Annotated in this window: 52 protein-coding genes and 1 tRNA gene (1 of these 53 running past the window's edge); 26 read left to right on the top strand and 27 right to left on the bottom strand. The window is 68.7% G+C overall.

Features of this window, described 5'->3' with window-relative positions; genetic code table 11:
- Positions 1 to 116: 116 nt before the first annotated feature.
- From ACWC1K_RS35470 to ACWC1K_RS35485, 4 genes are all read right to left on the bottom strand, one after another.
- Entirely contained in the window at positions 117 to 626 is a 510-nt protein-coding gene (locus ACWC1K_RS35470) for an LppU/SCO3897 family protein (RefSeq protein ID WP_450837039.1), read from the bottom strand.
- Between the two features lie 123 nt (positions 627 to 749).
- The gene (locus tag ACWC1K_RS35475) at positions 750 to 2012 is read right to left on the bottom strand and encodes an MFS transporter (protein WP_450837040.1); all 1263 of its coding nucleotides are present in this window, start codon (positions 2010 to 2012) and stop codon (positions 750 to 752) included.
- An 86-nt stretch (positions 2013 to 2098) separates the two neighbouring features.
- Positions 2099 to 3181 carry an inositol-3-phosphate synthase gene (locus ACWC1K_RS35480; RefSeq protein ID WP_450837041.1) on the bottom strand — a complete coding sequence of 361 codons (1083 nt, stop codon included), beginning with the start codon at positions 3179 to 3181 and terminating at the stop codon, positions 2099 to 2101.
- A 44-nt stretch (positions 3182 to 3225) separates the two neighbouring features.
- Entirely contained in the window at positions 3226 to 3909 is a 684-nt protein-coding gene (locus tag ACWC1K_RS35485; protein WP_099930059.1) for a helix-turn-helix transcriptional regulator, read from the bottom strand.
- Between the two features lie 352 nt (positions 3910 to 4261).
- On the opposite strand from ACWC1K_RS35485, the gene ACWC1K_RS35490 reads away from it, so the two are divergent.
- A complete protein-coding gene (locus ACWC1K_RS35490) occupies positions 4262 to 6928 on the top strand; it encodes a transglycosylase domain-containing protein (protein ID WP_450837042.1) in 2667 nt (888 codons plus the stop codon).
- Positions 6929 to 7059: 131 nt separating this feature from the next.
- Positions 7060 to 8568 (top strand): glycosyltransferase family 87 protein, encoded by a 1509-nt coding sequence (locus ACWC1K_RS35495; RefSeq protein ID WP_450837043.1) that lies wholly within the window; start codon positions 7060 to 7062, stop codon positions 8566 to 8568.
- 111 nt (positions 8569 to 8679) lie between these two features.
- On the opposite strand, the gene ACWC1K_RS35500 is transcribed toward ACWC1K_RS35495, so the two are convergent.
- The 3 genes from ACWC1K_RS35500 to ACWC1K_RS35510 all read right to left on the bottom strand — a co-directional run bounded on the left by ACWC1K_RS35500 (position 8680) and on the right by ACWC1K_RS35510 (position 11425).
- Positions 8680 to 9711: an alanine racemase gene (locus tag ACWC1K_RS35500; protein ID WP_450837044.1), complete on the bottom strand. Its 1032-nt coding sequence runs from the start codon at positions 9709 to 9711 to the stop codon at positions 8680 to 8682.
- Positions 9712 to 9809: 98 nt separating this feature from the next.
- A complete protein-coding gene (femX, locus tag ACWC1K_RS35505; RefSeq protein ID WP_115907084.1) occupies positions 9810 to 10931 on the bottom strand; it encodes a peptidoglycan bridge formation glycyltransferase FemX in 1122 nt (373 codons plus the stop codon).
- A 179-nt stretch (positions 10932 to 11110) separates the two neighbouring features.
- Entirely contained in the window at positions 11111 to 11425 is a 315-nt protein-coding gene (locus ACWC1K_RS35510) for a hypothetical protein (RefSeq protein WP_398954356.1), read from the bottom strand.
- Positions 11426 to 11711: 286 nt separating this feature from the next.
- Between ACWC1K_RS35510 and rpsF the strand changes: the two genes are divergently transcribed.
- From rpsF to rplI, 4 genes are all read left to right on the top strand, one after another.
- Positions 11712 to 12002, top strand: coding sequence for a 30S ribosomal protein S6 (rpsF, locus tag ACWC1K_RS35515; RefSeq protein WP_007383258.1), 291 nt, complete (start codon positions 11712 to 11714; stop codon positions 12000 to 12002).
- Between the two features lie 81 nt (positions 12003 to 12083).
- Positions 12084 to 12677 (top strand): single-stranded DNA-binding protein, encoded by a 594-nt coding sequence (locus ACWC1K_RS35520; RefSeq protein WP_450837045.1) that lies wholly within the window; start codon positions 12084 to 12086, stop codon positions 12675 to 12677.
- A gap of 57 nt (positions 12678 to 12734) precedes the next feature.
- On the top strand, positions 12735 to 12971 hold the full coding sequence (gene rpsR / locus ACWC1K_RS35525; protein ID WP_003949403.1) for a 30S ribosomal protein S18: 237 nt from the start codon (positions 12735 to 12737) through the stop codon (positions 12969 to 12971).
- A gap of 18 nt (positions 12972 to 12989) precedes the next feature.
- The gene (gene rplI, locus ACWC1K_RS35530; RefSeq protein ID WP_030938854.1) at positions 12990 to 13436 is read left to right on the top strand and encodes a 50S ribosomal protein L9; all 447 of its coding nucleotides are present in this window, start codon (positions 12990 to 12992) and stop codon (positions 13434 to 13436) included.
- A gap of 132 nt (positions 13437 to 13568) precedes the next feature.
- On the opposite strand, the gene ACWC1K_RS35535 is transcribed toward rplI, so the two are convergent.
- Positions 13569 to 14906 (bottom strand): MATE family efflux transporter, encoded by a 1338-nt coding sequence (locus tag ACWC1K_RS35535; RefSeq protein ID WP_450837046.1) that lies wholly within the window; start codon positions 14904 to 14906, stop codon positions 13569 to 13571.
- A 461-nt stretch (positions 14907 to 15367) separates the two neighbouring features.
- On the opposite strand from ACWC1K_RS35535, the gene dnaB reads away from it, so the two are divergent.
- Positions 15368 to 16846: a replicative DNA helicase gene (gene dnaB / locus ACWC1K_RS35540; RefSeq protein ID WP_450837047.1), complete on the top strand. Its 1479-nt coding sequence runs from the start codon at positions 15368 to 15370 to the stop codon at positions 16844 to 16846.
- Between the two features lie 67 nt (positions 16847 to 16913).
- Positions 16914 to 18299 carry a serine hydrolase domain-containing protein gene (locus ACWC1K_RS35545; RefSeq protein WP_450837048.1) on the top strand — a complete coding sequence of 462 codons (1386 nt, stop codon included), beginning with the start codon at positions 16914 to 16916 and terminating at the stop codon, positions 18297 to 18299.
- A 58-nt stretch (positions 18300 to 18357) separates the two neighbouring features.
- Here ACWC1K_RS35545 and ACWC1K_RS35550 read toward each other — a convergent pair whose 3' ends face one another.
- Both ACWC1K_RS35550 and ACWC1K_RS35555 read right to left on the bottom strand, forming a co-directional pair.
- Complete coding sequence (locus ACWC1K_RS35550; RefSeq protein WP_450837049.1) at positions 18358 to 18810, bottom strand: N-acetyltransferase family protein; 453 nt, start codon at positions 18808 to 18810, stop codon at positions 18358 to 18360.
- 36 nt (positions 18811 to 18846) lie between these two features.
- Complete coding sequence (locus ACWC1K_RS35555; protein WP_450837050.1) at positions 18847 to 19713, bottom strand: GNAT family N-acetyltransferase; 867 nt, start codon at positions 19711 to 19713, stop codon at positions 18847 to 18849.
- A 196-nt stretch (positions 19714 to 19909) separates the two neighbouring features.
- Between ACWC1K_RS35555 and ACWC1K_RS35560 the strand changes: the two genes are divergently transcribed.
- A complete protein-coding gene (locus ACWC1K_RS35560; RefSeq protein ID WP_450837051.1) occupies positions 19910 to 20542 on the top strand; it encodes an HAD family hydrolase in 633 nt (210 codons plus the stop codon).
- Between the two features lie 411 nt (positions 20543 to 20953).
- On the top strand, positions 20954 to 22456 hold the full coding sequence (locus ACWC1K_RS35565) for a globin domain-containing protein (RefSeq protein ID WP_450837052.1): 1503 nt from the start codon (positions 20954 to 20956) through the stop codon (positions 22454 to 22456).
- A 12-nt stretch (positions 22457 to 22468) separates the two neighbouring features.
- On the opposite strand, the gene ACWC1K_RS35570 is transcribed toward ACWC1K_RS35565, so the two are convergent.
- The 5 genes from ACWC1K_RS35570 to ACWC1K_RS35590 all read right to left on the bottom strand — a co-directional run bounded on the left by ACWC1K_RS35570 (position 22469) and on the right by ACWC1K_RS35590 (position 26212).
- Positions 22469 to 22951 carry an NUDIX domain-containing protein gene (locus tag ACWC1K_RS35570; RefSeq protein ID WP_450837053.1) on the bottom strand — a complete coding sequence of 161 codons (483 nt, stop codon included), beginning with the start codon at positions 22949 to 22951 and terminating at the stop codon, positions 22469 to 22471.
- An 88-nt stretch (positions 22952 to 23039) separates the two neighbouring features.
- Positions 23040 to 23945 carry a LysR family transcriptional regulator gene (locus tag ACWC1K_RS35575; protein WP_450837054.1) on the bottom strand — a complete coding sequence of 302 codons (906 nt, stop codon included), beginning with the start codon at positions 23943 to 23945 and terminating at the stop codon, positions 23040 to 23042.
- Between the two features lie 242 nt (positions 23946 to 24187).
- On the bottom strand, positions 24188 to 25339 hold the full coding sequence (locus ACWC1K_RS35580; RefSeq protein ID WP_450837055.1) for a cystathionine gamma-lyase: 1152 nt from the start codon (positions 25337 to 25339) through the stop codon (positions 24188 to 24190).
- Positions 25336 to 25827 carry a low molecular weight protein-tyrosine-phosphatase gene (locus ACWC1K_RS35585; RefSeq protein ID WP_450837056.1) on the bottom strand — a complete coding sequence of 164 codons (492 nt, stop codon included), beginning with the start codon at positions 25825 to 25827 and terminating at the stop codon, positions 25336 to 25338. The genes ACWC1K_RS35580 and ACWC1K_RS35585 overlap by 4 nt, the downstream gene beginning before the upstream one ends.
- A gap of 7 nt (positions 25828 to 25834) precedes the next feature.
- Positions 25835 to 26212, bottom strand: coding sequence for a phage holin family protein (locus ACWC1K_RS35590; protein WP_351472982.1), 378 nt, complete (start codon positions 26210 to 26212; stop codon positions 25835 to 25837).
- A gap of 59 nt (positions 26213 to 26271) precedes the next feature.
- On the opposite strand from ACWC1K_RS35590, the gene ACWC1K_RS35595 reads away from it, so the two are divergent.
- The 4 genes from ACWC1K_RS35595 to ACWC1K_RS35610 all read left to right on the top strand — a co-directional run bounded on the left by ACWC1K_RS35595 (position 26272) and on the right by ACWC1K_RS35610 (position 28622).
- On the top strand, positions 26272 to 26589 hold the full coding sequence (locus ACWC1K_RS35595) for a cupin domain-containing protein (RefSeq protein ID WP_099930040.1): 318 nt from the start codon (positions 26272 to 26274) through the stop codon (positions 26587 to 26589).
- Between the two features lie 149 nt (positions 26590 to 26738).
- A complete protein-coding gene (locus ACWC1K_RS35600) occupies positions 26739 to 26951 on the top strand; it encodes a DUF5326 family protein (RefSeq protein WP_450837057.1) in 213 nt (70 codons plus the stop codon).
- A 307-nt stretch (positions 26952 to 27258) separates the two neighbouring features.
- Positions 27259 to 28086, top strand: coding sequence for an IclR family transcriptional regulator (locus tag ACWC1K_RS35605; protein WP_450837058.1), 828 nt, complete (start codon positions 27259 to 27261; stop codon positions 28084 to 28086).
- Positions 28087 to 28184: 98 nt separating this feature from the next.
- A complete protein-coding gene (locus ACWC1K_RS35610) occupies positions 28185 to 28622 on the top strand; it encodes an SsgA family sporulation/cell division regulator (protein ID WP_266957524.1) in 438 nt (145 codons plus the stop codon).
- A 146-nt stretch (positions 28623 to 28768) separates the two neighbouring features.
- On the opposite strand, the gene ACWC1K_RS35615 is transcribed toward ACWC1K_RS35610, so the two are convergent.
- On the bottom strand, positions 28769 to 30238 hold the full coding sequence (locus ACWC1K_RS35615) for a YibE/F family protein (protein WP_450837059.1): 1470 nt from the start codon (positions 30236 to 30238) through the stop codon (positions 28769 to 28771).
- Positions 30239 to 30491: 253 nt separating this feature from the next.
- Between ACWC1K_RS35615 and thiC the strand changes: the two genes are divergently transcribed.
- Positions 30492 to 32294 carry a phosphomethylpyrimidine synthase ThiC gene (thiC, locus tag ACWC1K_RS35620; RefSeq protein ID WP_450837060.1) on the top strand — a complete coding sequence of 601 codons (1803 nt, stop codon included), beginning with the start codon at positions 30492 to 30494 and terminating at the stop codon, positions 32292 to 32294.
- A gap of 158 nt (positions 32295 to 32452) precedes the next feature.
- On the opposite strand, the gene ACWC1K_RS35625 is transcribed toward thiC, so the two are convergent.
- The 3 genes from ACWC1K_RS35625 to ACWC1K_RS35635 all read right to left on the bottom strand — a co-directional run bounded on the left by ACWC1K_RS35625 (position 32453) and on the right by ACWC1K_RS35635 (position 35910).
- Positions 32453 to 33322: a hypothetical protein gene (locus ACWC1K_RS35625; RefSeq protein WP_450837061.1), complete on the bottom strand. Its 870-nt coding sequence runs from the start codon at positions 33320 to 33322 to the stop codon at positions 32453 to 32455.
- Positions 33323 to 33513: 191 nt separating this feature from the next.
- Positions 33514 to 34596 (bottom strand): metallophosphoesterase, encoded by a 1083-nt coding sequence (locus tag ACWC1K_RS35630; RefSeq protein ID WP_450837062.1) that lies wholly within the window; start codon positions 34594 to 34596, stop codon positions 33514 to 33516.
- 201 nt (positions 34597 to 34797) lie between these two features.
- Complete coding sequence (locus ACWC1K_RS35635) at positions 34798 to 35910, bottom strand: LacI family DNA-binding transcriptional regulator (RefSeq protein WP_030938801.1); 1113 nt, start codon at positions 35908 to 35910, stop codon at positions 34798 to 34800.
- 400 nt (positions 35911 to 36310) lie between these two features.
- Here ACWC1K_RS35635 and hisC point away from each other — a divergent pair, with 400 nt between their 5' ends.
- Positions 36311 to 37390, top strand: coding sequence for a histidinol-phosphate transaminase (gene hisC / locus ACWC1K_RS35640; protein ID WP_450837063.1), 1080 nt, complete (start codon positions 36311 to 36313; stop codon positions 37388 to 37390).
- Positions 37391 to 37397: 7 nt separating this feature from the next.
- Here hisC and ACWC1K_RS35645 read toward each other — a convergent pair whose 3' ends face one another.
- A complete protein-coding gene (locus ACWC1K_RS35645; RefSeq protein WP_450837064.1) occupies positions 37398 to 37799 on the bottom strand; it encodes a cyclophilin-like fold protein in 402 nt (133 codons plus the stop codon).
- Between the two features lie 230 nt (positions 37800 to 38029).
- On the opposite strand from ACWC1K_RS35645, the gene ACWC1K_RS35650 reads away from it, so the two are divergent.
- From ACWC1K_RS35650 to ACWC1K_RS35665, 4 genes are all read left to right on the top strand, one after another.
- Positions 38030 to 39538 (top strand): cytochrome ubiquinol oxidase subunit I, encoded by a 1509-nt coding sequence (locus tag ACWC1K_RS35650; protein WP_450837065.1) that lies wholly within the window; start codon positions 38030 to 38032, stop codon positions 39536 to 39538.
- An 18-nt stretch (positions 39539 to 39556) separates the two neighbouring features.
- Positions 39557 to 40561: a cytochrome d ubiquinol oxidase subunit II gene (gene cydB, locus ACWC1K_RS35655; protein WP_450837066.1), complete on the top strand. Its 1005-nt coding sequence runs from the start codon at positions 39557 to 39559 to the stop codon at positions 40559 to 40561.
- A gap of 60 nt (positions 40562 to 40621) precedes the next feature.
- Positions 40622 to 44137 (top strand): thiol reductant ABC exporter subunit CydD, encoded by a 3516-nt coding sequence (cydD, locus tag ACWC1K_RS35660; RefSeq protein WP_450837067.1) that lies wholly within the window; start codon positions 40622 to 40624, stop codon positions 44135 to 44137.
- Between the two features lie 142 nt (positions 44138 to 44279).
- The gene (locus ACWC1K_RS35665) at positions 44280 to 45338 is read left to right on the top strand and encodes a peptidoglycan DD-metalloendopeptidase family protein (protein WP_450837068.1); all 1059 of its coding nucleotides are present in this window, start codon (positions 44280 to 44282) and stop codon (positions 45336 to 45338) included.
- A 37-nt stretch (positions 45339 to 45375) separates the two neighbouring features.
- Here the strand turns inward: ACWC1K_RS35665 and ACWC1K_RS35670 are convergent, their stop codons facing one another.
- The 6 genes from ACWC1K_RS35670 to ACWC1K_RS35695 form a co-directional block, all read right to left on the bottom strand.
- Positions 45376 to 46263, bottom strand: a complete 888-nt coding sequence (locus ACWC1K_RS35670; protein ID WP_450837069.1) for an HAD family hydrolase — start codon at positions 46261 to 46263, stop codon at positions 45376 to 45378.
- A 76-nt stretch (positions 46264 to 46339) separates the two neighbouring features.
- Positions 46340 to 47251: an LLM class flavin-dependent oxidoreductase gene (locus ACWC1K_RS35675; RefSeq protein WP_450837070.1), complete on the bottom strand. Its 912-nt coding sequence runs from the start codon at positions 47249 to 47251 to the stop codon at positions 46340 to 46342.
- A 93-nt stretch (positions 47252 to 47344) separates the two neighbouring features.
- A complete protein-coding gene (locus ACWC1K_RS35680) occupies positions 47345 to 47893 on the bottom strand; it encodes an RNA 2'-phosphotransferase (RefSeq protein ID WP_450837071.1) in 549 nt (182 codons plus the stop codon).
- Positions 47894 to 48030: 137 nt separating this feature from the next.
- On the bottom strand, positions 48031 to 48963 hold the full coding sequence (locus tag ACWC1K_RS35685; RefSeq protein WP_450837072.1) for a MerR family transcriptional regulator: 933 nt from the start codon (positions 48961 to 48963) through the stop codon (positions 48031 to 48033).
- Between the two features lie 43 nt (positions 48964 to 49006).
- Positions 49007 to 50779, bottom strand: a complete 1773-nt coding sequence (locus ACWC1K_RS35690; protein ID WP_450837073.1) for an SDR family oxidoreductase — start codon at positions 50777 to 50779, stop codon at positions 49007 to 49009.
- Positions 50776 to 51618, bottom strand: a complete 843-nt coding sequence (locus ACWC1K_RS35695) for a M24 family metallopeptidase (protein ID WP_450837074.1) — start codon at positions 51616 to 51618, stop codon at positions 50776 to 50778. The genes ACWC1K_RS35690 and ACWC1K_RS35695 overlap by 4 nt, the downstream gene beginning before the upstream one ends.
- A gap of 235 nt (positions 51619 to 51853) precedes the next feature.
- Between ACWC1K_RS35695 and ACWC1K_RS35700 the strand changes: the two genes are divergently transcribed.
- From ACWC1K_RS35700 to ACWC1K_RS35725, 6 genes are all read left to right on the top strand, one after another.
- Positions 51854 to 52819 (top strand): ABC transporter ATP-binding protein, encoded by a 966-nt coding sequence (locus ACWC1K_RS35700; RefSeq protein ID WP_351473545.1) that lies wholly within the window; start codon positions 51854 to 51856, stop codon positions 52817 to 52819.
- Positions 52809 to 53717 (top strand): ABC transporter permease subunit, encoded by a 909-nt coding sequence (locus tag ACWC1K_RS35705; protein WP_450837075.1) that lies wholly within the window; start codon positions 52809 to 52811, stop codon positions 53715 to 53717. Before ACWC1K_RS35700 ends, ACWC1K_RS35705 begins: the two co-directional genes overlap by 11 nt.
- Entirely contained in the window at positions 53714 to 54625 is a 912-nt protein-coding gene (locus tag ACWC1K_RS35710; protein WP_450837076.1) for an ABC transporter ATP-binding protein, read from the top strand. Before ACWC1K_RS35705 ends, ACWC1K_RS35710 begins: the two co-directional genes overlap by 4 nt.
- Before the next feature lie 11 nt (positions 54626 to 54636).
- On the top strand, positions 54637 to 55356 hold the full coding sequence (locus ACWC1K_RS35715) for an ABC transporter permease subunit (protein WP_450837077.1): 720 nt from the start codon (positions 54637 to 54639) through the stop codon (positions 55354 to 55356).
- Positions 55357 to 55459: 103 nt separating this feature from the next.
- The gene (locus ACWC1K_RS35720; protein WP_450837078.1) at positions 55460 to 55660 is read left to right on the top strand and encodes an SGM_3592 family protein; all 201 of its coding nucleotides are present in this window, start codon (positions 55460 to 55462) and stop codon (positions 55658 to 55660) included.
- Positions 55661 to 55953: 293 nt separating this feature from the next.
- Positions 55954 to 56059: transfer RNA gene (locus ACWC1K_RS35725), tRNA-OTHER, on the top strand.
- A 15-nt stretch (positions 56060 to 56074) separates the two neighbouring features.
- Here the strand turns inward: ACWC1K_RS35725 and ACWC1K_RS35730 are convergent.
- Positions 56075 to 56387, bottom strand: the final stretch of a protein-coding gene (locus tag ACWC1K_RS35730) for an HAD family hydrolase (RefSeq protein WP_450837079.1). 506 nt of this gene lie beyond the right edge of the window; 313 of the gene's 819 nt are visible here — the last part of the coding sequence; its start codon lies off the right edge, out of view; it ends in the stop codon at positions 56075 to 56077.

Consider the following 56387-nt stretch of genomic DNA (forward strand, 5'->3'; position numbering starts at 1 on the left):
GCTGGAAATTCTCGTGGCAGCCGAGGGCGACGAACAGGACCTGGGAAAAATGACCCGGGAGACGCGGTGGGGCGGTGTTTCACGTGAAACACCGCCCCCGGCGTGTGGGTGAACCCTTACTTGGCGGAGTAGGGCGTGAGGCAGAGGGTCAAGTCACTCCTGCCGGTCTCCGTGTACTGGGCGTACTTGGTGCGGTCGCAGCCGGAGTCGTCACTCTTCTTCTGGGCGACCTTGTACTTGGCGCTCGCGCTGCTGCAGTCAACGACCTTGAGGCCCGGGTCGGTGGTGCTCTCCGGGTTGCTGATGCTCATGCAGTCGCCGACCTTGGCGGTGTCGGGGTCGTGGCGGCTCGCGAACCAGCCGACTCCCGCGGCTATGAGAGCGACAATGACGACCCCGATGCGCAGGTACTGCTTGATGCCGCGCTTCGGCCGCTGCGGCGGAACCGGCGCGTAAGGCGCTGCCCCCGCGGGCGGAAACCCAGGTTGACCCGGCTGCTGCGGGTACCCGCCCTGGGGTGGATAAGGTGCCGAGCCCTGAGGCGGGTACGGTGCCTGGCCCTGGGGCTGGCCGTAGGGCTGCTGGCCCTGGGCGAACGGGTTCTGACCCTGGGGCGGAGTGGTCACTTGACGGTCCCCCTGAAGAGTTGGTGAGCGGACTGCATAAGAGCCGCGTAAGACCTCGGTAAGTTATCGGCTGCCACTGACACTTCTGTAACCAGAAGGGGCTCTGTGGCCTTGATGTGACACTTACCGACGCTCAAAGCGGGCCATAGCCCCAGCAACCACCCCGTAGACAACGGCGACCGTGATCACCAGTGGCACGGAGCGGCCGTCCGGCGGCAGCATCAGCGCGGCCACCGCCGCGGCGCCGACGAAGGCGACATTGAAGAGCACGTCGTAGACGGAGAAGATCCGGCCCCGGAAGCCGTCGTCCACGGAGGACTGCACGAGCGTGTCTGTCGCGATCTTCGCGCCCTGGGTGGTGAGACCGAGGACGAACGTCGCGACCAGCATCGGAGCGGTGGCGAACGGGAGACCGAGGGCAGGTTCCAGGACGGCGGCCGCCGTGGCGCACACCACGATCCAGCGGCCCGGCCCGATGCGCCCCGCAGCCGAGGGCGTCACCACGGCCGCCGCGAAGAAGCCAGCGGCGGAAGTCCCCAACGCCAGCCCCAGCAGGCGCAGTCCGTCGTCGGTGGTCGAGGCGAAGGTGTACCGGCACAGCATCAGCAGCATGACCAGCAGCGCGCCGTAGCAGAACCGCATCAGGGTCATCGTGACCAGTGCCCAGGCAGCCTCCCGGCGCGGCGGTGCCGCGAGGTGTCGTACCCCCGCCGTCAGGTCGCGGGCCGTGCCGGTGAGTGCCGCGGCCAGCCTCGGCTGCACCAACTCGGCGTCCGGCCCGAGCAGTTCCGGTGCCAGGCGCAGTGACGCGAGCCCCGCGCACAGGTACAGGAAGGCGCCCAGCAGGACCACGGCGGCATCGGAATCCGCCGCCACCAGCCGTACGACGAAGGCGAGACCGCCGCCCACGGTCGCGGCGAGCGTACCGGCGGTCGGGGAAAGGGAGTTGGCCATCACCAGCCGCTCGGCGTCAACGACGCGCGGCAGTGCGGCGGACAGTCCCGCGAGGACGAAGCGGTTGACCGCGGTCACGCAGAGCGCGGAGACGTAGAAGAGCCAGTCCGGGGCGTGACTGAGGATCAGGAGAGCTGTCGCCGAAGCCAGCAGGGCGCGCAGCAGGTTGCCGTGGAGGAAGACCTGGCGGCGGCGCCAGCGGTCAAGCAGGACGCCTGCGAAGGGGCCCACCAGGGAGTACGGGAGCAGCAGGACCGCCATGGCGGAGGCGATCGCGGTGGCCGAGGTCTGCTTCTCCGGCGAGAAGACGACGTAGGCGGCGAGTGCGACCTGGTAGACGCCGTCGGCGCCCTGGGAGAGCAGGCGTACGGCGAGCAGGCGCCGGAAGTTCGCGAAGCGCAGGAGGGCGCGCAGGTCACGGACGACAGCCACGGGGCACAGCCTCACATACGGGGAGGGTCCCCGGGCGGACAACCCGGGGACCCTCGACGCCCTGGCAGGAGCAGTTGTGTCGGCGCTTAGCGCTCGACCTCACCCTTGATGAACTTCTCGACGTTCTCGCGGGCCTCGTCGTCGAAGTACTGGACCGGCGGGGACTTCATGAAGTAGCTGGAGGCCGACAGGATCGGGCCGCCGATGCCGCGGTCCTTGGCGATCTTCGCGGCGCGCAGGGCGTCGATGATGACACCCGCGGAGTTCGGGGAGTCCCAGACCTCCAGCTTGTACTCCAGGTTCAGCGGGACGTCACCGAAGGCGCGGCCCTCAAGGCGGACGTAGGCCCACTTGCGGTCGTCGAGCCAGGCGACGTAGTCGGACGGGCCGATGTGGACGTTCTTCTCGCCGAGGTCCCGGTCGGGGATCTGGGAGGTGACGGCCTGCGTCTTGGAGATCTTCTTGGACTCCAGGCGCTCGCGCTCGAGCATGTTCTTGAAGTCCATGTTGCCGCCGACGTTCAGCTGCATCGTGCGGTCCAGGATGACGCCCCGGTCCTCGAACAGCTTCGCCATGACGCGGTGCGTGATGGTGGCGCCGACCTGAGACTTGATGTCGTCACCGACGATCGGCACGCCCGCCTCGGTGAACTTGTCCGCCCACTCCTTGGTGCCGGCGATGAAGACCGGAAGGGCGTTGACGAAGGCGACCTTGGCGTCGATGGCGCACTGGGCGTAGAACTTCGCCGCGTCCTCGGAGCCCACGGGCAGGTAGCAGACGAGCACGTCGACCTGCTTGTCCTTGAGGACCTGGACGATGTCGACGGGCTCGGCGTCCGACTCCTCGATGGTCTGGCGGTAGTACTTGCCGAGACCGTCGAGGGTGTGGCCGCGCTGGACGGTGACACCGGAGGTGGGCACGTCGCAGATCTTGATGGTGTTGTTCTCGGAGGCGCCGATGGCGTCCGCGAGGTCGAGGCCGACCTTCTTCGCGTCGACGTCGAAGGCGGCGACGAACTCGACGTCACGGACGTGGTACTCGCCGAACTGGACATGCATCAGGCCGGGGACCTTGGACGCCGGGTCGGCGTCCTTGTAGTACTCGACTCCCTGAACCAGTGACGCGGCGCAGTTGCCCACACCGACGATGGCTACGCGAACCGAACCCATTCCGGTTGCTCCCTGTGTGTACGAGTGAGGCCCTGACTGGACTCTCACGTGGCGGTGTCGTCGGGCGTATCCGTCCCAGGGGTGTCCCCGGGACGGGGCAGGACGCCCGGCGCTCCAGATGTGTTGTTCTGCTGAGCGGACCCCCCGGAGGCGGGACCCTTCAGGTCCCGTCCGGCCCGCTCGCTCTCGATGAGCTCGTTCAGCCAGCGCACTTCGCGCTCCACGGACTCCATCCCGTGGCGCTGGAGCTCAAGCGTGTAGTCGTCGAGGCGCTCCCGGGTGCGCGCCAGGGAGGCGCGCATCTTCTCCAGGCGCTCCTCCAGCCGGCTGCGGCGGCCCTCCAGCACGCGCATGCGCACGTCGCGTGACGTCTGCCCGAAGAAGGCGAAACGGGCGGCGAAGTGCTCGTCCTCGTACGCGTCGGGGCCCGTCTGTGAGAGCAGCTCCTCGAAGTGCTCCTTACCTTCCGCCGTCAACCGGTAGACGATCTTGGCGCGACGCCCGGCGAGCGGTGCCGCGAGGGCGTCCTCGGGGGTGTGTCCCGGCTCTTCGATCAACCAGCCGTTGGCGACCAGCGTCTTGAGGCAGGGGTAGAGCGTTCCGTAGCTGAACGCACGGAACACGCCCAGTGACGTATTGAGTCGTTTCCGCAGTTCATAGCCGTGCATCGGGGACTCGCGGAGCAGGCCGAGTACGGCGAACTCAAGGATCCCGGAACGCCGGCTCATCCGCTCGCCTCCCTGCCTTATCTCGCACCGATGTATCGACTCGATACATCACGACGATAGAACGGCCTTCCGGATGGGACAAGTGGGGAGACGGTGAACGGGATCACATCACTTATTCATCCGAGGCAAGTTGCCTGATTTGGGGTGAACTCTGGGGCTCAGTGGGTTTTGGCGGTGCGTAGTCTGTGCGGCATGCAATCCACCGGGAGCCGAGTGACGCCAGGGGATGTCACGGCACCCGGCGCAGTACGGGTGAATGCGGGATCGACCACATCCGTACTTCGGGGGGACCGGAAACCAGCCGCCGTTTCCAGGCGCGCAAAGGTGCGCCTGCCCGAGGAGTAGTCGTTCGATGAGCGAGCACCGTCGCAAACCGCCGCCGCCGCAGGGAGGCGGACGTGCCGCGGCCCGACGCGGCCAGCCCGGCTCGTCCTCCGGCCGCCGTGCGGCACCGCGAGGCGCAACCGGGTCCCCGGCCGATTACGGACTGGGCCAGGGGTCGACTGACGAGGAGCGGTCGTACGGCGGCCGCGCCGAAGCCCGCCGCGCGGCACAGAGAGCTGGAGGCGGCCGCCGCAGAGCGGCCGAGCCGGGCCGCGGAGGCCGACGCGGCGCGCCGCCCGGCGGGCCCGGGCGGGGCAGAGGGCGAGCACCCGATCCCGGCAGGAAGCGCCTGATCGACTATCCGCGCGCGGGCAAGTACGGCGTGGCGCGCTGGGTGCCGTCCTGGAAACTGGTGGCGGGCCTGTTCATCGGGTTCCTCGGAAGCCTGGTGGCCGTGGCGGGCATCGGGTACGCCATGGTGAGCGTCCCGAATGAGGCCGACACGGCGACGGCGCAGAACAACGTCTTCTACTGGTCCGACAAGAGCGAGATGGTCGCCACGGGCGGTGAGACGAACCGCCAGATCGTCAACCTCTCGCAGATCCCCAAGGCGATGCAGTACGCCGTCGTCTCGCAGGAGAACAAGACCTTCTACACCGACAGCGGCATCGACCCCAAGGGCATCGCCCGCGCCGTGTTCAACATGGCCCGGGGCGGTGAGACGCAGGGTGGCTCCACCATCACCCAGCAGTACGTCAAGAACGCGCGGTTGGACGACCAGTCCCAGACGATCACGCGTAAGTTCAAGGAGATCTTCATCTCGATAAAGGTGGGCGCCACCGTCTCGAAGGACAAGATCATGCAGGGTTACCTGAACTCTGCGTATTACGGTCGCAACGCCTACGGCATCCAGGCGGCCGCCCGCGCGTACTTCAACAAGGACTCCGTCCAGCTGAACCCGGGCGAGTGCGCGTTCCTGGCGGCGATGCTCAAGGGCGCCACGTACTACGACCCGGCGGGCGCCACCTCCATCGACCAGGCGGCCACCCCGGAGGCCAACAGCAGGCGTGCGCTGCGCCAGATGCAGAACACCCTCGACAAGATGGTCCAGTACCACCACCTGGACGCGGCGACCCGAGCGAAGTACACCACGCTCCCCAAGGTGAAGAACCCGCGGTCGAACACCCAGCTCGCCGGCCAGGTCGGCTACCTCGTGGACCTGGCGAAGGCGTATCTGATCAACAACACCAACATCACCGCCAACGACCTGCAGCGGGGCGGCTACTCGATCTACACGACCTTCGACAAGAAGAAGGTCAAGGAGCTCGAGGCCTCGGTCAAGAACGTCCAGAAGGCCAACATCAAGCCCAAGGAACGCCCCAAGACGGACACACACGTCCAGTTCGGTGGCGCTTCCGTGGATCCGACGACCGGTGCCATCAAGGCTATCTACGGCGGTGAGGACGCGACCAAGCACTTCACCAACAACGCCGACGTCACCGGCGCCCAGGTCGGTTCGACGTTCAAGCCGTTCGTGCTGGCGGCGGCGATGAAGTGGGGTGTGCGGGACAAGAGCCTTGGCCCGGAGCAGGCGCAGGACGAGCGCACCCCCGTCTCCCCGAAGAGCCTGTACAGCGGCAAGAACAAGCTCAAGATCGAGGACTACGACAAGACGGTCTGGAAGAACGAGAAGGGCGAGGAGTGGCTGCAGACCAACGACGGCAACGAGTCGTACGGCAGTCCGCCCAAGTACCAGATCGACCTGCGTGAGGCGATGCGGGAGTCGGTGAACTCCGCCTATGTGCAGCTCGGAATGGACGTCGGGCTGGACAAGGTGAAGGCGGCGGCCATGGACGCCGGCCTCAAGGAGAACAGCCTGGCCGGTACCAGCTACCCGTCCTTCTCGATCGGTATCTCCGACCCGAGTGCGATCCGCATGGCAGGTGCGTACGCCACCTTCGCGGCCAGCGGCGAGCAACGTGATCCGTTCTCCGTCACGAAGGTCGAGAGCAAGGACGGCACGATCTACACCCACGAGGACAAGCCCAACGAGGCCTTCACACCCAAGGTCGCCGACAACGTCACCGACGTGCTGAAGACCGTGGTCGATAAGGGCACGGGTACCGCAGCCCAACTGCCCGGACGGCAGGTGGCCGGCAAGACGGGTACCACCGACGGCAACAAGTCCGCCTGGTTCGTCGGCTACACCCCGCAGCTGTCCACGTCGATCACGATGTTCCGCTACAACGACGACGAGTCGGAGAAGAACCGCACCTTCCTGGAGATGTATGGAACGGGCGGTCAGAAGAAGATCCACGGTGCCTCGTTCCCGGCCGAAATCTGGCACGACTACATGGCGGAGGCGCTGAAGGGCGCGCCGGTGAAGGACTTCCCGACGCCGGAGCCGATCGGCACGATCGTCAACGCCGCGCCCAGTCCGACGGCCGTTCCGACGCCCAGTGCGACCCTTACGAGTCCCTCGCCGAGCCCGACACCCAGTGAGACCTTGACGAGCCCGTCGCCCTCGGCGAGCGAGTCGTGCAAGTTCGGCTGGCAGTGCACGGACACCGGCGGTACGGACACCGGCGGCACCGACGGGGGCGTGACCTCATCGCCGACGGCCACGGACACATCCGGGACCGGTAACAGCAGAGGCAACGGCAACGGAGGGCTGTTTGGAGGCCCGGCCGGCTAGTCGTCGCAGCACCCGACACGGGCGTTTCACGTGAAACATGCCGATGTTTCACGTGAAACAAGGGCCGCCGCACCTGAGTGGTTGCGGCGGCCCTCGGCGTATTCCCAGACACTTACGGCAGGATGTGCGGCATGGCCAGCGCAGAATCGACGCAAGCGAGCGTGCACGAGCAGGACCCGGTGCGGCCGACCAAGGAGGACGAGGTCGCCGCGTCCGGAAGCGAGCTGATCGGCGGCCCCCTCGGGCGGCGCGCGCTGCTCGGGACGTCCTGGTGGACTCCCGTGCGGGTGGTCGCGCTCGTGGCGATCGGCATGTTCGCCCTCGGGCTGATCCAGAAGGCTCCCTGCTACAACGGCGCCTGGTTCTTCGGCGCCAGCTCGCAGTACACCAAGGCGTGCTACTCGGACATTCCGCATCTTTATCAGGGACGCGGTTTCGCCGATGGGCTGGTGCCGTACTTCGACAAGCTGTCCGGCGACATGCCGTATCTCGAGTACCCCGTGCTGACCGGCGTGTTCATGGAGGTCGCCTCCTGGCTCACGCCGGGCAGCGGCAGCATCCAGGACCAGGAGCAGTGGTACTGGATGGTCAACGCCGGGATGCTGATGGTGTGCGCGGCCGTCATCGCGGTCTGCGTGGCCCGTACGCACGCCAGACGCCCCTGGGACGGCCTGCTGGTCGCCCTGGCGCCCGCCTTCGCGTTGACCGCCACCATCAACTGGGACCTGCTGGCCGTCGCTCTGACGGCCGCGGCGATGCTGATGTGGTCCCGGAGCCGCTCACTGGCGTTCGGCGTCCTCCTGGGCCTTGCCACGGCAGCCAAGCTGTATCCCGTGTTCCTGCTGGGCCCGCTGTTCCTGCTGTGCTGGCGTGCGGGAAAGTGGCGGGACTTCGGCAAGGCCCTGGCGGGAACAGTCGTCGCCTGGCTCGCTGTGAACCTGCCGGTGATGCGCTTCGCCTGGGACGGCTGGTCGCAGTTCTACAGGTTCAGCCATGACCGGGGTGTGGACTTCGGGTCGTTCTGGCTGATCATGGCTCAGAACTCGACCGACCCGCTCAGCACCGACACCGTCAACAATCTGGCACTGGCCCTGGTGGTGCTGTGTTTCGTGGGTCTTGCCGTGCTCACCATGACCGCTCCGCGTCGCCCGCGCTTCGCCCAGCTCGCTTTCCTGATCGTCGCGGCGTTCATCCTCACCAACAAGGTCTACTCCCCGCAGTACGTCCTGTGGCTGGTTCCGCTCGCCGTGCTGGCCCGGCCGAAGTGGCGGGACTTCCTGATCTGGCAGGCGTGCGAGGTCGTGTACTTCCTGGGTATCTGGCTGTACCTCGCGTACACGACCAGCGGAGATGCTCACAAGGGCCTGCCGCAGGACGGCTACCACTGGGCCATCGGCGTGCACCTGATGGGGACGCTCTACCTGTGCGGCGTGATCGTGCGGGACATCCTCATGCCGGAGCGGGATCCCGTGCGCCGGGCCGGTGACGACGACCCGTCAGGGGGTGTGCTCGACGGCGCGGAGGACGTCTTCGCTCTCGGCGCTGCGGCCCATCCGCCGCGGCACGCCGCCCACTTCGACCCACCACAGGTGGAGTGGGGCAGCCGTGGAACAGCATCTTCCACGGACAGTTCGCTCTGAGCGAACAGTTGTCGGGGAGGGTGGCGACCCATGGAGCCGCCTCACTCGACGTGCGAAAAGGCCGTACACGGAGCTCCGTGTACGGCCTTTCGGTTGGCTGACGCTCTTCGCTCAGCGGTCGACGAGGCGGTCGAACTGCGTGGTGGTGTGGCGCAGATGGGCAACCAGCTCCTCGCCCACCTTCGGTTCCGGTGCGTCCGCCGGCACGAACAGGATGGAGACCTGCATGTGCGGCGGCTCCGCGAACCAGCGCTGCTTGCCGCCCCACACGAACGGAGAAAGGTTCCGGTTCACCGTGGCGAGGCCGGCCCGGGCGACGCCCTTGGCACGCGGCATGACGCCGTGCAGCGCCTTCGGGGCTTCCAGACCCACCCCGTGCGATGTGCCGCCCGCCACGACCACCAGGAAGCCGTCGGAGGCGGCCTTCTGCTGCCGGTAGCCGAAACGGTCCCCCTTGGCGACCCGCGTGACGTCCAGGACCGCGCCACGGTACTCGGTGGCCTCGTGGTCCCCCAGCCACAGCCGGGTGCCGATACGGGCGCGGAAGCGTGTCTGCGGGAACTGCTGCTGCAACCGGTGGAGTTCGTCCGCCTTGAGGTGGCTGACGAACATCGTGTGCAGGGGCAGGCGGGCGGCACGCAGGTGGTCCATCCAGCCGATGACCTCCTCGACGGCGTCGGAGCCGTCCGTGCGGTCCAGCGGCAGGTGGATGGCGAAGCCCTCGAGGCGGACGTTCTCAATGGCGGCGTGCAGCTGCGGCAGGTCCTGCGCGCTGATGCCGTGCCGCTTCATCGAGGACATCACCTCGATGACCACACGGGCTCCCACGAGGCCGTACACGCCGTCCACCGACGACACCGAGCGGATGACCCGGTCGGGCAGCGGGACGGGCTCCTCGCCGCGCCGGTACGGCGTCAGCACCAGCAGGTCGCCACCGAAGAAGTCCTTGATGCGCGCGGCCTCGTACGTCGTGCCGACGGCGAGGATGTCCGAGCCCAGCCGTGTGGCCTCCTCCGCCAGCCGCTCGTGCCCGAAGCCGTAGCCGTTGCCCTTGCAGACCGGGACGAGCCCCGGAAACTGCTCCTGCACGTGCTTGTGGTGCGCCCGCCAGCGCGCGGTGTCGACGTAGAGCGTGAGCGCCATGGCCGGACCTGGGACCTTTCTCGTGGCTATGTATCAGCGGTGTGGAAGTGAACGAAGCTGTCGGGCTTATCGAAGCAAACGGCCGGGGCCGATGGGGCTCAGCGGCGCGACATGTAGATGTCGAGCGCCTTGTGGAGCAGCTTGTTGAGCGGGAAGTCCCACTCGCCGAGGTACTCGGCGGCCTGGCCGCCCGTGCCCACCTTGAACTGGATCAGGCCGAAGAGGTGGTCGGTCTCGTCCAGGGAGTCGGAGATACCGCGCAGGTCGTAGACGGTCGCGCCGAGAGCGTATGCGTCACGCAGCATCCGCCACTGCATCGCGTTCGAGGGACGGACCTCACGGCCGATGTTGTCGGAGGCGCCGTAGGAGTACCAGACGTGCCCGCCGACGATCAGCATCGTCGCCGCCGACAGGTTCACGCCGTTGTGCCGGGCGAAGTACAGCCGCATGCGGTTGGGGTCCTCGGTGTTGAGGGCCGTCCACATGCGCTGGAAGTACGACAGCGGGCGCGGCCGGAAATGGTCACGCACGGCCGTGATCTCGTACAGCCGCTGCCATTCCTCGAGGTCCTGGTAGCCGCCCTGGACAACCTCGACGCCGGCCTTCTCGGCCTTCTTGATGTTGCGGCGCCACAGCTGGTTGAAGTTCTTGTGGACCTCCTCCAGGGAGCGGTTCGCCAGCGGCACCTGGAAGACATAGCGGGGCTGTACGTCACCGAAGCCGGCCCCGCCGTCCTCGCCCTGCTGCCAGCCCATGCGGCGCAGCTTGTCGGCGACCTCGAAGGCGCGCGGCTCGATGAAGTCGGCCTCGATGTCACGCAGCCGCTTCACGTCCGGGCTCTGGATGCCCTGCTTGATCGAGCCCGCCTCCCAGCGCCGGATGATCACCGGCGGGCCCATCTTCACGGAGAAGGCGCCCTGCTGCTTGAGGTGCGCGAGCATCGGTTCCAGCCACTCGGTCAGATTCGGAGCGAACCAGTTGATGACCGGACCCTCGGGCAGATAGGCCAAGTAGCGCTTGATCTTGGGCAGTTGGCGGTAGAGGACGAGGCCCGCACCGACCATCTCGCCGGTGCGCTCGTCGAACCAGCCGAGGCTCTCGGAGCGCCACTCCGCCTTGACGTCGGCCCAGGCCGGAACCTGCATGTGGCTCGCCGAGGGCAGGCTCTGGATGTACGCCAGATGCTGCTCGCGGCTGATCGTCCTCAGGGTCAGGCTCATTCGGGGCGCTCCTCGGGCTGGTGTGTCCCCATGGGTACAGGGGCTCCGGCTCTCGCGCCGAAGCCTACTGCGCCTTGCGAGCGCCCCGACTGGGCGTACGGAACCTGCGCCCCGGCTTGTTGGCCGCCGGGGCGTTCAGTGGTGCTTTGTCTGGGGTTGGAGAGCCGGTGTCCCTGGCTTCAGCCGATGACCCCACCGAAGAGACCGCCGTGCGCCATGCCGAGGAAGAAGCCGACTGCCGCGGCCCCCAGACCCAGGATGAGTCCGAAGCGCTCGCGGGTCGTCTCCGAGATCCACTGGCCGTACGCGCCGGTGAGGATCCCCACCAGGCCGGCCCAGGAGCTGAGCAGGTGCAGGTTGTGGAAGAAGCCCGTCACGAACGCCGTCACGCCGACGACCAGGGTCACCGCGAGCAGCGTGTCCTGGAGGGGGTGGGGTTTTCCGTCCGTGGCGAAAAGGCCTCCGACGGTGTTGGGTCGCAATGCCTGTGCCATAGGGCACCTCCTGCGGAAGACGGCGCATCGTAGCGCCATGCACACCCGATGTGTACAGATTGACGGTCCACGCGGCCGGATTTCAACCGGAAGCGGGTGTGCAGGTAGTCTGTAGCGTCTGCACCGGTGTCTGCCCAGGCAGAGCCAGGGAACCGTCCAGGCCAGACCGGGGATGTCGCTCGACGACCCCTGATTGTCAGTGGCGGCCGATACCGTTGCGTACGCATCACGACCCTCCTGCCACGGAACGACCGTGGCCGCTGAGTCCAAAGGAGGTGGGTTCCACATGCGTCACTACGAGGTGATGGTCATCCTCGACCCCGATCTGGAGGAGCGCGCTGTCGCCCCCCTGATCGAGAACTTCCTCTCCGTCGTCCGTGAGGGCAACGGCAAGGTCGAGAAGGTCGACACCTGGGGCCGTCGTCGTCTCTCGTACGAGATCAAGAAGAAGCCCGAGGGCATCTACTCGGTCATCGACCTGCAGGCCGAGCCTGCGGTCGTCAAGGAGCTCGACCGCCAGCTGAACCTGAACGAGTCGGTCCTCCGGACCAAGGTCCTCCGCCCCGAGACCCACTGAGCTCTCCCGCTCAGCTGATCTCGGGATTCGAGTAGCAGCACCACAAAGCAGCCAGCAGCAAACCCGCCGAGAGGTTCCCCCATGGCAGGCGAGACCGTCATCACGGTCGTCGGCAATCTTGTCGACGACCCCGAGCTGCGCTTCACCCCTTCCGGTGCGGCGGTCGCGAAGTTCCGTGTCGCGTCCACCCCCCGCACCTTCGACCGTCAGACGAACGAGTGGAAGGACGGCGAAAGCCTCTTCCTGACCTGCTCGGTCTGGCGTCAGGCGGCGGAGAACGTCGCCGAGTCGCTCCAGCGAGGCATGCGCGTCATCGTGCAGGGCCGGCTGAAGCAGCGGTCCTACGAGGACCGTGAGGGCGTCAAGCGCACGGTCTACGAGCTGGACGTCGAGGAAGTCGGCGCCAGCCTGCGGAATGCCACGGCCAAGGTCACCAAGACCGCCGGCGGTGCCGGCCGCGGTGGCCAGGGTGGTTACGGCGGCGGTGGCGGCCAGGGTGGCGGCGGCTGGGGTGGAAACTCCGGCGGCGGCCAGCAGGGCGGCGGCGCTCCTGCCGACGACCCGTGGGCGACCGGCGCTCCCGCCGGTGGCAACCAGGGCGGCGGCGGTGGCGGCTGGGGTGGAAACTCCGGCGGCGGCGCCGGCGGCGGCTACTCGGACGAGCCCCCCTTCTAGGCCTTCGGGCCGAGGGTGGGTCGTACCCACACTTCTTGATCACACAGGAGAAACACCATGGCGAAGCCGCCTGTGCGCAAGCCTAAGAAGAAGGTCTGCGCTTTCTGCAAGGACAAGGTCACGTACGTGGACTACAAGGACACGAACATGCTGCGGAAGTTCATTTCCGACCGCGGCAAGATCCGTGCCCGCCGCGTGACCGGCAACTGCACGCAGCACCAGCGTGACGTCGCCACGGCCGTCAAGAACAGCCGTGAGATGGCGCTGCTGCCCTACACCTCCACTGCGCGATAAGGGAAGGGTGACCGAAACATGAAGATCATCCTCACCCACGAGGTCTCCGGCCTCGGCGCCGCGGGCGACGTCGTCGACGTCAAGGACGGTTACGCTCGCAACTACCTCATCCCGCGGAAGTTCGCCATCCGTTGGACCAAGGGTGGCGAGAAGGACGTCGAGCAGATCCGTCGTGCTCGCAAGATCCACGAGATCCAGACCATCGAGCAGGCCAACCAGGTGAAGGCCCAGCTCGAGGGCGTCAAGGTCCGTCTGGCCGTCCGCTCGGGCGACGCCGGTCGTCTCTTCGGTTCCGTCACCCCGGCCGACATCGCCTCGGCGATCAAGGCCTCCGGTGGCCCCGAGGTCGACAAGCGCCGCATCGAGCTGGGCGCGCCGATCAAGACGCTGGGCGCTCACGAGACGTCGGTGCGTCTGCACCCCGAGGTTGCCGCCAAGGTCAACATCGAGGTTGTCGCGGCCTGATCGCCGCGCTCGGCTTGAACAGCTGAGAGAAGGGGCGGCACCCATGTAGGGTGCCGCCCCTTCTTCGTGCTCGGGTTCGAGGGGCGGGACCGACCGTGTTTCACGTGAAACGCCGGTTTCACGTGAAACACGTCAGCGGGTGGCGCCTGTGACGATCCAGCGGCCCGAACGGGTCCGCAGCCAAAGAGTCAGCATGCGCACCGTCATCATCAGCGTCATCGCGGCCCACAGCGCGGTCAGGCCGCCGCCGAGTACTGGCACCAGCAACGCAAAAGGGGCGAAGACAGCAAGGGTGAGCACCATGGCCCAGGCCAGATAGGGGCCGTCACCGGCTCCCATCAGGACGCCGTCTAGGACAAAGACAACGCCGCAGATCGGCTGGGAGAGAGCCACCACGAGCAGGGCGGGCAACGCGGCGTCCTTCACCACGGCGTCGCTGGTGAACAGCGGCAGGAACACCGGCCGAGCGACCACTACCAGGACACCGAGGACGACACCTACCGCGACTCCCCACTGCACCATGCGGCGGCAGGCATCGCGAGCACCCCGGCCGTCCTCGGCGCCGAGATGGCGTCCGATGATGGCCTGACCGGCGATGGCGATGGCGTCGAGGGCGAAGGCGAGCAGACTCCAGAGGGACAGGATGATCTGGTGTGCGGCGATGTCGGCGTCGCCGAGTCGGGCGGCGACGGCTGTGGCGATCATCAGGATCGCTCGCAGTGACAGTGTGCGGACCAGGAGGGGAACCCCGGCTTGTGCGGAGGCCCGTATCCCCGCTGCCTCGGGACGCAGCGAGGCGCCGTGTCTGCGGGCTCCGCGGACGACCACGGTGAGGTAGACGGCGGCCATGCCGCACTGCGCGATGACCGTTCCCCATGCGGAGCCGGCGATGCCGAGGCCAGCGCCGTAGACGAGGGCCGCGTTGAGGGCGCCGTTGGCGACGAAGCCGGCGATGGCGACGCGGAGTGGTGTCTTGGTGTCCTGCAACCCGCGCAGCACACCGGTTGCGGCGAGTACGACGAGCATGGCCGGGATGCCGAGAGACGAGATCCGCAGGTAGGTGGTCGCATAGGGGGCCGCGCCGGCCGAGGCGCCGAAGAGTTCCACAAGGGCCGGTGCCGCGGGCAGCACGATGGCAATGACGGCGGCGCCGAGCAGAAGCGCCAGCCAGATGCCGTCCATGCCTTGCCGGATTGCGGCCTGGAGGTCGTCGGCGCCGACCCTCCGGGCGACGGCCGCGGTGGTCGCGTAGGCGAGGAAGACGAAGACGCTGACCGCTGTGGTGAGGAGGGCCGAGGCGACACCCAGGCCGGCGAGCTGCGCCGTACCGAGGTGGCCGACGATCGCACTGTCGGCCATGACGAAGAGGGGCTCGGCGACGAGTGCACCGAAGGCCGGGACGGCCAGCGCGACGATCTCTCGATCGTGCTGTCGCCGGGTGACCTGGGTGGGCGCGGCAGCCTGTGTCATGAGCACCAATCTAATCGTCCACAGGTAAGAGATGCAAAGGTTTAGTGACCCTTACCACTCCTTGGGTCGCATGGTCTTTCGTGCGCCGTTCGAAGCGATCTTGGCTCGAGTGGGAAAGTTTTTCTTCTGCACAGCCAGTGGATGGGAAAAGTGCAGGTCAGAGTGGTCGGAGTGGAAGTGGCGGCTGCTTGTTCACAGGGCTGTCCACCGTGTCGTGCACAGGTTTTGCGGAGTTCTCCACAGCATCCGGGCCGTCGTCCACATGGCCTGTGGATAACCAGATTGGCTGACGCTGCCCGCGGGCCTACCGTGGTCCGGCGCCCGCTCCGTTTGTCGGCAGGGAAACCAGCCCAAAACCGACGTGCAGTAAACGGAGTTGGGCCTCTCATTTGTCAGTGCCGTGCCGTAGAAAAGAGGGCACGGCTAGGTCCGCCCGCCGGCGGACGGGAGGAGGTGGCTCGGTGAGTATTTCCGAGCCCTTGGACGATCCCTGGGCCGACAGCGGTCCAAGCGATCGCCTGCCTGCCTCCCGTCGACGCGGCGACGGGGGCAGGGGCCGTGACGAGCAGCACGACCGTGGCCGGGACAGCGGCGAATGGGACGGCGGAGCTACGTCCTTCGAGCGAGTTCCGCCCCAGGATCTCGATGCCGAGCAGTCCGTCCTCGGCGGCATGCTCCTGTCCAAGGACGCCATCGCCGACGTCGTGGAGATTCTCAAGGGCCACGACTTCTACAAGCCGGCACACGAGACGATCTTCCAGGCGATCCTCGACGTCTATGCCAAGGGCGAGCCGGCCGACCCCATCACGATCGCCGCCGAACTCACCAAGCGCGGCGAGATCAACAAGGTCGGTGGCGCATCGTATCTGCACACCCTCGTGCAGACCGTGCCGACTGCGGCCAACGCCGAGTACTACGCGGAGATCGTCCACGAACGCGCGGTCCTGCGCCGTCTGGTCGAGGCGGGCACCCGCATCACCCAGATGGGATACGCGGCCGACGACGACGTCGACGAGATCGTCAACCGCGCCCAGGCCGAGATCTATGCGGTCACCGAGCAGCGCACCAGTGAGGACTACCTGCCGCTCGGCGACATCATGGAGGGCGCACTCGACGAGATCGAGGCGATCGGCTCCCGCAGCGGCGAGATGACCGGAGTGCCCACGGGCTTCACCGACTTCGACTCGCTCACCAACGGCCTGCACCCCGGCCAGATGATCGTCATTGCCGCCCGTCCCGCGATGGGCAAGTCCACGCTCGCGCTGGACTTCGCCCGGGCAGCGTCGATCAAGCACAACCTGCCGAGCGTCATCTTCTCGCTCGAAATGGGCCGCAACGAGATCGCGATGCGTCTGCTGTCCGCCGAGGCCCGTGTCGCCCTGCACCACATGCGCTCCGGCACGATGACCGACGAGGACTGGACACGACTGGCCCGCCGGATGCCGGACGTCTCGGCCGCGCCGCTGTTCATCGACGACTCTCCGAACCTGTCGATGATGGAGATCCGTGCCAAGTGCCGCCGCCTCAAGCAGCGCAATGACATCAGACTGGTCGTCATCGACTACCTCCAGCTGATGCAGTCGGGCGGGTCGAAGCGTGCCGAGAACCGCCAGCAGGAGGTCTCGGACATGTCCCGTAACCTCAAGCTCCTCGCCAAGGAGCTGGAGATTCCGGTCATCGCGCTGTCCCAGCTGAACCGTGGCCCCGAGCAGCGCACGGACAAGAAACCGATGGTCTCCGACCTGCGTGAGTCCGGCTCCATCGAGCAGGACGCCGACATGGTCATCCTGCTGCACCGCGAGGACGCCTACGAGAAGGAGTCGCCGCGTGCGGGCGAGGCCGACCTGATCGTGGCCAAGCACCGTAACGGTCCGACGGCGACGATCACGGTCGCCTTCCAGGGCCACTACTCGCGGTTCGTGGACATGGCGCAGACCTGATCCGGCGGATCCCCGTCCCGGACAAATGAACTCGACGCCCGGGTGTCCCGCGGGATGGACTGGGCCCATGACAACACCTCAGGAAGAGCTGCTCCCGGGTACGCGTCGGGCACTGCTGCACCGGATCGCAGTGGCGCAGTCCGAAGGACGTGCGCCGTCGCTGGTCGCGGCGGTCGTGAGGGGCGGGCGGCCCGTGTGGCACGGCGCGCGGACCTCGGTGGACGGGCATGGTCCGGACGAGACCGTGCAGTACCGCATCGGTTCGATCACCAAGACCTTCACCGCGGTTCTGGTGCTTCGTCTGCGGGATGAGGGCCTGCTCGATCTCGGTGACCCGCTGGAGAAGCATCTGCCGGGAACAGGTGCGGGGGAGGCCACCATCGCCGATCTTCTCGCCCATACGAGCGGGTTGGCGGCGGAGTCGCCCGCGCCGTGGTGGGAGCGCACCGCGGGGTCCCTGCGCCCCGAACTCTCGGACGTCCTGGGAGAGCAGCCTCTCCTGCATCCGGTGGGCCGCCGCTTCCATTACTCCAACCCCGGCTACACCCTGCTGGGGGCGCTGGTCGAGAAGGTGCGTGCAGCCTCGTGGGAGGAGGTACTTCGGCGTGAAGTGCTCGAACCTCTGGGCCTCGACCGTACGAGTGGTCACCCTCAGGCGCCCCACGCGGGTGGCTGGGCCGTGCACCCCTGGGCCGATGCCATGCTGCCCGAACCTGCCGAGGACCTGGGGCGGATGGCCCCCGCTGGTCAACTCTGGTCCACCACGGGTGACTTGGCGCGCTTCGCCGCTTTCCTGGCACGGGGTGACGAGCGGGTGCTGAGCGCCGAGACCGTGAAGGAGATGCGGACGCCCGCGGCGCCGGCCGAAGCGGCGGATGTCGTGGACGGGGTCACCTATGGTCTGGGACTGCAGATCCAGCGCCGGGACGGCCGGCTGCTGGTGGGGCACTCCGGGTCGCTGCCGGGGTTTCTGGCCAACCTCACCCTCAGCGTCGAGGACGACATCGCTTCTGTGGTCCTGGCCAACTGTACGTCCGGTCCTCTGCTGTCCACTGTCGGAGCCGACCTCGTGCGGATCGTCTCGGAGGCCGAGCCCCGTATTCCGGAACCCTGGCGGCCGCTGCCGGAAGTCGACGCAGCGGTGCTGGAGTTGGCGGGACCGTGGTACTGGGGAACGCATGCGTTCGCCCTGCGGCTGACGGCAGCGGGGGGTGTATCGCTGGAGCCGCTGTCGGGAAGCGGCCGCCGCTCACGCTTCAGGGCGAACGGCGACGGCACGTGGACCGGACTCGAGGGCTACTACGCCGGAGAGCTCCTGACGGCCGTACGGCGCCCGGACGGGACCCTGAGTCATCTGGACCTCGGGTCGTTCGTGTTCACGCGTCAGCCGTACGACGAGGAGGCTTCCGTCCCCGGTGGGGTCGATCCGGACGGGTGGCGGGGGATCGGCTAGAGGCAAGGCTCAGGAGGTGCGCTGTTTCACGTGAAACACGCCCCTTCGTGTCACGGCCTCACAGGGGGAGCTTGAAGCCCACGTGTGAGGCCGTGAAGCCGAGTCGCTCGTAGAAGCGGTGGGCGTCGGTGCGGGTGTTGTCGGAGGTCAGCTGGACCAACTGGCAGCCCTGTCGCCGGGATTCTTCGATCGCCCACTCGATGAGCTGTGTGCCGAGGCCGCTGCCGCGCTCATCGGCATGGATGCGGACCGCTTCGATGATCGATCTGACGGCGCCGCGTCGCGACAGACCGGGAATGACCGTGAGCTGGAGTGTGCCGACGACACGGCCCTCACGAACGGCGACGACAAGGTGCTGGTTCGGATCGGACGCAAGACGTTCCAGCGCGGCCAGGTACGGGGTCGGATCGTCCGGTGACTCGCGCTGGGCGCCCAAAGGGTCGTCGGCGAGCATCGCGACGATCGCGGGCACGTCGTCCGCCGTGGCGGGCCGTATTTCAAGATCTCCCATGCCTCGTACCTTATGTACCGGTGTCTTGGAGGGGGCTCAGCCCGCAGCCACGGTCAGCGGAGCGAATCGCCTGGTCCAGTCGCCGGGCAGTTCCGTGATTCCGTACGTCATGACCGCGTTGGAAGCGACGGACTCCAGTCCCCGCTCCTTCGCCCACGCCAGCAACTCTTCGTGCCGTACGTCGATGTCGGTGCGCAGGGGGCGGTCGCTGTGCGCGGCGAGAGAGGCGACGAGCGCCTTTGCCGTCTCCGTGTCCCTGGCGATCAGCGGGCCCACGACATGGGTGTCCATATTGGGCCAGGCGGCCGCGTAGCCGATGAGCCGGCCGTCCTCCTCGGCGACGTGCAGTCGGTCGGCGAAGGCGGGCAGCCGTGTGATGACGGGTGTGCGGTCGGCGCCGAACACCTCCTCGTCGAGCCGGAGAATCGCGGGGAGATCCTCGGCGGTGGCCGCACGTGTGACCACCTCGGGCTCCGGCCCTGAGGGCGTGAAATGCCCGCGCATCATCTCGGCACGGCCGGTGACCTTGAACCCGAGTTCCTCGTAGAGCGGACGGCCGTTCGGGGTGGCGTGCAGCGTCAGCGGGGTGGTGCCCATGGCCGAGACGATGTGCCTCATCAGGTGGCGTCCGATGCCTCGGCGGGCATGCCGTTCGGCGACCAGGACCATGCCGATGGCCCCGAGAGAGGGGTTGTCCTGCGGCCCGTACGCGGTGACGACACAGGCGCTGACGAGGCCGCCGTCGGGGTCGTCGATGCCGTATCCCTTCCCGGCTGTGAGGAGGAGACCCCACTTGTGCTCCTCGCGCGGCCACCCCCGGTCTTCGGACAGGTCGGCGCAGGCGGTGAGATCGCGAAGCGTCAGACGGCGGACGGCAAGAGCGGGAAGAGAAGGAGTCGGCACGCAGGTCAGGCTGTCCGACGGCTGCCCTCGGCGTCCACTTCTTTGCGGTGAGAAGCAGGAGCTTTTGGCCATGTCGTGGGCAAGTGCACAGGGCGCCGACAGCAGTTGCGTGTTTCACGTGAAACACGGGCGAACGCCGAGCGTCACGTGGTCTCACTCGGGGAGTCCACCACGTGCCCCGTTAGCCTCGGGTCCCATGGCGAGACTTCATCTCTTCGATCTCGACGGCACGCTGCTGCAGGGCACGACGGCGCCCGTGGAGATCTCACGGCAGCTGGGGCTGGAAGCCGAGACGGTAGCGCTCGATCAGGCGATCTCGGCGGGGCTGATAGGGCCACCGGAATATGCGGCGCAGGTGTACGAGCTCTGGGCGGAACTCACCGAGGTGCATGTGTCGGTCGCCTTCGAAGCTGCCCCATGGCTGGAGCGCATCCGGGAGGTCTGGGAGGAGATTCGGCAGGTGGGTGACTACTGTGCTGTCGTATCGCTCTCGCCATCCTTCTTCGTGGAGCGGCTCATCGGATGGGGCGCGCACGCGACGTTCGGGTCCCGCTTTCCTGCCGTGCCGTTCACCGATCCCCTCGACCCGTCCGGAGTTCTCACTGCCGCGGCCAAGGTCGAGATCGCCGACCGACTGTGCGGGGAGTTCGGCGTGGCCCGGGAGGACTGCATTGCCTATGGCGACTCGCTGTCGGACATGGATCTGTTCGCCGCGGTGCCGGTCTCGGTGGCGGTCAATGCGGACCGGCATCTGTCCGGTCTGGCGACACACTCGTACATGGGCGGGGATCTGTGGGAAGCCTATGAATTGGTGCGTCCCGCCCGGTAATTGAGGGAATTGCCGGTTCGCCCGCCCTCTCATTCGTGGCGGAGGAAGGGGGGACTTGTGATCGGAGCGTCGGCCGGTATGGTCGACTCCGGTTCGTTGCGGGACGAGGCGTGCACATCCTGTGCGAACCGAGGACAGGGCGATGCAGCGTAACGGGACGGAGAGATCGAAGACCCGCATTTGCCGTTATGCGGCGGGAGTGTCCTTGCGGGATGGGATGCTGCGGTGAGTGCACTGCGGTCAATGTCACACTCTCGCCCTACTTGTCCGTACAGAACGTGAATCCAGGTTGAATGTGGCCGCGTTGGCCGCGGCATGAAACGGAGAAAGCAAGCCGTCTGCGGGGGAAAAGCACCTTCCGACCGAGGAAGTGCGCAGACCGACCGAGAGATGTTCGAGGCGAGGCACACCATGGACGCTCCGACCACCGCGTCGGCCGACAACGGCACTTCCGGCGGCGGGAGCGACGGCTGGTTCGCACCGCGCAAGCAGCCGGCCACGACTCCGGACAGCGAGCGTGAAGCGGCTGAAGGCAGCCGCCTCGCCGCGATGCGCCCGATGGGCAGGACCACGGCGGACACGGACAAGGACCAGCCGCGGCAGGACGTTCCGCAGCCAGCGCCTCCCGCCGAACCCGATCCGGCCGCTGCTGCCCCGCGGCCCTCAGCCGCACAGCCCCCTCAGGCGGAGCCCTCTCCCTCCGAGGCACCTGCCGCCGAACTGCGAGTCCCCACCCAGCGCTCCACCGCGCCCGCGGCGCAGATCCAGGAGCCTGCGGCGCGAGCCGGCGCCGAGAGCGCGTCACCGGATGCTCTCCTCGTCCGCCGGACCATGGCCGAGGTGGCGCCGATCGCCGACAAGGTCACCTCGTACTTCTACGCGCTGCTCTTCGTCAGGCACCCCGATCTGCGGTCGCTGTTCCCGGCCGCGATGGACACCCAGCGGGACCGGCTGCTCAAGGCGCTGCTCACCGCGGCCGAGCACATCGACAACACCGAGGTCCTCGTCGCGTATCTGCGGAACCTCGGCCGTGACCACCGCAAGTACGGCACCAGGGCCGAGCACTACCCGGCCGTCGGCGAGTGCCTCATCGGCGCGTTGAGCAGATACGCCTCCGGTATCTGGGACGCCGAGATGGAGGCGGCCTGGGTGCGGGCGTACACGACCATCTCGCAGGTCATGATCGACGCGGCGGCCGCGGACGAACTGCGTGCCCCGGCCTGGTGGTACGCCGAGATCGTCGCGCACGACCTCAGGACCCCGGACGTGGCGGTCGTCACGGTCCGTCCCGACCAGCCCTACCCGTTCCTGGCCGGGCAGTACACGAGCGTGGAGACGCCGTGGTGGCCGCGGATCTGGCGGCACTACTCCTTCGCCTCGGCACCCCGTTCCGACGGGCTGCTGACGTTCCATGTGAAGGCCGTCCCCACGGGCTGGGTCTCCAACGCCCTGGTGCACCGCGCCCGCCCCGGCGACATCATCCGTCTCGGCCCGCCGGCCGGTTCGATGACCGTCGACCACACCACCGACAGCGGACTGCTGTGCCTGGGCGGCGGCACCGGCATAGCACCCATCAAGGCACTGGTGGAGGACGTCGCCGAGCACGGCGAACGGCGGACGGTCGAGGTGTTCTACGGCGCCCGCACCGACCACGACCTCTACGACATCGACACGATGCTCAGGCTCCAGCAGTCCCACCCCTGGCTCTCGGTCCGCGCGGTCATCGACCAGCAGGCCCACCTTCAGCTCCCGGACGCCATACGTGAGTACGGGCCGTGGAACGAGTTCGACGCCTATCTCTCGGGCCCGCCCGGAATGATCCGCAGCGGGGTGGACGCACTGAGGAACATCGGCATCCCCTCGGAGCGAATACGGCACGACTCGGTGGAGGAGCTCGTCACCACCGCAGACTGATCCGGCGCCGGATCAGCCCAGGTCGGGCGCGTGCATGGCGCGTACGCCCTCGATGTTCCCATCCAGGTAGTGCCGCAGGGACAGCGGTACGAGATGCACGGAGGCGATCCCGACGCGGGTGAACGGCACCCGCACGATCTCGTACTCGCCGGCGGGCTCGTCCACCTCGGGGCCATGCCGCAGGGAGGTGTCCATCGACTCCAGCCGGCACACGAAGAAGTGCTGCACCTTCACGCCGGTCGCGCCGCTGTCCTCGCCGATGTGTTCCACGGTGTCCACGAAGCAGGGCACCACGTCGGTGATCTTGGCGCCGAGCTCCTCGTACACCTCACGGTGCAGAGCGTCGACGACGGTCGGGTCTCCGGGCTCGACGCCGCCACCGGGAGTGACCCAGTAGGGATCGACACCGGGCTTGGTGCGCTTGATCAGGATCAGATTATCGCCGTCCAGCAGAACGGCACGTGCGGTGCGCTTGACCACGGGTCGGACGGTCATGGGAGAAATGTGGCCCGGTTGGTTCCACGTGAAACATCGCGGGTCGTGACCGGCCGAGCTCACCCCGTGACGGCCGGAAAAGTGCTGGTCAGCACCAGTCGGCTGCCGCTCGCAGCAGCCATTCGTGAGCCCGCGCGATGTGCGGCATGGCGAGGGTGCCGGTGCGGACCACCAGGAAGTAGGTGCGCAGCGGAGGTACCGCGGGCTCGTGGAGGGCCACGATCTCACCGCGCTCCAGGGCGTCTCCGCACAGATAGCGGGGCAGCACCGCGAGCCCCGCGCCGGCGACGGCGCAGGCCAGGACCGCGCGCAGGTCGGGAACGATGACGGTGCCCGGCGCTGCGGGACGGGAGTCGAAGACGGAGGCCCAGTAGCGGGAGACGAAGGGCAGCGACTCGTGCACCTCGATCACGGGGACGTCCTCCAGGGCGGGCGCTCCCTTGCGGCGCGGCTTGCCGGTGCCTATCTGCTGGGCCCGCGCCGGGGTGGCGACAAGGACGTGCTCTTCGTCGCAGAGTGGAGTCGCCGTGAGCAGGGCACCGCGGGGGCGGGCCGTACAGATGGCCAGATCGTGATGTCCGGCGGCGAGTCCCTCCAGGACTTCCTCGGCGTTCCCGAAGGAAGCGCGCAGCGCGAAGCCCTGGCCGTCCTCACCGGTCAGCTCCGTGAGGGCGGGCAGCGCCCGTTCCGCAGTGAACTCGGGAGGACCGGCGAGATGCAGGGTCCGTAAGGAGGACTCGTCGTCGAGGCCGGTCTCGGCGATCTCCACGAGGGCGTCGAGATGCGGAGCGGCCTTGTGCGCGAGTTCGTCGCCGATGGTCGTCGGGGTCACTCCGCGCGCCTGCCGCAGGAACAGGGGGCGGCCCAACTGCCGCTCCAGCGTGCGGATCTGCGAGGTCACGGCCGGCTGCGACAGGCCGAGCAGCGCGGCGGCGCGGGTGAAGGAGCCGGCCCGGTGCACGGTCACGAAAGTGCGCAGCAAGGCCAGATCCATGGTTCGCCCTCCCCAGTTCCCTGCCCTTCTCCCGGCCCCCAGGCAGGGCCCAACTATAAATAAGTCGATAGGTCTCTGTCGCTACTGTGATTGGACACTGACACAGAGTCAACTAGCCTTGGTCGCGCGGTTCTTAGCGCGCGGAACCGAGGACGGTCCGAGCCACGAGGGGGGAGGCTCGGACCGTCCGTTGTGGGTAGCCGGGCATCGGTCCGGCGACCGTAAGGCTGTTGCCGATGTCGTCACTCCGCCGACGCCTCCAGCGCGCGGAGCACATCCGCCACCAGGTCCTCGGGGTCCTCGGCGCCGACGGAGAAGCGGATGAAGCCTTCCGGCACGGCGTCCCCGCCCCAGCGCCCGCGCCGCTCGGCCGTCGACCGCACCCCGCCGAAGCTCGTCGCGTCGTCCACGAGCCGCAGCGCATCGAGAAAACGGTCGGCACGCGCGCGCGTGGGCAGCGTGAAGGAGACCACGCATCCGAAGCGGCGCATCTGCTGCGAGGCGATCTTGTACGAGGGGTCCTCGGGCAGGCCCGGGTAACGCAGGCCGGTCACCTCGGGCCGTTTCCGCAGCGCCTCGGCGACGGTGAGAGCCGTGGCGCACTGCCGGTCGACGCGCAACTGGAGCGTGGCGATCGAACGGTGCGCGAGCCAGGCCTCCATGGGTCCGGGAATCGCACCGACGATCTTGCGCCAGCGGCGTACGGAGGCCATGGCCTCGGCGTCGCGGCCGACGACGTAGCCGAGCAGGACGTCCCCGTGCCCGGTGAGCTGTTTGGTGCCACTGGCCACGGCGAAGTCCGCGCCGAGCTCCAGCGGACGCTGCCCCAGCGGCGTGGCCAGGGTGTTGTCGACGGCGACGAGGGCGCCACGCGCGTGTGCCGCCTCGACCAGCCGCCGGATGTCGCACACGTCGAGCCCCGGATTGGAGGGCGACTCGATCCACAGCAGCTTCGCGCCGTCGAGGACGTCGAGCTGGGCGTCGCCGCCGGTCGGCGCGGTGCGCACCTCGATGCCGTACGCCTCCAGCTGCTCGCGCACCATGGGCAGCACCTGGTAGCCGTCGTCGGGCAGGACGACCGTGTCCCCGGCGCGCAGTTGGGAGAAGACCACCGAGGAGATGGCGGCCATCCCGGAGGCGAAGGCGAGCGTCTCCACGCCCTCCTGCCCGGGCGCCTCCAGCTCGCCGATGGCCCGCTCCAGCAGGCTCCAGGTCGGGTTCTGGTCACGTCCGTAGGTGTACGGGCCGTCGACGTCACCCGGCAGGTGGTAGTGGGCGGCGAACACCGGTCCGGGCAGGTGCGGCTGGTTCTTGGCCGGCTCGGGCAGCCCGGCCCGCACCGCGCGGGTGCCGTCACCGTTGCCCGTCGACGGACCCGTACCGGAATCGCTCATACCGCCTCCACCTCCACCTGCTCGCGTACCTCGGCGAGCAGACCCTCGCTCGCCGCCTCCACCATCTCAAGGCACTCCTCGAAGCCGTCCATGCCCCCGTAGTACGGGTCCGGTACGTCGAGGTCGTCGCCCGCCGCGGGGTCGTAGGAGCGCAGCAGACGTACCTTCGCCGCCTCCTCCGGGGTACGGGCGAGGCGGCGCAGGGCCTTGAGGTGGCCGGTGTCGAGGGCGATGACGAGGTCCAGGCGGGAGAACCACGACGGCTGGAACTGCCGCGCCGTGTGGACGCATTCATAGCCGTTCTCCTCCAGGACGGAGACGGTGCGCGGGTCGGCGCCGTCACCCTCGTGCCAGCCGCCGGTGCCGGCGCTGTCGACCTCGACCAGGCCGTCGAGTCCCGCGTCCGCTGTGCGGGCGCGGAAAACGGACTCCGCCATCGGGGAGCGGCAGATGTTGCCGGTGCAGACGAAGCAGACGCGGTAGCTCATCGCGTGCTCAGTCGTTGTCGGGCAGGACGACGTGGAGCGCCCAGGACACGATGGAGATGATCAGGCCGCCCAGGACCGCCGTCCAGAAGCCCTCGACGTGGAAACTCAGGTCGAGCTTGTCGGCCAGCCACGAGGTGAGCAGCAGCATCAGTGCGTTGACCACGAGGGTGATCAGACCCAGCGTCAGGATGAACAGGGGGAAGGTCAGTACCTTCACGATCGGCTTGACCAGGAAGTTCACCAAACCGAAGATCAGCGCGACGATGATCAGGGTGCCGGCCTTCTTGCCCGTGCTGTCACCGGTCAGGGTGATCTTGTCGAGCAGCCATACGGCGATCGCCAGGGCACCCGCGTTGGCGATCGTCTTGACTACGAAATTCTTCATGTGTCTGATCGTGGCAGACGAGATCGGTCACGAGCAGTGGGACGAGGGCGACAAAGGCGATGAAGGCATTCCGGCTGGACGAACTGGAGGCGGAACGTGCCGCCAACGAGGGTGCCTACCTGCAGTTTCTGCGTGAGCGGCACATGTCCGTCGGTCTGTATGCGCTCAATGCCGGCGAACATGATCCACAGAAACCGCACAACCAGGACGAGGTCTACTTCGTTGTGAGCGGCCGCGCCTCGATCACCGTCGGTCTGGAGACCACCGAGGTCGCCCGCGGCAGCGTGGTGTACGTACCGGCCGGCGTCGCCCACAAGTTCCACCACATCAGCGAGGACCTGCGGGTGCTCGTGGTGTTCTCTCCGCCGGAAAGCTGACCCGCCGTCTCAGGGTTCCCTAGGGGACCAGTCAGGGGAGGACAAGGGGTGCGAGGCCCCCGCCGGGTCCCCTGTCGGCCCTAGCATCGAGTGCAGGACATCAAGGGGCCCCTGCACAGCAGCCGGGCGGAGAGGTAAGGACGAGCGCAATGGGTGAGATCTTCGGCGGACTGCCGTGGTGGGTGAAGTGGGTCGCGGTGCCGGTCATCGCCCTCGTCGTCTTCGGCGGGCTGATAGCCAGCGTCGTCGGCTTCGTCATCGGGCTGCTGTTCAAGGTGCTGGTCTTCGTGGCACTGGTCGGCGGACTGATCTACGTCGTGCGGAAGTTCACGTCGAGCTCCTCGTCGCGCAGCGACTGGTGAGGGCCCTGGGACACCGGTGATCGGTAACAGGAATCACCGGTTCCCTCGCGCGAGGGAAGTTTTCCGGACAGGACGCCTCAAGGCGCCATCTCGCCATTAGAGTCCGGAAATCGACGCGGGGGCGACCCCGCGGGCGGCGTACACCCCCTCCCGTGTCCCCCACGGCACGGGCAGCCCCCTCGCGCTTCGGGAGTGACCCTTGGCCACGGTAGACACCGCACCCACAGACCCCCACATTCCCCCCAGCCCGGCCCCCGGACGCCGCATCAGGCCCCCCGAACAGCCGGGCCCCTCCACGCAGGAGCGCGTGCCGGCACCCCGCGCATCGTCGCGCCTGACCGCAGCACCGGTGCAGCCGTCCCCGGAAACCGCTCCGGCGCAGCCGCAGTCCGCAACCCTCATCGGATCCGTACAGCGCGCGATGCGCCTGCTGGAATGCGTCGCCGGGCACGAGCACGGAGCCCCGGCCAAGCAGCTCGCCCGCGAGACCGGTCTGGCGCTCCCGACGGCGTACCACCTGTTGCGCACCCTCGTCCACGAGGGCTATCTGCGGCGGGACAAGGGCCTGTTCTTCCTCGGCGACGCGGCGGTGCGACTGAGCAGCAGCGGAGCCCAGCAGAAACGTCGCAGCACGATAGTCGACGTCCTCGCCGGCTGCCGGGACGCCATCGGGGTGCCCGTGTACTACGCCGTGTACCGGGACGGCGAGATCGAGGTCATGTGTGTCTCCGACACCCCGGGCACTCCGGCCGTCGAGGAGTGGGCCGACTTCCGCGAGACCGCACACGCGCATGCGATCGGCCAGTGCCTGCTCTCCCAGCTGGACGACGCGGCCCGCCGCGACCACCTCGACCGTTACCCCGTGCAGTCCATCACCCCCTACACCGTCCGTGACAACCACAGCCTGCTGCGGCGGCTCGAGCGAACGCCGCGGATGGAGCCGGTGACGGAACGGCAGGAGTACGCGCTGGGGACGGTCTGCGCCGCGATTCCGATCACGGTGGGCACGACGGCCGCGACGATGGCCATTTCCCTGCCCTCGCATCAGGCCGACCGGCTGGTGTCCGCCACCCGGCAACTCCAGAGCGAAATCGGACGGCTGATGGGGTCACTCGCGCTCTCTATCAGTATCTGAAAACTCACTCCTTGTGATCTGCCGTGTACGTTCAGCAAGATTCCACCAGTGTCAGGGGATCAATCCCAGCCGGTCGGCTTCACATGACGGGGTAGGCGATGCGCGAGTCCGTACAGGCAGAGGTCATGATGAGCTTTCTCGTGTCCGAGGAACTCTCCTTCCGCATCCCGGTGGAGCTGCGCTACGAGAGCTGTGATCCCTATGCCGTGAGGCTGACCTTCCATCTGCCCGGAGATGCGCCGGTGACCTGGGCGTTCGGTCGTGAGCTGCTCATCGACGGGGTGTGCCGGCCGTGCGGGGAAGGGGACGTGCGCGTCTCACCCGCCGAGCCCGACTCCCTGGCCGAGGTCCTGATCCGGCTTCAGGTCGGCCGCGACCAGGCGCTGTTCCGTGCCTCCACGGCGTCGCTCATCGCCTTCCTCGACCGCACCGACAAGCTGGTGCCCCTCGGCCAGGAGGGCTCCCTCGCCGACTTCGACGCCCACCTCGACGAGGCCCTGGACCGCATCCTGGCGGAGGAGCAGAGCGCGGGCTGAGAGGCGACGGCGGGCGGTCGGCTGGAACGCTTCTGCGTGGATGCGGAGGGCGCAGTAACGCTTCTCCATGTCTCCCTGTGCACGGTGGCTGGAGTCCGCCCTACCGTCCCAACCGTCTGTTCACGGATGCCCGAGTGGCCATCGCCTCACCGCTTGCGCCGTCGGCCCCGCCCCGTGCGCGCCGCCGCAGGTGCCGCGCCCGCCGTTCCTGCCGCCTGCTCCGGGCCGGGACGGTCGGCCGCGACCACCAGTGCCGCGAGCAGCGTCGTGACCGGCACCGAGGCGACCAGGCCGATCGAGCCCACCAGCGTGCGTACGATCTCCTCCGCCACCAGTTCGCTGTTGGCGACCGTCCCCACACTGCTCTGCGCGATGGAGAAGAGCAGCAGCAGGGGCAGCGCGGCGCCCGCGTAGGCGAGGACGAGGGTGTTGACGACGGATGCGATGTGGTCGCGGCCGATGCGGATGCCCGCACGGTACAGCCCCCGCCAGCCCATCGACGGATTCGCCTCGTGCAGCTCCCAGACCGCCGAGGTCTGGGTCACCGTCACGTCGTCGAGGACACCGAGCGAACCGATGATGACGCCCGCCAGCAGCAGGCCGCTCATGTCGATCGACGGGTACAGGCCGTGGATCAGACCGGTGTTGTCGTCCGTGTTGCCGGTCAGTGCGGCCCAGCCGATGAACTCGGAGCCGAGCAGGCCGATCAGGACGAGCGAGAGCAGCGTGCCCAGCACCGCCACGGAGGTGCGGGCCGACAGGCCATGGCACATGTAGAGCGCGATCAGCATGATGGCGCTCGATCCGATCACCGCCACGAGCAGCGGATTCGAGCCCTGCAGGATCGCGGGCAGGATGAAGAAGGTCAGCACCATGAAGCTGACGGCCAGCGCGATCAGGGCCATCAGGCCGCGCATTCGGCCCACCACCACGACGGCGAGCGCGAAGATGCCGGCCAGCAGCGCCATGGGGAAGCGGCGGTTGACGTCGGCGACCGAGTACTGCAGGTCCTTCGGTGCGGAGGGCTCGTAGGCGGCCACGATCTTCTCGCCCTTGTGCAGTTGCCGCGACTGGTCCGGCTGCACGATCTCGGTGAACGTACGGCCCTTGTCCTTGCCGGTGTCGACGCGGATCGTCGCCTTCTTGCAGGTGCCTTTCGCCTGCTGCTGGGCGGAGGAGCCCTCGGCGGTGGAGGTGTCCCCCGTGGGGGTCTCGCCCGAGGCGTTCACCGACTTGCAGCTCACACTCACGACCTCGGTGACCGTCGCCTGCTGGGTCTGCCGGTCGAAACCCACACCGGTGCGCTGGTGCGGCGGGGCACCGCCGGGCCACAGGACCACGAGCCCGACCGCCACGGCCGCGGTGAACGGGATGAGAATGGCGGCGATGACCTTGCGCAGATGCTTGGAGACGGGGGCCGCCGGACCGTGGCTGTGTGAGTGACCGTGCCCGCCGGCGGAACCATGACCGTGCCCCGGCCCGTGCCCGGCACCGGCTTCCGGCCCGTGGTGGTGGTGCCCGGCCCCGGAACCATGGCCGTTGCCGCCCCCGGAGGAGCCGTGCCAGTGGGGCGGCTCCTCCGGAGGCGGGTACGGGGGCTGATGTGTGGTGGTCACCGCCCGATCATCGCAAGAACGACAGGGGCCCTCTGTTCAGCGCGCCCGAATTGACGCTAGCGTGGAGGCACCTTTGCACACGCGGGAGCTCGGAGCACCGGGCTGAGAGGGCGCTGACCTCCGTCCCAGCGATGTTTCACGTGGAACATCACCGAATTCGAGTGATGTTCCCCACGAAACGTCCACAGACGGAAACGGCTGCGTCGACCGCCGAACCTGTTACCGGGTAATGCCGGCGTAGGGAGTAGGTCTCATGACCAACAAGGACGCACGCACGCCTGCCTCCAGCCAGGACGAACAGCCTATTCAGGGCGAACCGTCCACGGAGGCCGGGAAGTCCATCGGCTGGCACAAGGCGTATGTCGAGGGCTCACGCCCCGATCTTCGGGTGCCGGTCCGTCAGGTGCATCTCACCAATGGGCAGTCGGTCACGCTGTACGACACCTCGGGCCCGTACACCGATCCGCTCATCGACACCGATGTGCGCAGGGGTCTCGCACCGCTGCGCGAGAACTGGATCATCGCGCGCGGTGACACCGAGGAGTACGCGGGCCGTCCTGCCCGTCCCGAGGACGACGGGATCAAGCACACCTCTCCACGAGGCGGTCTGCGCAACCTCGACGCGGTCTTCCCGGGCCGGCCGCGTCAGCCGCGCCGCAGTCGTGACGGCAAGGCGGTCACGCAGCTCGCGTACGCCCGCCGCGGGGAGATCACGCCGGAGATGGAGTACGTGGCCATCCGGGAGAACGTCTCGCCCGAGGTGGTCCGCCAGGAGATCGAGGCGGGCCGCGCGGTACTGCCGGCCAACGTCAATCACCCGGAGATCGAGCCGATGATCATCGGCAAGCGGTTCCTGGTGAAGGTCAACGCCAACATCGGCAACTCCGCGGTGACGTCCTCCATCGAGGAGGAGGTCGAGAAGATGACCTGGGCGACCCGCTGGGGCGCCGACACGGTCATGGACCTGTCCACCGGCCGCAACATCCACACCACCCGTGAGTGGGTGCTGCGCAACTCCCCCGTCCCCATCGGCACGGTGCCGCTCTATCAGGCCCTGGAGAAGGTGGACGGCCGGGCCGAGGAGCTCACCTGGGAGATCTACAAGGACACCGTCATCGAGCAGGCCGAGCAGGGTGTGGACTACATGACGGTCCACGCGGGCGTCCGTCTGCCGTATGTCCCGCTCACCGCGAACCGCAAGACCGGCATCGTCTCGCGGGGCGGCTCGATCATGGCCGCGTGGTGCCTCGCGCACCACAAGGAGTCGTTCCTGTACGAGAACTTCGAGGAACTCTGCGAGATTCTGGCCGCCTACGACGTCACGTACTCGTTGGGCGACGGCCTCAGGCCCGGGTCGATCGCGGACGCCAACGACGAGGCGCAGTTCGCGGAGTTGCGCACGCTCGGGGAACTCAACCGGATCGCCAAGCGTTTCAACGTACAGACCATGATCGAGGGGCCGGGACATGTCCCGATGCACAAGATCAAGGAGAACATCGACCTTCAGCAGGAGATCTGTGATGAAGCTCCGTTCTATACGCTCGGCCCGCTGACCACGGACGTCGCGCCGGCGTACGACCACATCACCTCCGGCATCGGTGCCGCGATGATCGCCTGGTGGGGCACGGCCATGCTCTGCTATGTCACGCCCAAGGAACACCTGGGCCTGCCCAACCGTGACGACGTCAAGACCGGCGTCATCACCTACAAGATCGCCGCCCATGCCGCCGATCTCGCCAAGGGGCACCCCGGTGCACAGGAATGGGACGACGCGCTGTCCGACGCCCGCTTCGAGTTCCGGTGGGAGGACCAGTTCAACCTCGCCCTGGACCCCGACACGGCACGGGAGTTCCACGACGAGACCCTCCCGGCGGAGCCGGCCAAGACCGCCCACTTCTGCTCGATGTGCGGGCCGAAGTTCTGCTCGATGAAGATCTCCCAGGACATCCGCCGTGAACACGGCGGAAGCCGGGCGGAGATCGAGCAGGGCATGGCCGAGAAGTCGAAGGAGTTCGCGGCCGCGGGCAACAGGGTGTACCTGCCGATCGCGGACTGACGTATGCCGGTGTGAGTGGCTCCTCCGACGGGGAAGACGGTCCCGCTCTTCGGCGTGAGTCGCCGTGGGGCGGAGCCGTCGGCGGGATCGGTGTTCGGCTTGCGCTCCCCCTGCGGGCCCTGACGGGCCTTTCTGATGCGGGGGGCGCAAGCCGACCGCTACTCCGGCTGGTGTTCCGGGCCTCCGAAGTCCGGGCTGGTGTAGTCCGGGCTGGTGAAGCTCGGGCGCGGGCCGGGGGTCGAGCCCTCGTCCGGGCTGCTGAAGCCCGGCCGGTCGTAGCCGAGGTGAGGCATGCGGCTGGTCGACGTCGGCGGTGTGGCGGTGTGCAGCGCCGCGGCGGTGCCGGGATCGGCGAGTGCCTCCCTGAGGAACGGCATGATGCCGCGCTCCAGGAGTGCTGCGCGCCAGGCTTCCCTGGCCAGGGCCACTTCTCCGCTCAGCTCGCCGTACGGTCCGGACTCGAGCGAGGGCTGGTTGCGCAGGGCGGTGAGCAGCAGCCCGACAGCGGCGACGAGGATCGCGGCCGCCGTCATGGCACCGAACACCCAACCGGCGGTGATCATGGTCTTGCCGAACACCTGTTTGGGTTCAACCGACCTGATGATGTATCCGACGAGCAGGAAGATCACCGCAGCTGTTCCGGCGAGGACGGGGGTGAGGACGGCGGCGACGGCGACGGCGCCCGCGCCGGCCGGCTCGACGGCCTCGCCGAGGGTGGTGGCGAGCCCCGCTGCCGCCGCGCCCGGTTCCGCAGAGCCGGATTCGCGGGTGGACGGCGGGGTGGACGACGCCGGCTGGCGCAGTTCCTCGCGAACCTTCACGTAGTGCTGGTACTCGGCCGCAGCGGCCACCGTGATGAGTGCGGTGGCGTTGAGCGCCATCGTGCGCAGCTGTTCGGGATTGAGCCGCTTACCGACAGCGGCCAGTTCCGGGCGGTTTGGGGCGGAGCGCAGCGCCTCATCGAGGACCCGCTCGTACTCCTGGCGGTCCTCGCTCAGCAGGTGCTGCGGAACGCTGTTCATGTGCATCCCCCGATGCTCCGTAGGGCTTGGGGCTCGCATGCCAACGAGCCGTCGGGCAGAAACGGAGGGGAGCCTGCTACGGATAAGCCGATGGTAGAGCGGCGACGGCACACGGTGACAGGGGGTTTGAAGAAATTGGGCCCTGGCCTGCGCCGTTTATCGCGATTCCTCCGTGGGGGCGCCTGCCCTGTGAGCGTTCAGATATCCAGGGGCAGTTGCTGGACCAGCAGCTTTCCGGCCATGGTCACTCCGCCGTCCATCGCGATGGCCAGGCCCTCGGCGTAGACGTGCGGTCCTTCGACCACGGGCCCGGCGCTGTCCTCGCCGTCCTCGGAGCCGACCTCGCCCAGCAGATACGGAATGGGGCTGTGACCGTGAACAATCCGCGTGCCGCCGTACGTATCCAGCAGGGAGCGTACGGCGTCTGCACCGCCCTCGTCGCGGAAGGAGAACCGCTTGGTGAACTTGCGGAACAGATCCCAGCATTCGTCGGCGTCATTGCGCGTGAGCGTTTCGCGGACGGTGTCGTTGACCGCCTCGATCGAGTCGCCGTAGTCGAGGTAGGCGGTGGTGTCGGAGTGGACGAGCAGATAGCCGTCGACCTCCTCGATGGCGTCGAGGCGGGCCATCCACTGGAGGTGATGGTCCTGGAGGCGGTCCATGTCGGTCTTCTGGCCGCCGTTGAGGAGCCAGGCCGCCTGGAAGGTGGCGGTGCCCGCGCCGGAGTTGACCGGGGTGTCGCCGAACCGCTTGGCGCCCAGCAGCAGCAGTTCGTGGTTGCCCATGAGCGCCTTGCAGTAGCCGCCGGCCGCGGCCGCCTCCGCGGACAGGCGCATCACGAGGTCGATGACGCCGATGCCGTCCGGGCCGCGGTCGGTGAAGTCGCCGAGGAACCACAGCCGGGAGGTGCCCGCGCACCAGTTGCCCGCGGCGTCGACAAGGCCCTGTTCCTGGAGGGCGGCCACCAACTCGTCGAGATAGCCGTGCACATCACCGACGACGTACAGGGGGCCCGCGCCGTCCGTCTGCTGCGGGATGGGGAGGGACGCGGGGTCGACGGGCACCTGAAGCGTGTCACCGCGGTTGACGACCGGCAGGTCGCGCTGTGTCGGGGTGTACCCCTCCGGGTGGTCGGCCGGCTCCTCGACGGGTCTGGCGACGTCGCCGGGGTATGTGCTGTGGCCGTACGGACCGGTCTCGTGGACATACGCCGGTACCCGGAAGTCGCGCAACGTCGCCGTCCGCTCCGTCTCGGGTCCCTGACCGGCCCCCTGAGTCATCAGACCCCTCCACCATCGCGCCGCATCTGCACCGCTTCGGACTGCCTGGTCGCAGCGGCCCGCGGTGTCGTGGGCCCATCATAGGAATGCCGATCGCGCCATGTGATGACCCAGGGGTGGTGAATCGGAGGAAGAGTCCAGTTCACCGCGGCTTTCGCCCCGATTGGGCAGGGCTTCGACCGCCTGCTGACGGCCTTGGTTCTACTCCTCTTCGGGCGACCGCGGCGCGCTGACGGTCGTACGCGGCGGACGTCGCTGGGACGAGGTACGCACGATCAGCTCCGTCGGTATCACCTGCTCGACCGGTTGGTCCGATTCGACCCCCTCGATCGCGTCGATGAGGAGCTGCACCACGGCCGTGCCGATGCGGCGCGGTTTCAGGGAGAGCGTGGTGATGGGCGGTTCGGTGTTGGCGTACACGGTGGACTCGCTGCAGCAGACCAGAAGCAGGTCGTCCGGTACCCGCAGGCCGTAGCGGCGGGCCGCGGCGAGCAGGTCCGTGCCGTTCGGGTCGAACAGGCCGTAGACGGCGTCGGGCCGGTCGGGGCGGGCGAGCAGCCGGTCGGCGGCGACGGCGCCCGCGCACGGGTCGTGTGCCGGGTAGGCCTCGTACACCGGGTCCTGTCCGACCCGTTCGCACCAGCGCAGATACGCCGTGGTCGACAGGTGGGTGTACGTGTCGGTCGAGGTTCCCGTCAGCAGCCCGATGCGGCGGGCTCCGGCGTCGGCCAGGTGGTCGAGGATGCCGAGTACGGCGGCTTCATGGTCGTTGTCGACCCAGGCGGTGACCGGGAGCGAGCCGGCCGGGCGGCCGTCGGAGACGACGGGCAGGCCCTGCCGGACCAGCTCGCTGACCACCGGGTCCTGGTCGGAGGGGTCGATGACGACCGTGCCGTCCAGCGCGACGTTCGACCAGACGTCGTGGCGGGAGGTCGCGGGCAGGATCACCAGGGCGTAGCCGCGGGCGAGCGCGGCCGAGGTCGCGGCGCGCGCCATCTCGGCGAAGTACGCGAACTCGGTGAAGGTGAAAGGTTCATCCCCGTAGGTCGTCACGGTCAGGCCGATGAGGCCCGACTTGCCGGTACGGAGGGTTCTGGCCGCTGCCGACGGGCGATAACCCAGCCGGTCGGCGACCTCTCGGACATGGCGCCGGGTGGCGTCCGGGAGCCGGCCCTTGCCGTTGAGGGCGTCGGAGACGGTCGTGATGGAGACTCCGGCGGCGGCGGCAACGTCTCTGATGCCCGCCCGGCCCGGCCGGCTGCCTCGGCGTGAGGTTTCCGCGCGGCTCACCTGGTGCTTCCCTGCTGCTGTCATGGCGAGCCGATAGTAGGGCTCATGGAGTGGGGTAGGGCGGACGCATATGCACGCGTTGACAGGCACGTTTCTGCAAGGTCATTTACCGTCAACTACCTTTGAAACAAAGTCAGTTGAACGATCCAATGGGACTACGTGACGTGTCGGCGCGCATGGGCCTGCCAAGTCCCCGATGTTTCGAAGAGGTCTCAACTCACCTGCATGGGCGATGCGCGCCAGGGCGCGAGCCACCGGCGCATAGATATATGTGACCGCGCCCCCCGGTTCGTCTGCCTACGGGTGGTGATGCCCCTGATGCGCATGTGACGGATGAGGTCTGTCCTCAGCTGTACGCAGCGGCCCCGAATCCTCATAAGGTGTGCAGTATTGGAAGCCGGTGGTGGTCATGAGGAGGACTGCGGTGAGCGAGACGAGCCCCAAGCTGCGCGCCGAGCTGGAGGGTATCCCCACCTACAAGCCGGGCAAGCCTGCTGCGGCCGGTGGTCCGGTGGCCTACAAGCTGTCCTCCAACGAGAACCCGTATCCGCCGCTGCCCGGTGTGATGGAGACGGTGACGGCCGCGGTCTCGTCCTTCAACCGCTACCCCGACATGGCCTGTACAGGCCTGATGAACGAGCTGTCGGACCGCTTCGGCGTCCCGCTCTCCCACCTGGCCACCGGCACGGGCTCGGTCGGCGTCGCCCAGCAGCTGATCCAGGCGACCAGCGGTCCTGGTGACGAGGTCATCTACGCCTGGCGGTCTTTCGAGGCGTACCCGATCATCACGCAGATCAGCGGCGCGACCTCGGTGCAGGTGCCGCTGACCCCGGGCGATGTGCACGACCTGGACGCGATGGCGGACGCGATCACCGACCGGACGCGCCTCGTCTTCGTCTGCAACCCCAACAACCCGACCGGCACGGTGGTACGGCGCGCCGAGCTGGAGCGGTTCCTGGACCGGGTGCCCGGCGATGTACTGGTCGTGCTGGACGAGGCGTACCGCGAGTTCATCCGCGACCCCGAGGTACCGGACGGCGTGGAGCTGTACCGCGAGCGGCCGAACGTCTGTGTGCTGCGCACGTTCTCCAAGGCGTACGGCCTCGCGGGCCTGCGCGTCGGCTTCGCGATCGCCCACGAGCCGGTGGCGGCTGCGCTGCGCAAGACGGCGGTGCCGTTCGGTGTGAGCCAGCTTGCGCAGGAGGCGGCCATCGCCTCGCTCCGCGCCGAGGACGAGCTGCTCGGCCGGGTCGGCTCGCTGGTGTGTGAGCGCAACCGCGTGGTCGACGGGCTGCGCGCCCAGGGCTGGACCGTGCCCGAGACCCAGGCCAACTTCGTGTGGCTGCGGCTGGGGGAGAGCACGGTCGCGTTCGCGGCGGCGTGCGAGCAGCATGGCGTGGTGGTCCGGCCGTTCCCGGGCGAGGGTGTGCGGGTGACGGTCGGGGAGACCGAGGCGAACGACATCTTCCTGAAGGTGGCGGAAGGGTTCCGCAAGGAGCTCTGAGTCGGCGTTACCCGTCTACGAGTTCCACGCGCACCGGGTCGCCGTCGCGGACCGTGGCGAGGAGCCCGGGGTCGCCGTCGAGGCGGCCCAGGAGGTTGCAGGGGCTCGCGAGGCGGCATTCTCCCCCGAACTCCGTTCGGGGGGACCCCCAGCCTTGCGAGATCGGGGTGGGGCCGTAGGGGAGTGCGAGGGCGTCTCCGTCGGTCCAGAAGGCGACCGTGCCCGGGGCCACGACCTGCTGGGCCGATGTTTCACGTGGAACCGAGACGCCCGTGTCGAAGTAGACCTCCTCGCCCCACGTGCGGGCGGTGGAGGCGAGCGGCAGTGCCTTGGTGAGGGCCCGGGCGGTCGGGGTGTCGTCGAGGATTGCGGTGAGGTGGCCGGCGGGCCACGAGATCCGTATCTGCACGGCAGGCAATTCAACAAGATGTTGAAGTCCTTGCCAAGGGTGGTGCCGAACGGCCCAAGCGGCACGGCCTTGAGGCCCAAGTGCGACCCCCTTTCGAGCTTCGACAATCGGTGCGTCATAATTGCTTGTGAATGTGAACGCGTTCACAAGCGTCCCGGATGCTCCCATGATGTATGTGACATAAGGGGCAAACTGCCGCTGTACCACGGCGACCGAAGGAGACTGACGACGTGGACCTGGCTTTGGCGCCGGAGACACTGGCGCGATGGCAGTTCGGCATCACCACCGTCTACCACTTCCTCTTCGTCCCTCTGACGATCTCGCTGGCGGCCCTCACGGCCGGCCTGCAGACCGCCTGGGTGCGCACGGAGAAGGAGAAGTACCTCAGAGCGACCAAGTTCTGGGGCAAGCTCTTCCTGATCAACATTGCGATGGGCGTGGTCACCGGCATCGTGCAGGAGTTCCAGTTCGGCATGAACTGGTCGGACTACTCGCGCTTCGTCGGTGACATCTTCGGTGCCCCGCTCGCCTTCGAGGCCCTGATCGCGTTCTTCTTCGAGTCGACCTTCATCGGCCTGTGGATCTTCGGCTGGGACAAGCTGCCCAAGAGGATCCATCTGGCCTGCATCTGGATGGTGTCGATCGGCACGATCCTGTCGGCGTACTTCATCCTCGCGGCCAACTCCTGGATGCAGCACCCCGTCGGCTACCGGATCAACAAGGCGAAGGGGCGTGCCGAGCTCACCGACTTCTGGCACGTGCTGACCCAGAACACCGCGCTGGCCCAGGCCTTCCACACGCTCTCCGCGTCCTTCCTGACCGGCGGCGCGTTCATGGTCGGCATCGCCGCCTTCCACCTGTTCCGCAAGAAGCACATCTCCGTGATGAAGACCTCGCTGCGGCTGGGCCTGGTCACCGTCGTCATCGCCGGCCTGCTCACCGCGATCAGCGGCGACACGCTGGGCAAGGTCATGTTCAAGCAGCAGCCGATGAAGATGGCCGCCGCCGAGGCGCTGTGGGACGGCCAGAACTCCGCGCCGTTCTCGATCTTCGCGTACGGCGACGTCAGCAAGGGTCACAACACCGTCGAGCTGTCGGTCCCCGGTCTGCTGTCGTTCCTCGCCGACGACAACTTCAACTCGTACGTCCCCGGCATCAACGACACCAACAAGGCCGAGCAGCAGAAGTACGGTCCCGGGGACTACCGGCCCATCATCCCCGTCACCTTCTGGGCGTTCCGCTGGATGATCGGCTTCGGCATGGCGTCCTTCGCCATCGGCCTCGTCGGACTCTGGCTGACCCGCAAGAAGTTCATGCTGCCGCAGCATCTGAGGGTCGGCGACGACGAGGTGCCGCATCTGGTCCTGTTCAGGAACAAGGCCCTCAGCCCCAAGCTGGGCAGGCTCTACTGGCTGGTGGCCATCTGGACCCTCGGCTTCCCGCTGATCGCCAACTCCTGGGGCTGGATCTTCACCGAGATGGGCCGTCAGCCGTGGGTCGTCTACGGCGTCCTGCAGACCCGGCACGCGGTCTCCCCCGGCGTCTCCCAGGCCGAGGTCCTCACCTCGATGATCGTCTTCACCGCGCTCTACGCCATCCTCGCCGTGATCGAGGTCAAGCTGCTCGTGAAGTACGTCAAGGCCGGCCCGCCCGAGCTCACCGAGGCCGACCTCAACCCGCCCACGAAGATTGGCGGCGACAGCCCTGACGCCGACAAGCCGATGGCCTTCTCGTACTAGGCCGAGGGAGATCGAGTCATGGAACTTCACGACGTCTGGTTCGTCCTGATCGCCGTCCTGTGGACCGGCTACTTCTTCCTGGAGGGCTTCGACTTCGGGGTCGGCATCCTCACCAAGCTGCTCGCCCGCGACCGGCCCGAGAGGCGGGTGCTGATCAACACGATCGGACCAGTCTGGGACGGGAACGAGGTGTGGCTGCTCACAGCGGGCGGTGCCACCTTCGCCGCTTTCCCCGAGTGGTACGCCACCCTCTTCTCCGGCTTCTACCTGGCGCTGCTGATCATCCTGGTCTGCCTGATCGTGCGAGGTGTCGCCTTCGAGTACCGGGCGAAGCGGCCCGAGGAGAACTGGCAGCGCAACTGGGAGACGGCGATCTTCTGGACCTCGCTGATCCCGGCGTTCCTGTGGGGCGTCGCCTTCGGCAACATCGTGCGGGGCGTGAAGATCGACAAGAACTTCGAGTATGTCGGCAGCTTCTGGGACCTGCTCAATCCGTACGCGCTGCTCGGCGGGCTCGTGACCCTCACGCTGTTCACCTTCCACGGGGCCGTGTTCACCGCGCTCAAGACGGTCGGGGACATCCGGGAGCGGGCACGGAGGCTGGCGACGGTGGTGGGTCTCGTCACCGCCGTGGTGGCGCTGATCTTCCTGCTGTGGACACAGGTCGACAGCGGCGACGGCAAGAGCCTGGTAGCGCTCGTCGTGGCTGTGGCCGCGCTGGCCGCCGCCCTGGTGGCGAATCAGGCCGGGCGTGAGGGCTGGTCGTTCGCGCTCTCCGGGGTCACGATCGTGGCCGCGGTGGCGATGCTCTTCCTGTCGCTCTTCCCGAACGTCATGCCGTCCTCGCTCAATGGGGACTGGAGTCTCACGGTCACCAACGCCTCGTCGAGCCCGTACACCTTGAAGATCATGACCTGGTGTGCGGCGATCGCCACACCGATCGTCCTGCTCTACCAGGGGTGGACCTACTGGGTGTTCCGCAAGCGGATCGGTACGCAGCACATCGCTGACGCTGTGCACTGAGTCCGGGTTGGGGCATGTTTCACGTGAAACATGCCCCTTGAGGAAAAGGGTGTGTTTCACGTGAAACCGATCGACCCGCGACTGCTCCGTTACGCCCGCGCCACCCGCCTCTTCATGGTGGCGGTCGTCGGCCTGGGCGCCGTCGGTGCGGCGCTGGTCATCGCGCAGGCGATGCTCATCGCCGAGGTGGTGGTGGGTGCCTTCCAGCACAGGATGTCGGTTCACGAACTCGGCACTCCCCTGCTGCTGTTGGCGGCCGTCGCCGGTGGCCGAGCACTGGTCTCGTGGCTCACCGAGCTCGCGGCGCACCGGGCGAGCGCGGCGGTGAAGTCGGAGCTGCGGGGCCGGCTGCTGGAGCGCGCGGTCGAACTGGGGCCGGGATGGCTGAGCGGGCAGCGGACCGGCTCGCTCGTTGCCCTCGCCACCCGTGGAGTCGACGCCCTCGACGACTACTTCTCGCGTTATCTGCCGCAGCTGGGGCTCGCGGTGGTCGTGCCGGTGGCGGTGCTGGCCCGGATCGTCACCGAGGACTGGGTCTCGGCGGCGATCATCGTGGGGACCCTGCCGCTCATCCCGGTCTTCATGATCCTGATCGGCTGGGCCACACAGTCCCGGATGGACCGTCAGTGGCGGCTGCTGTCCCGGCTGTCCGGACACTTCCTGGATGTGGTCGCGGGGCTGCCTACGCTGAAGGTGTTCGGGCGGGCCAAGGCGCAGGCCGAGTCGATCAAACGCATCACCGGCGAGTACCGGCTGGCGACCATGCGGACGCTGCGGATCGCCTTCATCTCGTCCTTCGCGCTGGAGCTGCTCTCCACGCTGTCGGTCGCGCTGGTCGCCGTGACGATCGGCATGCGGCTCGTGCACGGCGAGATGGACCTGTACACAGGCCTCGTCATCCTCGTCCTCGCACCCGAGGCCTATCTGCCCCTGCGGCAGGTCGGCACGCAGTACCACGCGGCGGCGGAGGGGCTTGCGGCGGCCGAGGAGATCTTCGCCGTCCTGGAGACGCCGGTGCCGGCATCGGGCACGGCGGCCGTGCCGGCGGGGGGTATTGCCTTCGAGGGGGTGACGGTCCGGTATCCCGGGAGGTTGGAGGATGCCGTGTCGGAGGTGTCCTTCGCCGTCGAGCCCGGCGAGACCGTCGCGCTGGTCGGGCCGAGCGGCGCGGGCAAGTCGACGCTGCTGAACGCCTTGCTGGGGTTCGTGCGGCCGGCCGAGGGGCGGGTGCGCGTCGGGGGAGCCGATCTCGCCGAGGTCGATCTCGGGCAGTGGCGGTCGAGGATCGCCTGGGTGCCGCAGCGGCCGCATCTGTTCGCCGGGACGATCGCCGAGAACGTGCGGCTTGCCCGGCCCGACGCCGACGACACCGCCGTACGCAGAGCGTTGAGCGATGCCGGGGCGCTGGAGTTCGTGGACGCGCTGCCGGGGGGTGCCGGGACCGTGCTGGGGGAGGACGGGGCCGGCTTGTCCGCCGGGCAGCGGCAGCGGCTCGCGCTCGCCCGCGCGTTCCTCGCGGACCGGCCCGTACTGCTGCTCGACGAGCCGACGGCGGCCCTGGACGGCGCCACCGAGGCCGAGGTCGTGGAGGCGGTACGGCGGCTGGCGGTGGGGCGGACGGTGCTGCTGGTGGTGCACCGGCCGGCGCTGCTGAGGGTCGCGGACCGGGTGGTACGGCTGGGGACGGCGGACGCGGCGGCGTCGCCGGAGCGACCTGTGGCCCCCGCCGCCTCCGTGAGGTCCGCAGCTGTGACGGGCGGGGTTCGCCCCGTCGAGTCCGCCGCTGCGGAGGAGACCGGGACAAGAGGACTCACGACAGGCACGCGCGCTGTCCTCGCCCGCGTCCGTGCCATGTCCGGCCCCCGGCGCAGCCGTCTCGCCCTCGCCCTGCTGCTCGGGAGCCTTGCGCTCGGCAGTGCCGTCGGGCTCATGGCCACCTCCGGCTGGCTCATCTCGCGGGCCTCGCAGCAGCCTCCCGTGCTGTATCTGATGGTGGCGGTGACCGCGACACGGGCCTTCGGCATCGGGCGGGCCGTCTTCCGTTACGCCGAGCGGCTCGTGTCGCACGACGCGGTGCTGCGGATGCTCGCCGACACGAGGGTCGCCGTCTACCGGCGGCTGGAGCGACTGGCGCCCGCCGGGCTGCGCCGCACCCGCCGGGGCGACCTGCTCTCGCGGCTCGTCACGGACGTGGACGCCTTGCAGGACTACTGGCTGCGCTGGCTGCTGCCCGCCGGATCCGCGGCGCTCGTGTCCGCCGCGTCCGTCGGCTTCACGGCCTGGCTGCTGCCCGAGGCCGGCCTCGCGCTCGCTGTCGGGCTGGTGGCGGCCGGAGCCGGTGTCCCCCTGGTCAGCGGTGCCGTGGCGCGCCGCGCCGAACGCAGGCTGGCACCCGCCCGAGGGGTGCTCGCGACGCGCGTGACCGATCTGCTCACCGGCACCCCGGAGCTGACCGTCGCCGGCGCCCTGCCGGCTCGTACCGCCGAGGCACGGCAGGCGGACGGTGTGCTCACCCGGATCGCCTCGCGGGCCGCCACCGCCACCGCGCTCGGCGACGGACTCACCGCGCTGCTGTCCGGTCTGACGGTCACCGCCACCGCCCTCGTGGGCGCCCAGGCGGTCGCCGACGGGCGCCTGGGCGGCGTCGCGATGGCCGTCGTCGTCCTCACCCCGCTGGCCGCCTTCGAGGCGGTCCTCGGGCTGCCGCTCGCCGTGCAGTACCGGCAGCGGGTCCGCAGAAGCGCGGAGCGCGTCTTCGAGGTCCTGGACGCGCCCGAGCCGGTACGGGAACCGGAGCGGCCCCGGCAGGCCCCCAGCTCCCCCTTCCCGGTCGTCCTGAAGGGCCTGACGGCCCGGTACGAAGCGCAGGACCGGGATGCGCTCGACGGTCTCGATCTCACCCTCCGCCGGGGACGCCGGATCGCCGTGGTCGGGCCGTCCGGCTCCGGCAAGACGACGCTGGCGCAGGTGCTCCTGCGCTTCCTCGACCCGGACGCGGGCGCGTACACGCTGGCCGGTGTGGACGCCCACGTGCTCGACGGCGACGACGTACGACGGCTCGTCGGGCTGTGTGCCCAGGACGCGCACCTCTTCGACAGCTCGGTGCGCGAGAACCTGCTGCTGGCGAAGAAGGACGCCACCGAGGGCGACCTGCGCGATGCGCTCGCCCGGGCCCGGCTGCTGGACTGGGCCGACAGCCTGCCCGACGGCCTTGACACACTCGTCGGCGAACACGGGGCCCGGCTGTCGGGCGGACAACGGCAGCGCCTCGCGCTGGCCCGCGCGCTCCTCGCCGACTTCCCGGTTCTCGTGCTCGACGAACCCGCCGAACACCTCGACCTGCCGACGGCCGACGCCCTCACCGCCGACCTGCTGGCCGCCACCGAGGGCCGTACGACGCTGCTCATCACGCACCGGCTGGCCGGCCTGGAGGCGGTCGACGAGGTCGTCGTACTGGACGAGGGGCGGGTGGTGCAGCGTGGTACGTACGCCGAACTGGCCGCCGTGCCGGGGCCGTTGCGGGCGATGGTGCAGCGGGAGGCGGAGACGGAGCTGCCGGCCGGAGCGACGTCGTAGCACGTGCGCAGCCCTCATGGTGCGACAGGTGCCGTACCGACGCGTCAGGGTCCGTCCGTACTGGGCCATCCGGGGTGCTGCTTCCCCCAGGCGTAGGACTTGGACATGACCCGCCCCGGCCGGTCGGGTCACGATCGCTGACATGCGCTCATTCCGCTGTCGTCCGTTGCTCGTTCCGGCTCTGCTGTGTGCGCTCGTCATGCTTGCGGTCCGGCCCACGGAGGCGATGGGCGTGGGCGACGGGGACGAGATCGGCAGTGGCATCAGCGGCCGGGTCGAGCAGCTCTACGAGGATGCGGCACTGGCGACGCAGCAGTACGAGGCGGGTCGGCAGGAGGCCGACGTACGGCGGGCGCAGGCCGAGCAGGCCCAGGCGCTGCTGGACGGCGAACGGCGGGAGATCGCCCGCCTGCACGAAGACCTGGGCCGGATGGCGCGCGCCCAGTACCGCACCGGCGGCGGTCTGCCCGCGGCCGCGCAGCTGATCCTCGCGGACAGCCCCGACGCGCTGATGCGCGGGCAGCACGTCCTGGCGCAGGCGCATCTGGCCCTGGCCGGCTCCGTCGCCAGGAGCCGCCGGGCCGAGGCACGCTTCGCCGCCGACGAGGCGAAGGCCAAGGCGGCCTGGCAGGCGCTGGAGAAACGGAACACCGAGCTCGCCGCCGTGAAGGACACCATCGGGCGGAAACTCGAGGAGGCGCGCGAACAGTTGCAGGGGCAGGCGGCGGCTTCCGTGGCGGCCGGCAGCTGCCGCGGCTCCGTCCGGCTCCAGCAGCCGGCCACACACTTCACCCGGCCGTGGGTCGCGCCCGTGGAGACGTACCAACTGTCCGCCGGTTTCGGCAGCGGCGGCGACCGGTGGGCGAACCGGCACACCGGGCAGGACTTCGCGGTACCGATCGGCACGCCGGTGCGGGCGGTCGGCGCGGGACGCGTGGTGAGCGTGTCGTGCGGGGGCGCCTTCGGCATCGAGATCGTGATCCAGCATCCGGGCGGCTATTACACGCAGTACGCCCATCTCGCCGCCGTCGCCGTCGACCAGGGCGAGCGGGTGGACACCGGGCAGTGGATCGGGCAGTCGGGCACCACCGGCAACTCCACCGGCCCGCATCTGCACTTCGAGGTGCGCGTCACTCCTCAGATGGGCTCCGCGGTGGACCCGGTGCCATGGCTGGCGGCACGAGGCGTGCCCCTCGCATGACCGGGACGACCAGGGTTTGCCGGATCACGACGCGCGGCTATCCGCGCTCTGCCAGCATCCGCTCGATGACGAGGGCCACTCCGTCGTCGTTGTTGGCGACCGTGCGGCCCGAGGCCGCGGCGATGACGTCCGGATGCGCGTTGCCCATCGCGTAGGACCGGCCTGCCCAGGTGAGCATCTCGACGTCGTTCGGCATGTCCCCGAAGGCGACGACCTCCTCGTGCGAGATGCCGCGCTCCGCGCAGCACAGGGCGAGCGTGCTCGCCTTGGAGACGCCGGGGCCGCTGATCTCCAGCAGGGCGCTGGGACTCGAGCGGGTGACGTTGGCACGGTCGCCGATGGCCAGACGGGCGGTGGTGAGGAAACCGTCCGGGTCCAGGGTCGGGTGGTAGGCGAGGATCTTCAGCACCGGCTCGGCGGCGCCGGGCCCGTCAGCCGCCAGCAGGTCCTCGGCCGGCATGAGGTTGTCCGGGATCTCCATGTGCAGCTTCGGGTAGTCCGGCTCCTGGTGGAAGCCGTACGTCTGCTCCACCGCGTACACCGTGCCCGGTGCCGCGTCGCGCAGCAGCCGTACGGCGTCCAGCGCGTTGTCCCGGGCGAGCTCCCGCACCTTCACGAACCGGTGGGCGCCCGGGCCGCCGTGCAGGTCGACCACGGCCGCGCCGTTGCCGCAGATCGCCAGGCCGTGGCCGTGGACATGGTCGCTGACGACGTCCATCCAGCGGGCCGGGCGGCCGGTGACGAAGAAGACCTCGATGCCCGCGTCCTCGGCGGCGGCGAGGGCGGCGACCGTGCGCGGGGAGACCGACTTGTCGTCCCGCAGGAGGGTGCCGTCGAGATCGGTGGCTATGAGCCGCGGCGCGGCGGCGGCGGCCGGGGTCTCGGGCTGTCGAGTCGCTGAGGTCACCCGCCCATTCTCCCGCATATGCCTGCACGGCCGTGCGGGAGTCCGCACAGGTGAGTGGTGACCGTCCTGATCAGCACTGTCACAGCCGTCCGGGTCAGCCGAGTTGCGCCGCGGCCTCCATGGCTATCTGCTCGAACACCTTCTCGTCGGCGGCGAAGTCGGAGTCCGGGACGGGCCAGTGGAGCACGATCTCGGTGAAGCCCAGTTCCCGGTGCCGGCCCGCGAAGTCCACGAACGCGTCGAGCGACTCCAACGGTCGGCCGCGGTCCGGGGTGAAGCCGGTGAGCAGGATCCTGTCGAGCCCGGTCACGTCCCGGCCGATCTCGGCGCACGCGTCGGCCAGCTTCTCGGCCTGGCCGCGAATGGCTTGAATCGACTGTTCGGAAGTGCCGTTCTCGTACAGCTTGGGGTCGCCCGTGGTCACCCACGCCTGTCCGTACCGCGCGGCGAGCCGCAGCCCGCGCGGGCCCGTCGCCGCCACCGCGAAAGGCAGCCGGGGGCGCTGGACACAGCCCGGTATGTTGCGCGCCTCGTGCGCCGAGTAGAAGTCGCCCTCGTACGACAGCCCCTCCTTGCCGTCCTCGGTCAGCAGCCGGTCCAGGAGCTGGACGAACTCGGCGAAGCGGTCCGCGCGCTCCCGCGGGGTCCAGGGATCACGCCCCAGCACCGTGGCGTCGAAGCCGTTGCCACCCGCGCCGACGCCGAGGGTGAACCGGCCCGCGGAGATGTCGTCGAGGGAGATCAGCTCCTTCGCGTACGGCACCGGGTGGCGGAAGTTCGGCGAGGTCACCAGGGTGCCCAGCCGCATCCGCTCGGTGACGGCCGCGGCCGCGGTCAGGGTCGGTACGGCACCGAACCACGGGCCGTCCCGGAAGCTGCGCCAGGACAGGTGGTCGTAGGTGTATGCGGTGTGGAAGCCGAGCTGCTCCGCGCGCTGCCATGTCGAACGGCCGCCCTCGTGCCAGCGGCGGTACGGGAGGATCACAGTGCTCAGACGCAGACTCATGTTCCCGAGACTAAGCCGCCCCGGTGACAAGGGACGAAACGGTCACCGTGCGCGGTCGCACGGACACATGACGCGGCGGGCGGCGGCTGTGCGTCAGTGCGGCTGAGGGAAGCGCAGGTACTGAGGCGGCACGGCCTGGGTGAGCCACACCCCGTTCTCGCTGATGTGGAAGACGTGCCCGTCGCGGTGCATGGCGGCCGCGTCCACGGACAGCACGACGGGCCGGCCGCGGCGGGCGCCGACCCGGGTGGCGGTCTCGCGGTCCGGTGAGAGGTGCACGTCGTGCCGGTTCATGGGGCGCAGTCCCTCGGCGCGAATCGCGTCCAGGTTGCGGGCCACGGTGCCGTGGTAGAGGTACGGCGGCGGGGTGGCCGGGGCGAGTCCGAGGTCGATCTCGACGCTGTGGCCCTGGCTGGCGCGGATCCGGGTGCCCTCGACGGCGAAGCGTTTCTTGTCGTTGACGGCGACGACGTGGTCCAGCTCCTCGCGGGTGAAGCGGAAGCCGTGCGCGCCGGCCGCGGCGATCAGGACGTCGATCTCGACCCACCCGGCCTCGTCGAGTGTCAGGCCGATCCGCTCGGGCTGGTGGCGCAGGTGTTTCGAGAGGTACTTCGACACCTTTACGGTGCGTCTTTCATCCATGTGTCTTTCGTCCATCCGCTCAGCATGACGGGAGAGACATGGATCACGCAGATTATTTTGGCGGGTAGGTTTGATCCACAACCAACTCATGTTATCCACAGGCCAGTTGGCTATTCTGTGGACAACTCCGCTACATGTCAGTCCCGTTCGTCAAGATCGACTGGGGGCAGCTCCCTTGACGTGAGCGCGTCCAACGCCCTTGCCCTCACCTCCCGTTCAGCCGCCAGGCGAATGAACTCCGCGGCCCGCTTCGCCCCAACCAGCCCTTCCACCGCCCGTATTGTCTCCGCGGGCAACGAGACCGAGCGTGACGTCGGGCGGTCCGGCGCGGGGTCGTCGGCGCCGAGCTGCTGCCGCAGCTGCCGTACCGCCAACAACCGCATGGCCCGCGCGAGTTCCGCGTCCACGGTCTGCTGCGCGAGGGGCCGCAGTCGCCGTACCAGCGAGGCGGCCTCCGCTGCGTCCGCGTCCGTCGGGCGGTGCGGTCCGTCGAGGTATCGGGCGAAGACGTGCTCGGTGGTGAACTCCAGGAAACGGGCGGCGATGTGCTCGACCTGGCCCCTCAACTCCCGCAGATGGCCCGAGATCGCGGCCAGCGGGACACCGGCGGCGTGCAACTCCACGGCCACGGCGAGCTCTTGGGGACTCGGCACGAGGAAGGAGTCCTCGTCGCCGGGAACCGGCTCCAGGACGCCCAGCTCCACGGCGTCGGCGACCGCCGCGGCGTCGGGGTCGCCGCCGAAGCGCTCGTCCAGTTCGGCGCGCGAGATCCGCACCGCCTCCTCGTCGGTCCACGGGCCGTCGACCTCGGCCACCAGCCCGAGCACCCCGCCCAGGCCGCGGCCCGCGTCCCAGGCCTCCAGGAGCTCCTTGATGGAGGCCAGGGTGTAGCCGCGGTCCAGGAGGTCGGCGATCTGGCGCAGGCGGGTGAGATGCGCGTCCGAGTAGAGGTTGGCGCGGCCGCGGCGCTCGGGACGGGGGAGGAGGCCGCGGTCCTGATAGGCGCGGATGGTGCGGACGGTGGCGCCGCTGCGGTGCGCCAAGTCCTCTATCCGGTACGGCGTCTGCATGCCGAGTGCCTCCGTCCGTCGGCGTTCGTGGGCAGCTGCCCCCTCACAGCGGTGGTTCCATGCGGGCGATCGCCCGCAAGGCGCGTGGGGTGAACCGGGACATGAGGTGGGCGCCCCGGGCCTCCGGAGTGACCGGCACGACCGCCTCGTTGCGCACGACCGCCCGCAGGATCGCCTCGGCGACCTTCTCCGGCGGGTAGTTGCGCAGGCCGTACAGCCGTGCCGCCTTCTTCTGGCGCCGCTTCTCCTCCTCGGCGTCCACGCCGGCGAAGCGTGCCGTCGAGGTGATGCTGGTGTTGACGAAGCCGGGGCAGATCGCGCTCACGCCGATCCCCTGGCCCGCCAGTTCCGCGCGCAGGCACTCGCTGAGCATCAGCACGGCCGCCTTGGAGGTGCTGTAGGCGGGCAGCGACCTGGACGGCTGGTACGCGGCCGCCGAAGCGGTGTTGACGATGTGGCCGCCCTGTCCGCGCTCGGCCATCTGCTTGCCGAAGAGCCGGCAGCCGTGGATCACGCCCCACAGGTTGACGTCGAGGACCTTCTTCCAGTCCTCCGGGCTGGTGTCGAAGAAGGAGCCGGACAGGCCGATCCCGGCGTTGTTCACCAGGACGTCCACCACTCCGTACTCGGTGGCGACCTTCTCGGCGAGCTTCTCCATGGCTTGTTCGTCACAGACGTCGACCGTCTCCGCCCAGGCCTCGGGGGCGCCGACCAGGCGGGACAGCTCTGCGGTGCGGGCGGCGGCCTCGGCGTCCCGGTCGACGGCCACCACGCGTGCTCCGGCCTCCGCGAAGGCGAACGCCGTGGCCCGCCCGATGCCGCTGCCCGCTCCGGTGACCAGGACGAGTTGCCCGCCGAAGCGCTCGGCGTGTCTGCCGCTCGCCGCCACTTTGTTCTTTCCTCCTTCGGTGGCGGTCACGAACTCGGTGATCCAGGCGGCCAGTTGGTCGGGCCGGGTGCGCGGTATCCAGTGCTTGGCGGGGAGTGTGCGACGGGTCAACTCCGGGGCCCACCGCTCCAGTTCGTCGTAGAGCTTCTCCGACAGGAACGCGTCCCCCAGGGGCGTGATGAGCTGCACGGGCGCGTGCGCGTAGGCGTCCGGGCGGGGCCTGCGCAGTCTGGCCCGGACGTTGTCCCGGTACAGCCAGGCGCCGTGCGCCGCGTCGGTGGGGAGTGAGGGGGTCGGGTAGTCGCCGCCGGGTACCTTCTCGAAGCGCTCCAGGATGCGCGGCCAGCGCTTGCCGAGAGGGCCGCGCCAGGCGAGCTCGGGCAGCACGGGGGTGTGCAGCAGGTACACGTACCAGGACTTGGCGCCCTGCCCGAGGAGCTGGCCGGCACGGCGTGGGGTGGGCCGCTTGAGGCGCTTGTTGATCCAGTGCCCGAAGTGGTCGAGGGACGGGCCGGACATCGAGGTGAAGGACGCGATGCGCCCTTCGGTGCGCTTGACGGTGACGAACTCCCAGGACTGCACCGAGCCCCAGTCGTGGCCCACCACGTGCACCGGCCGGTCGGGGCTGACGGTGTCGATCACTGCCAGGAAGTCGTCCGTGAGCTTCTCCAGGGCGAACCCGCCGCGCAGCGGCTGCGGTGCCGTCGACCGGCCGTGTCCCCGGACGTCGTAGAGGACGACATGGAAGCGCCTGGCCAGCTGCGATGCGACCTCGGACCACACTTCCTTGCTGTCGGGGTATCCGTGCACGAGGACCACCGTCGGCTGCCCGGAGTCCCCGAGCTCGGCCACGCACAGCTCCACGCCGCCGGTCCGTACCCGGCGCTCCCGTGCGCCCTTGAGCACCGGCTGGGAAAAGCCCGTCACTTGTCCTCCGCCCAGCGCCGCACGTGCGGCAGATCGTCGTCCAGCCAGAAGGCGCTCTGCTCGGGGTCCCTGGAGTCGGTGACGACCAGGATCTCCTCGAACTTCGCGCCCGTACCCCGGAAGCCGAGATGGGGTTCGACCGCCCACAGGCCCGGCTGGGGCGGGTGGTCGGAGAAGCGGTACGGCGACCACAGCGGGGACCAGCCGTCGCGGTGGCCGTGCAGCGCGTCGGAGGCGAGCCCCTTCAGGGACTGGGTGCCGAACCCGAACAGGTGCGGTGACCAGCGGCGCTGCTTCACGCGGTCGACCTTGTGCGCGATCACCCCGAAGGGATAGGCGCGGTGCCGGTTGGCATAGCCCTGGCGGACCATGAGCCGGTCCACGTCCTCGTAGATCGTCCGCAGTGGGCGCCGCTCGCGCACCTCGCGCAGGATCAGCTCGCGGTGCGCCTGAAGGTCGGCCATCAGCTTGTCCTGCACGGGGTTGATCCCGAGGGAGCCCGAGTAGCCGATGTCGGCCGTGAAGCCGTCGTACACGGGGGCCATGTCCAGGATGAACGGCATCCCGGGCTCGAGCCGGCGGTCGGTGGGGAAGAACTGGAGCGGGATGCGGAAGTTCACGAACGCCGTGCGGTCCCCGAACCAGGCGAAGGGCAGATGGAACCAGTCCCGGACGCCCCGCTCACGCAGCCAGGCGCGCTGCATGCGGGCCGCCTCGCGCTCCGTGACTCCCGGCTGGAGCTGTGCGGCGACCGCCTCCGCGCACTCGTAGGCGAGGCGTTGCACCCGCCTGAACCCCCGCAGCTGCGCGGAGAGTTCCTCTGTCACTGCCGTCGTCATGCCACCGCCCACCTCGTCCACGCCGACTGCGGTACGTGCCCGTAACTTGACACTGGCGAATGTGACAGTTGTTAGAGGCTGCGTCAATAGGCGGGGGTCGGGCCTGTGGATAACTCTGCGTAGCTCTCAGGTAGGGGAATCCCCTACGGACCCGTACGCCTGGAGTCTGATGCCAGGACAGCTCTGCGGTCTGACGACCGGCGTGGTCCGCGTCACTATCGTCGAAGCCGTGACTGTGATCGCGACCGAAAGCCTGAGCAAGCGGTTCCCCCGGGTGACCGCGCTTGACCGGCTCTCCGTCGACGTCGGGCCCGGTGTGACCGGACTCGTCGGAGCGAACGGAGCCGGCAAGTCCACACTGATCAAGATCCTCCTGGGTCTGTCCCCCGCCTCCGAGGGCCGCGCCGAAGTGCTCGGGCTCGACGTCGCGACCAAGGGCGGCGACATCCGTGAGCGGGTCGGCTACATGCCGGAGCACGACTGCCTGCCGCCGGACGTCTCGGCCACCGAGTTCGTCGTCCACATGGCGCGCATGTCCGGCCTGCCGCCCACGGCCGCGCGCGAGCGCACCGCGGACACGCTGCGCCATGTCGGTCTGTACGAGGAGCGCTACCGCCCCATCGGCGGCTACTCGACCGGTATGAAGCAGCGCGTCAAGCTGGCGCAGGCGCTGGTCCACGACCCGCAGCTGGTCTTCCTGGACGAGCCGACCAACGGCCTCGACCCGGTGGGCCGCGACGAGATGCTCGGGCTGATCCGCCGCATCCACACCGACTTCGGCATCTCGGTCCTGGTCACCTCGCACCTGCTGGGCGAGCTCGAACGCACCTGTGACCACGTGGTCGTCATCGACGGCGGCAAGCTGCTGCGCTCCAGCTCCACCACGGACTTCACGCAGACCACGACCACCCTCGCGATCGAGGTCACCGACAGCGACGAGCATCCGGACGGCACGCGCGCGGTGCGCGAGACGCTGCACGCGCGCGGGGTGGACGTCGTCGACGGCAGCGACGGTCTGCCCGGTGCCGGGCACATCCTGCTGCTCACGGCGCAGGGCGAGGAGACGTACGACCTCGTGCGCGACGTCGTCGCGGATCTCGGCCTCGGTCTGGTGCGCATGGAGCAGCGCAGGCACCACATCTCGGAGGTCTTCAAGAGCGAGGAAGAGCAGCGGAAGGAGGCGGTCGGCCATGGCAGTTGAGCACCCTTCGGCGGCTGCGCCGGGTGAGCAGTCCCGCATCCACAACATCGGCTACCGCAGCTACGACGGCCCCCGTCTCGGCCGCTCCTACGCCACCCGCTCCCTGTACTCGCAGTCCCTGCGCGGCGCCTACGGCCTCGGCCGTTCGATCAAGTCCAAGGTGCTGCCGATGCTGCTGTTCGCGGTGATGTGTGTGCCGGCGGCCATCATGGTCGCCGTCGCCGTCGCCACCAAGGCGCACGAACTGCCGGTCCAGTACACGCGCTACGCGATCATCATGCAGTCCGTCATCTGCCTGTACGTCGCCTCGCAGGCACCCCAGTCCGTCTCGCGGGACCTGCGCTTCAAGACCGTGCCGCTGTACTTCTCGCGGCCCATCGAGACCGCCGACTACGTACGTGCGAAGTACGCGGCGCTGGCCTCGGCGATGCTCATCCTGACCACGGCCCCGCTGATCGTGCTCTATGTGGGCGCGCTGCTGGCCAAGCTGGACTTCGCCGACCAGACGAAGGGATTCGCCGAGGGACTCGTATCCGTGGCACTGCTCTCGCTGCTCTTCGCGGGCATCGGCCTGGTCATCGCGTCGGTCACCCCGCGCCGCGGCTTCGGCATCGCGGCCGTGATCGCCGTCCTGATCGTCTCCTACGGCGCCGTCTCGACGCTCCAGGCGATCGCCGACGCACAGGACAGCACCAGCGCCATCCCCTGGATCGGTCTCTTCTCGCCGGTCACGCTCATCGACGGCGTGCAGTCCGCCTTCCTCGGCGCGACCCCGGCACTTCCAGGAGGCCATGGCCCCTCGACCGGTCAGGGCGTGGTGTACGTCCTGCTCACCCTGGGCCTGATCGCCGCCAGCTACGGCCTCCTGATCCGCCGCTACAAGAAGGTGGGACTGTGACCACGCTCCAGATCGACCACGTCTCCCGCTGGTTCGGCAACGTGGTCGCCGTCAACGACATCACCATGACGATCGGCCCCGGCGTCACCGGCCTGCTCGGCCCGAACGGCGCCGGAAAGTCCACCCTCATCAACATGATGGCCGGCTTCCTGGCACCCTCCACCGGCACCGTCACCCTCGACGGCGAGCAGGTGTGGCGCAACGAGTCGATCTATAAGCACATCGGCATCGTCCCCGAGCGCGAGGCGATGTACGACTTCCTCACCGGACGCGAATTCGTCGTCGCCAACGCCGAGTTGCACGGCCTGGGCGCCAAGGCGGCCCAGAAGGCGCTGGCCACGGTCGAGATGGAGTACGCGCAGGACCGGAAGATCTCCACGTACTCCAAGGGCATGCGCCAGCGCGTGAAGATGGCGAGCGCCCTGGTCCACGACCCCTCGCTCCTTCTCCTGGACGAGCCCTTCAACGGCATGGACCCGCGCCAGCGCATGCAGCTCATGGATCTGCTGCGGCGCATGGGAGACGAGGGCCGCACGGTGCTGTTCTCGTCGCACATCCTCGAAGAGGTCGAGCAACTCGCCTGGCACATCGAGGTCGTCGTCGCCGGGCGCCATGCGGCCAGCGGTGACTTCCGCAAGATCCGCCGCCTGATGACCGACCGCCCGCACCGCTACCTGGTGCGTTCCAGCGACGACCGCGCCCTTGCGGCCGCACTGATCGCCGATCCGTCGACATCGGGCATCGAAGTCGACCTCGCCGAGGGCGCGTTGCGCATCCAGGCCGTCGACTTCGGCCGCTTCACGGTCCTGTTGCCGAAGGTCGCCCGCGACCACGGCATCAGGCTGCTGACGGTCTCGCCGTCCGACGAGTCCCTCGAGTCCGTGTTCTCGTACCTGGTCGCGGCGTAGGAGGCCGAAAGATGTACGACCCCACAGTCGCCCGGCTCACCTACCGGGCCCTGCTCGGCCGTCGCCGGGCCCTCATCCTGGGCGCACTGCCCCTGCTGCTGATCGCGATCTCCGTCGTCGTGCGCGGCCTCGCCGGCGCCGACGACCAGACGGCCTCCGACCTGCTGGGCGGCCTTGCGCTCGCCACGATGGTGCCGCTCATCGGCGTCATCGCCGGCACGGGCGCGATCGGACCGGAGATCGACGACGGCTCGGTGGTGTACCTGCTGTCCAAGCCGCTGAAGCGGTCGACGATCATCTTCACCAAGCTGATCGTGGCGATCGCGGTGACGATGGTGTTCTCCGCGCTGCCCACCCTCATCGCGGGCTTCATCCTCAATGGCAACGGGCAGCAGATCGCCGTCGCCTACACGGTCGCCGCGCTGGTCTCCTCCATCGCCTACGCGGCGCTGTTCCTGCTGCTGGGCACGGTCTCCCGGCACGCGGTGGTCTTCGGACTCGTGTACGCGCTCGTCTGGGAGGCCCTGTTCGGCTCCCTGGTGCCCGGTGCGCGCACGCTGAGCGTCCAGCAGTGGTCGCTGGCCGTCGCCCACAAGGTCGCCGGCGGCGACCTGGTCACCTCGGACGTCGGCCTGACGACGGCCACGGTCTTCCTGGTCGCGGTGACCGTCCTGGCCACCTGGTTCGCGGGGCAGAAGCTGCGCACGCTGACGCTCGCCGGTGAGGAGTGACAAGTCCTGACCTTGACGGGGACTTCACCTGTGTCCGGGCAGACTGGGCACATGGGGATGTACGACTGAGGCACTGGGCGAGGTACGACTGAGAGGAACGGGAATGGCGGACGACTGGGACGAACTGGTCCTGGACGAGGACTTCATACGGGGCGCCGAGACCTCCGAGCCGTCTGCCCGTGCCCGCATGCTCGCCGCACGCTGGCGCAACGAGGAGCCGGAGCCGCAGCCCTGGCGCTCCGAGGAGCCGCCGGCGGGCTGGTTCTTCAGCAAGGGGCGGCGCCGCAAGTGGCGGCGGCGCTGATCCCCGCACGGCCGTTGTCCGGTCGTTTTATTCGGTGGCGTCCAACTCGTCCGACAGGCACAGTGGTTGTGTCCACACCGCCGGACGCCCGCACTTTCGGATGCTGCGCCGGCGCCACGTTCTGGGAGAGGAGCCGGGCGATGTCCATGCACGACAGTACGTCCAGCTCCCGACAGGGCAGCCCGCGGCGGGTTCCGGTGTAGTTACCCACCGTCGAACCCGCTCCGCACGGGGAGCTGCCCGGGGCGGCCGCTTCGAGCACGCGATGTCGCTCTCGCGTGGGCCGCCCACCCGGAGGATTGGCCGAGTGGTAAGGCACTGGCTTGCGCTGTGTTCAATTCACAGCGAGTCATGGTCGGGCCCAAAAAGCCCGCGCACGTTCGATCCGTGCATCCTCCGCAAGAAGCCGAAGAACTAGCCCAGCAACCGCTCCAGCACCACCGCGATCCCGTCCTCGTCATGGGAAGACGTCACCTCGTCCGCCACCGCCTTCAGCTCCTCGTGAGCGTTGGCCATGGCCACTCCGTAGGACGCCCAGGCGAACATCGGGATGTCGTTGGGCATGTCGCCGAAGGCGATCGTCTCCGCCGCCTTGATGCCCAGGCGGCGCGCCGCCAGCGACAGGCCCGTGGCCTTGGACAGACCCAGGGGCAGCAGCTCCACGATGCCCTCGCCGGCCATCGCGACCGTGACGAAGCCGCCCGCGGCCTCGCGCGCGGCCGCCGCG

It is taken from the genome of Streptomyces sp. NPDC001492, from assembly GCF_053597275.1.

Bases quoted from the DNA above. Each gene is read 5' to 3' on its own strand.
- ACWC1K_RS35480 (WP_450837041.1), bottom strand. From the start codon at position 3,181: ATGGGTTCGGTTCGCGTAGCCATCGTCGGTGTGGGCAACTGCGCCGCG.
- ACWC1K_RS35485 (WP_099930059.1), bottom strand. From the start codon at position 3,909: ATGAGCCGGCGTTCCGGGATCCTTGAGTTCGCCGTACTCGGCCTGCTC.
- ACWC1K_RS35490 (WP_450837042.1), top strand. From the start codon at position 4,262: ATGAGCGAGCACCGTCGCAAACCGCCGCCGCCGCAGGGAGGCGGACGT.
- ACWC1K_RS35495 (WP_450837043.1), top strand. From the start codon at position 7,060: ATGGCCAGCGCAGAATCGACGCAAGCGAGCGTGCACGAGCAGGACCCG.
- ACWC1K_RS35500 (WP_450837044.1), bottom strand. From the start codon at position 9,711: ATGGCGCTCACGCTCTACGTCGACACCGCGCGCTGGCGGGCGCACCAC.
- femX (WP_115907084.1), bottom strand. From the start codon at position 10,931: ATGAGCCTGACCCTGAGGACGATCAGCCGCGAGCAGCATCTGGCGTAC.
- ACWC1K_RS35510 (WP_398954356.1), bottom strand. From the start codon at position 11,425: ATGGCACAGGCATTGCGACCCAACACCGTCGGAGGCCTTTTCGCCACG.
- rpsF (WP_007383258.1), top strand. From the start codon at position 11,712: ATGCGTCACTACGAGGTGATGGTCATCCTCGACCCCGATCTGGAGGAG.
- ACWC1K_RS35520 (WP_450837045.1), top strand. From the start codon at position 12,084: ATGGCAGGCGAGACCGTCATCACGGTCGTCGGCAATCTTGTCGACGAC.
- rpsR (WP_003949403.1), top strand. From the start codon at position 12,735: ATGGCGAAGCCGCCTGTGCGCAAGCCTAAGAAGAAGGTCTGCGCTTTC.
- rplI (WP_030938854.1), top strand. From the start codon at position 12,990: ATGAAGATCATCCTCACCCACGAGGTCTCCGGCCTCGGCGCCGCGGGC.
- ACWC1K_RS35535 (WP_450837046.1), bottom strand. From the start codon at position 14,906: ATGACACAGGCTGCCGCGCCCACCCAGGTCACCCGGCGACAGCACGAT.
- ACWC1K_RS35545 (WP_450837048.1), top strand. From the start codon at position 16,914: ATGACAACACCTCAGGAAGAGCTGCTCCCGGGTACGCGTCGGGCACTG.
- ACWC1K_RS35550 (WP_450837049.1), bottom strand. From the start codon at position 18,810: ATGGGAGATCTTGAAATACGGCCCGCCACGGCGGACGACGTGCCCGCG.
- ACWC1K_RS35560 (WP_450837051.1), top strand. From the start codon at position 19,910: ATGGCGAGACTTCATCTCTTCGATCTCGACGGCACGCTGCTGCAGGGC.
- ACWC1K_RS35565 (WP_450837052.1), top strand. From the start codon at position 20,954: ATGGACGCTCCGACCACCGCGTCGGCCGACAACGGCACTTCCGGCGGC.
- ACWC1K_RS35570 (WP_450837053.1), bottom strand. From the start codon at position 22,951: ATGACCGTCCGACCCGTGGTCAAGCGCACCGCACGTGCCGTTCTGCTG.
- ACWC1K_RS35575 (WP_450837054.1), bottom strand. From the start codon at position 23,945: ATGGATCTGGCCTTGCTGCGCACTTTCGTGACCGTGCACCGGGCCGGC.
- ACWC1K_RS35580 (WP_450837055.1), bottom strand. From the start codon at position 25,339: ATGAGCGATTCCGGTACGGGTCCGTCGACGGGCAACGGTGACGGCACC.
- ACWC1K_RS35585 (WP_450837056.1), bottom strand. From the start codon at position 25,827: ATGAGCTACCGCGTCTGCTTCGTCTGCACCGGCAACATCTGCCGCTCC.
- ACWC1K_RS35590 (WP_351472982.1), bottom strand. From the start codon at position 26,212: ATGAAGAATTTCGTAGTCAAGACGATCGCCAACGCGGGTGCCCTGGCG.
- ACWC1K_RS35595 (WP_099930040.1), top strand. From the start codon at position 26,272: ATGAAGGCATTCCGGCTGGACGAACTGGAGGCGGAACGTGCCGCCAAC.
- ACWC1K_RS35600 (WP_450837057.1), top strand. From the start codon at position 26,739: ATGGGTGAGATCTTCGGCGGACTGCCGTGGTGGGTGAAGTGGGTCGCG.
- ACWC1K_RS35610 (WP_266957524.1), top strand. From the start codon at position 28,185: ATGCGCGAGTCCGTACAGGCAGAGGTCATGATGAGCTTTCTCGTGTCC.
- thiC (WP_450837060.1), top strand. From the start codon at position 30,492: ATGACCAACAAGGACGCACGCACGCCTGCCTCCAGCCAGGACGAACAG.
- ACWC1K_RS35625 (WP_450837061.1), bottom strand. From the start codon at position 33,322: ATGCACATGAACAGCGTTCCGCAGCACCTGCTGAGCGAGGACCGCCAG.
- ACWC1K_RS35630 (WP_450837062.1), bottom strand. From the start codon at position 34,596: ATGACTCAGGGGGCCGGTCAGGGACCCGAGACGGAGCGGACGGCGACG.
- ACWC1K_RS35635 (WP_030938801.1), bottom strand. From the start codon at position 35,910: ATGACAGCAGCAGGGAAGCACCAGGTGAGCCGCGCGGAAACCTCACGC.
- cydB (WP_450837066.1), top strand. From the start codon at position 39,557: ATGGAACTTCACGACGTCTGGTTCGTCCTGATCGCCGTCCTGTGGACC.
- ACWC1K_RS35665 (WP_450837068.1), top strand. From the start codon at position 44,280: ATGCGCTCATTCCGCTGTCGTCCGTTGCTCGTTCCGGCTCTGCTGTGT.
- ACWC1K_RS35670 (WP_450837069.1), bottom strand. From the start codon at position 46,263: ATGCGGGAGAATGGGCGGGTGACCTCAGCGACTCGACAGCCCGAGACC.
- ACWC1K_RS35675 (WP_450837070.1), bottom strand. From the start codon at position 47,251: ATGAGTCTGCGTCTGAGCACTGTGATCCTCCCGTACCGCCGCTGGCAC.
- ACWC1K_RS35680 (WP_450837071.1), bottom strand. From the start codon at position 47,893: ATGGATGAAAGACGCACCGTAAAGGTGTCGAAGTACCTCTCGAAACAC.
- ACWC1K_RS35685 (WP_450837072.1), bottom strand. From the start codon at position 48,963: ATGCAGACGCCGTACCGGATAGAGGACTTGGCGCACCGCAGCGGCGCC.
- ACWC1K_RS35695 (WP_450837074.1), bottom strand. From the start codon at position 51,618: ATGACGACGGCAGTGACAGAGGAACTCTCCGCGCAGCTGCGGGGGTTC.
- ACWC1K_RS35705 (WP_450837075.1), top strand. From the start codon at position 52,809: ATGGCAGTTGAGCACCCTTCGGCGGCTGCGCCGGGTGAGCAGTCCCGC.
- ACWC1K_RS35715 (WP_450837077.1), top strand. From the start codon at position 54,637: ATGTACGACCCCACAGTCGCCCGGCTCACCTACCGGGCCCTGCTCGGC.
- ACWC1K_RS35720 (WP_450837078.1), top strand. From the start codon at position 55,460: ATGGCGGACGACTGGGACGAACTGGTCCTGGACGAGGACTTCATACGG.